Below are 57,671 nucleotides of genomic sequence, written 5' to 3' on the forward strand. Positions count from 1 at the left end.
CGCGTTCGATCGCCTGGCGCAGCGCGCGCGCCACCCGCTCGGGCGTATCCGCGCCGACCTTCAGTTCCTGGTTCATCGCATCCACCTGCGCGGTGTTGAACGCGGTGCGGGTGGCGCGCGGCGCCAGGTACTGGAAACGCACATGGCTGTCGGCGTACTCGCGCGCCAGCGCCTCGAACAGGCCGCGCAGGCCGAACTTGCTGGCGCTGTAGCCGGCGAAACCGGGGAAGCCCAGGCTGCCGAAGGTGGAGCCGACCGCCACCACCGTGGCCTGCGGCTGCGCCTGCAGCAACGGCAGCAGCGCGCGCACCAGCAACATCGGCGCCATCAGGTTGGTGTCGAGCAATTGCCGCAGATCCTGCTCGGACTGCTCGGCGAACAGGCCGAAGCCGCTCTGCGCATGCGCGATCAGCAGCAGCGAGGGACGGATCGGCAAGGCCCCGGCGGCGGCGAGCAACTGCGCGCGCCCGGCCGGCGTGGACAGGTCCAGCGGCAGCGGCAGCACCCGCCCCTGCGGATGCCGGCCGGCGACCTGCGCCAGGCGCACCGGGTCGCGGCCGACCGCCAGCACGCAGGCACCGGCGGCCACCAGTTCGTCGCACAGGGCGGCGCCGATGCCGCCGCTGGCGCCGGTGAGAATCACACTGCGTCCGTTGAGATCCATCATGCGGCCTCCGCCATGGGCAGCGCCGGCTGTGCGCGCAGGCTGCGGAAAATGTCGCCGTACAGGCCGTAGAAGCGCTTGGCCGCATGCACCACGGCGCGCTGGTCGTCGGCATCGTCGAGCCGGTCCATCAGGCCTTCGAAGAAGCCGGCATGCTCGATGTCCAGGTCGCCGTGCGAGCGCAGGTAGCTGAAGGCGTTGCGCGGCAGGCCCAGCGAGGTCTCGATGCTCTCGGCCGCGCGCGTGGCCAGCGCCACGCTGGTGCCTTCCAGCACCAGCACCATGCCGAAGAAGCCGACCGGATTGCCGCGGGCGATGGTGTCGTAGGCGTAGGCCACCATCAGTTCGGTCGCCGCCGATGGCATCGAGGCGGCGGCGGCGGCGCGGTCGGCGCCGCAGGCGGCCAGGTCGTCGAGGATCCACTCCTGGTGGCCCAGTTCTTCCTCGATGTACTCGGCCACCGCGCTGCGCAGCCACTCCAGCCGTGCCGGCAGGCGCGCGCCGCAGGCCATCAGCAGGGGCACGGTATGGCGCACGTGGTGATAGGCCTGGCCAAGGAAGGCGACGTAGTCGGCGCCGGCGATCTGCCCGGCCAGGGCAGTCTGGATGATCGGGATGGCAATCAGGTCGGCGCGTTCGGCCTGGGTCTCGGCGAGCAGCCGGGCATGGAAACTCATTGGAAGGCTCCTGGGGCGGGATCGGGTTCGAGTTCGGCATAGCGCTGCGCCACGGCGTCGGCGTAGCGCTGCAGGATGGCGTCGCGGCGCGGGCGGCCGTTGCCGGTGAGCAGGCCGTCGGCGGCGCTGAATGGCGCGGCGGCGCGCACGAAGCCGGCGACGCGGGCGTAATCGGGCAGGCCGGCATTGACCTCGGCCAGCGCGCCGTGCAGCGCGGCGTCGTCTTCGCCAGCGCGGCGCGGCCACAGCACCGCCAGGTTGTGCGCACGCGCCTCGCCGCACACCACCGCCTGGGCGATCAGCGGATGCTGCAGCAGTTCGCTTTCCACCCACTCCGGCGAGACGTTGCGGCCGAACGCGGTGATGAACACATGCTTGCGGCGGCCGGTGATGTGCACGAAGCCGTCGGCATCGACATGGCCCAGGTCGCCGGTGGCGATCGGCCCCGGTGCCGGGCCGGGCGCACCCAGGTAGCCCAGGCAGCGCACGCCCTCGACCTGCAGTTCGCCATCGACCACCTGCACCCGCGCATGCGGCAGCGGCCGTCCGACGCTGCCCAGGCGCTGCGCCTCGGGCCGGTTCAAGGCCACCACCGAGGCGCACTCGGTCAGGCCGTAGCCTTCGAACACCGGCAACTGCAGCGCCGCCGCACGGCGCAGCAGGCCCGGGCCGACGCGGCCACCGCCGACCGCCAGGTAGCGCAACGAGGCGGGCAGCGGCACGCCGCGCTCGGCGGCCATGACCAGCCCCAGCAGCAACTGCGGCACCAGGATCACGCTGTGCGGCTGGTAGCGGTGCAGGCAGGCGATCAGGGTCGGGATGTCCAGGCCGGCAGCGCCGCTGTAGCCGATCTCGGCCAGCGACGGCAGCGCGATCTGCGCGCCGGACAGCAGCGGCGCGTAGAGGCCGCCGACGTTTTCCAGCAGCGTCGACAGCGGCATCAGGCACAGGTGCCGGCGCGGCGCCAGCGCCGAGGCCGCGTCGGCCAGCGAGCCGGCCACCTGCAGCAGCGCCTCGGCACTCAGGCACACCCCCTTGGGCTGGCCGGTGGTGCCGGAGGTGTAGGTGATGCAGCCGGTGCCCGCGGGCAGGGCCACCGGCGCCTGCACCAGGCGCCGGCCCGCCAGGCCCGGCTCCGGCAGGCGCAACGCCTCGCCGTCGAGACCGGCCAGGGCCGGACCCGGCGCCGCGATCAGCCCCTGCGCACCGCTGCTGGCCAGCGCGTACTGCACCTGCGCCGGGCTGAAGAAGGTCGGCAGCGGCACGTGCACGCCGCCGTTCAGGCGGATCGCCAGGTCCAGCAGCAGCCACTCGGGGCCATTGTCCAGGCGGCTGGCGACGCAATGCACCCCATGCCCCTGCAGCGCATCGGCCAGGCGCTGTGCGCGCTCGAGCAGATCGCGCTCGCGCAGCGCCCCATCGGCGTAAAGCACGCGCGCGTCGTCGCCGCGCAAGCCGGCCAGCAGGTCGGCGACGCCGGGCGTGCTCACGGCGCCCCCGCCAGGCAGGCGCGGAACGTGGGCAGCACGCCGTGGCGGGGTTCCGCCTCGCGCTGCAGGAAGGCGTGCCCGGCGGCGATGTCGCCGAACATCAGCCGCGGCTGCGCCGCGTAGTAGTCGCCCCAGTCGCTGGGATCGTCGCGCAGGTCCTGGCCGCGCGCCTCGCCCAGCTCCACAGTGGCCAGGTGCAGGCGGTCGAAGGCGTTGCGCAGTTGCCGGGTCGCCACGAACAGCACCCAGCGCAGGCCCGCGCCATGCAGGGTGCAGGTCAGCGCGCGGATCATCGCCCGCGCGTCGCCGGCGTGCTCGGCGGCGAAATTGCCCACCTCCACCAACTCCGTGCGCACCACCCGCCGCGGCATCCGCTCGGCGATCGCCAGCTCGGCCGGCTGCGCCAGGTACTGCTCGACGAACAGCGGACCCTCGCTGGCGCAGCGCAGTCCCAGCGCGGCCTGCAGGCGACCGTCGGCGCCGTGGTAGGCGAGCAGGTGCGGAAGAAAGCCGCGCAGGACCGCGCCGTAGCGCTCGCGGTAGACCCGGGCGATGAAGGCTTCCACCTGCGCGCGATCGGGATGCAGGGCATCGACCAGCACAGGATCGGCGAAGCGGAAACCGGAAGCAGCGGAGAGGGGGACGATGGCCATGGCGGCATCGTCGGGGCAGTCGATTAGGCGACCATGAGCCCGATGTTAGGCAAATGTAATCCGCGCATAAGCAAAGCATTGGACGCCGTGGCCCTGCCGCCCGCGCCCGCCGGCGCACTGCGCAGCCCGGCCGCCACGCCCGCCGAACGCAGCGTCACAATAATGAACCAGCGGGTCTAGTATAAATATCGAACCGACTGGTCTAGTATTGCCACCCATGGTCAGCAAATCGTCCGCCGCCTCCGCCAAATCCTCCTCGCGTCCCGCCGGGCCCGGTCGCCCCAAGGACATGGGCAAACGCGCCGCGATCCTGGAAGCGGCACGGGAAATGTTCACCGAACTGGGCTTCGGCGGGGTCAGCATGGACGGCATCGCCGCCCGCGCCGGCGTCTCCAAGCTCACCGTCTACAGCCACTACGGCGACAAGGAAACCCTGTTCGCCGAGGCGGTGCGCGCGCAATGCCAGGCGCTGCTGCCCGACGACCTGTTCGGACACGCCCTGAAAGGACCGCTGCGCACCCAGTTGCTGGACATCGGCCAGGCCTTCTTCGCCATGATCAGCAGCGAGGCGGCGATGGCCACCCACCGCATGATGCTGACCCCGGGCACCGGCGACGACCACGTCCGCGAGATGTTCTGGAATGCCGGTCCCAAGCGCACCCAGCAGCACCTGGCGCAGCTGCTGCAGGCCCACGTCGCCGCCGGCGCGCTGGACATCGCCGACCTCGACCTGGCCGCCTCGCAGTTCTTCTGCCTGGTCAAGGGCGAGCTGTACTCGCTGATGATGTGCGGGCTGTGCCGCGACGCCAGCCAGGAGCGGATCCGCGCCCATGTCGAGGCCAGCATCGACTTCTTCCTGCGTGCCTATGCGGCGCGCTAGCCCGGCCGTGGGGCTGTCCGCGACGGCCGATGACTTCCGGCACTGCGCACCGGACCGTCCGGCGGCGATGCTGCGGCATACGCCCGGCCTCCGTGCCGGCTAAAATGCCCGGCCCTCCGCGTTGGATGCCCGAAATGACGATCGACTACTCCCAAGCCCGCGAAAAGATGGTGGAACAGCAGGTCCGTCCCTGGGACGTGCTGGACCTGCGCGTGCTCGACGTGCTGTCGCGGCTGCCGCGCGAGACCTTCGTGCCGCCAGCCCACCGCGCCGTGGCCTACGCCGACCTGGAGATTCCGCTGGGCCACGGCCAGTTCATGATGAAGCCGGTCATCGAAGGCCGCATGCTCCAGGCCCTGGACCTGCAGCCGGGCGAGGACGTGCTGGAGATCGGCACCGGCAGCGGCTTCGTCAGCGCCTGCCTGGGCGAGCTCGGCCGCGAAGTGGTCAGCCTGGAGATCGAGCCGGCCCTGGCCGCCGCTGCGCGCGCCAACCTGGACGCCGCCGGCCTGGGCAGCAACGTCCGCATCGAGACCGCCGACGCCTTCGCCTGGAACAGCGAGCGCCGCTTCGACGTGGTCTGCGTCACCGCCGCGGTCACCGAGATCCCGGCCCAGTTCCTGGCCTGGCTGCGCCCCGGCGGCCGCCTGTTCGCGATCCGCGGCCGCGCGCCGGTCATGGAAGCGGTGCTGGTGCATGCCGAAGCGGGCGCGCCGCGCACGGAATCGCTGTTCGAAACCGACCTGGCGTACTACCTGCGAGGCGCAGCGCCAGTCCCCCAGTTCACATTCTGATCCATCAAGGAAGCCGCAATGATCCGCCGATCCCTCGTCCTGGCGCTGGCCGCCGCGCTGTTTCCGTTGGCCGCCAACGCCACGGACCTGCTGCAAGTCTACGAAATGGCCCGCAACAGCGACCCGCAGTTGGCCTCCGCGGAATCGACCCGGCTGTACGACAAGGAAGGCGAAGTGCAGGCGCGCGCCGCCCTGCTGCCGCAGATCAACGGCAGCGCGTCGCTGCAGCGCAACCATAGCGAAGTCGAGCGCGGCGGCGGCGAACTGGCCGGCACCGGCAAGAGCCGCAGCTACGCCGTGCAGGGCCAGCAGACCCTGGTCAACTTCGCCCAGTTCTCCAACCTGCGCGCGCAGAAGGCGCGCAGCCTGGCCGCCGACTACACCCTGGATTCGGCCAACGACGACCTGATCGTGCGCACCTCGGCGGCCTACTTCAACGTGCTGGTGGCGATCGAATCGCTGGTCGCCGCCGAGACCAACGAAGCCGCCGCCAAGAAGCAGTTCGACTACGCCGACAAGCGCCTGGAAGTGGGCCTGGCGCCGATCACCGACGTGCACGAAGCCCGCGCCGAGTACGACCAGGCCCGCGCCGACACGATCAATGCGCGCAACTCGCTGCAGGACCTGTACCAGGCGCTGACCCAGATCACCGGCCAGCCGGTGCGCGACCTGCGCGGCCTGCCGGAGGATTTCCGTCCGCAGCTGCCGGCTACCGGCGGCGACATCGACAGCCTGATCGCCTCGGCGCTGGACAAGAACCCGTCGCTGCGGTCCTATCAGTACCAGGTGCAGGCGGCCGAGGCCAGCGTCTCGGCGGCACGCGCCGGGCACCTGCCGACGCTGAGCCTGTCGGCCAGCGCCGGCCGCGATGCGAACTGGGGCAACAGCGTCTCCGGCAGCGGCAGCACCCCGCGCGCCGACAGCAACACCATCGGCCTGACCTTGAACATCCCGATCTTCGCCGGCGGCGCCACCCAGTCCGGCGTGCGCCAGGCGCTGGCGCAGCGCGACATCGCTCAGGACACCTACGAACTGCAGAAGCGCGCGCTCGACCGCAACACCCGCAACGCCTACCAGACGGTGGTGGCCGGGATCAGCGAAATCGAGGCGCGGCGCCTGGCGGTGGTCTCGGCGCAGGCCGCGTTCGATGCCTCGCAGGTCGGCCTGGAAGTGGGCACCCGCACCGTGCTGGACGTGGTGCAGAACCAGCGCACCCTGTACCAGGCGCAGCTGGCCTACGCGCAGGCGCGCTACAACTTCCTGCAGAACCGTCTGCTGCTGAGCCAGGCGCTCGGCTCGCTGGACGTGGCCGAGGTGCAGTCGATCAACGCGCTGCTGACCCAGAGCGCCGAATCCAAGCTCAACTCCGCCAACAGCACGCAGTAAGCGCACGCACGCGCGCTTGCCGCCGAAACGGCGGGCCTTCGGGTCCGCCGTTTTTGTTTATGGAGGCGTGGGGCGAATGGCGGCAGCCTCCTGTGGGAGGGACTTCAGTCCCGACGCGCTGCGCGATGGGAGGAGAGGGATGGCGATTGCCATGCGTCGCGACTTGCAGGGCATCTCGAGTAACGACGCATGTCATTCGCAGGAGGCGCAGGAGCGGCTTCAGCCGCGACGGGACTTCCCATGAACAGCCCGTCATGGCGATACCCGCTGCGACGGATATGCCCGCGCGCCTCTACGACGCGTCAGTCCTCCACGCCCGCATCGCCCGCCAGCGGCGGCAGGTGCGGCGCGATCAACTGCAGGGTCCGCTGCAGCGCGCCGCGGCCGTTGGCGACCAGCGCGCAGCCGGCCTCGGCCATGCGCGTGCGCGCCTCGGCATCGCCCAGCAGGGTCTGCAGCGCCGCGCACACGGCGCCGGCGTCCTCGCAGATGGCCACCGCCCCGGCTTCGCGCATGCGCCGCGAAATCTCGGAAAAATTATGCAGGTGCGGGCCGGTCACCGACGGCGTGCCGACCGCCGCCGGCTCCAGCAGGTTGTGCCCGCCGATCGGCTGCAGGCTGCCGCCGACGAAAGCCACCTGGGCACACGCATAGAACCCCATCAGCTCGCCCAGCGTATCGATCACGAACACCGCATCCTCGGCGCCCGGCCACTGCTGCTGGCGGCGCGTGGCCACGCGCCAGCCCTGGTCGCGCGCCAGCGCCTCGACCTTGGCGAAGCGCTCCGGATGCCGCGGCGCCCACAGCAGCAGCAGGTCCGGCCACTGCCGGCGCAACTGCCGGTGCATCTCGATCACCGCCGCTTCCTCGCCGTCGTGGGTGCTGGCGGCGATCCACACGGGACGCGTCGCCGGCACGCGCTCGCGGAACGCGGCGACGACCTCCGGCAAGTGCGCAGGCGCGGCGATGTCGAACTTCAGGTTGCCCAACGCGCGCACCTGCTCGGCACGCGCGCCCAGCGCGACGAAGCGCTCGGCATCCTCCTGCGACTGCGCCGCCACGCAGGTGACGGTGCGCAGCGCGCGCCCGATCAACGGCCGCAGCAGCCGGTAGCCGCGCAACGAACGCGCCGACAGCCGCGCATTGAGCACGTACACGGGAATGCCGCGGTCGCGGCAGCCGAACAGCATGTTCGGCCACAGCTCGGTTTCCAGGATCAGCGCCAGGCTGGGGCGGAAGTGCTGCAGGAAACGGCCGACGCTGCCGGGCACGTCGTAGGGCAGATACACATGATCGAGCGCGTCGCCCCACAGCGCGCGCACCCGCTCCGAACCGGTCGGGGTGATGGTGGTGATCACCCAGCGGATGTCCGGGCGCTGCGCGCGCAGCGCATTGACCACCGGCGCGGCGACGTTGACCTCGCCCACCGAGACCGCATGCAGCCACACCCGCGGCCGCCCGCGCGCCTGCGAATACGAGGCGTAGCGCTCGTCCCAGCGCTGGAAGTACTGGCGCACGCGGAAACCGCGCCAGACCAGGTGATAGACGGTGACCGGCAGCAGCAGATAGAGCACGGCCGAGTACAGGCCGCGCAGCAGCCGCTCGATGAAATCGTTGCGCATCCGGACAGCATAGCCGGTTGCAAGCAGGCGGCGGCAGACGATCGCCACGCGCGCCGCAGCGCACGCCGACGCGGTCGTGCGCGCGCCCGGCTAAACTTGGCGCATGTCTGCCGCCCCCACTCCGCCCGCGTCCGCCACCCAGGCCGCACCGCCGCCACGCTCGCCCCGCCACTGGCCCACCTGGCTGCTGCTCGGCCTGGCGGTGATCGCCGCGCGCCTGCCCTGGCTGTTGCAGCGCGCCCTGGGTCGCGGCATCGGCTGGCTGGCGCTGCGCCTGGCCGGCACCCGCCGCCACGCCGCCGAGGTGAACCTGACACTGTGCTTCCCGGAGCAGAGCGATGCCTGGCGCGAACGCCTGCTGCGCGACAGCTTCGATGCGCTGGGCGTGGGCGTGTTCGAATTCGCCCGCGCCTGGTGGGGCGGCATCGGCGCGATCCGCCGGCGCACCCGCATCGAGGGCCTTGAACACCTGCAGGCCTTGCAGGCGCAGGGCCGCGGCGTGCTGCTGGTGTCGGGCCACTTCATGACCCTGGAGATCTGTGGCCGGCTGCTGTGCCAGTACGTGCCGCTGGCCGGCATGTACCGGCGCCACCGCAATCCGGTGTTCGAATGGGCGGTCAAGCGCGGCCGTCTGCGCTACGCCACCGCGATGTTCGCCAACGAGGACCTGCGCGGCAGCGTGCGCCATCTCAAGCGCGGCGGTTTCCTGTGGTACGCGCCGGACCAGGACATGCGCGGCAAGGACACGGTGTTCGTGCCGTTCTTCGGCATGCCCGCGGCCACCATCACCGCCACCCACCAGCTGGCGCGGCTGACCGGCTGCGCGGTGGTGCCGTACTTCCACCGCCGCGAAGGCGCCGACTACGTGCTGCGCATCGCGCCGCCGCTGCAGGACTTCCCGTCGGAGGACATGGTCGCCGACACCGCGCGGGTCAACGCCGCCATCGAGGCGATGGTGCGCGAAGCACCGGCGCAGTATCTGTGGATCCACCGCCGCTTCAAGCGCCAGCCAGGCGGCCGCAGCGACTTCTACGAGCGCGGCTGAGCGCTCACCCCGGCGTCGCGGCGTCGGCGCGCTCGCCCGGTTCAGTGACGTTCGCCAGCAGGGCGCCGGCGTACAGGCCGATCAGCAGCATGGTCAGCCCGCCCCAGAACGACGAATAGAACGCCAGGTGGGTGTTGAACGGGAACACCGTGATCAGCAGCGCCTGCATCGCCGGACGCGCCCGCTCGCGCGCCTGCGCCGAGGCGTAGCGCCAGGCGCGCCACGCCTGCGCGGCACCGGCCAGCCACAGCAGCAGGCCGATCACGCCGGTCTCGGCGAGCACCTCGAGCACGATCTGGTGGGCATGGAAGGCCGGCTCGCGCCCCCATTCCCCGGCATGGCCCGGATCCGGATCGCACCCGACGTAGGCCTCGCGGAAGCCGCGCACGCCGACGCCGTTGATCGGGTGCTGGCGGATCATGCACCAGGCCGCGCTCCAGATCTGCGCACGCCCGGTCAGTGCCGCGTTGAGGTCGGCCGGATGCCCGCTGAGCGCGCGCGCGGTGCGCTCGAAGCGGTCGTGCACCTGCGGCGACACCACACCCAGCACCCCCGCCACCAGCAGCGCGGCCACGCCCAGTGCCAGCAGCTTGCGCGCACCGAGCAGGCGCCAGCCCGACAGCACCAGCAGCACCGCGAAGGTGATCCACGACGCGCGCGATCCCGCCAGCACCAGCACCACGCCGACCGCCCCTGCCGCGATCAGCCAGCCCCAGGCACCGCCGCGGCGCGCGGCCAGCCACAGCAGGAACGGCGACACACTGGCCAGCACCTGGCCGAACTTCAGGTTGCACGGGCCGAACACGCCGCTGAGGCGATCGGCCAGGGCGATCTCCTGCGGCGTGCACAGGCCATGGTGGCTGATCGCCCACTTCAGCTGGTCCAGCGACCAGAACAGCGGGCTTGTGCCGCACAACGCCTGCGCCAGCGCATCCAGGGTCCAGATCGCGGCGATCACCGCCAGGCCATTGAAGGTGGTGCGGCGACCGCGCGGCGTCGCCACCGCCATCGCCACCAGCCACAGGAACGGCAGGAAACGCAGGTCCACCGCCGATTCGCGCAGTGCCAGCGGCACGTCCACCGCGCCCAGCGCCGACAGCGGCTGCGGCAGCCAGTAGGTGAGGAACAGCAGCGTGGTCAGCGCCCAGGCCGGGCCGCTGAGCAGGCGCGCGCCGCCGCGGAAGCGGCTGTGCAGCAGGCGCGCCAGGGTGACCAGGGCGCCCAGCGCCAGCACCCCGGCGGCCAGGCCGGGCGCCGGCCACAGCGCGACGAACACCAGCACCCACACCGGCGCCCAGCGTTCGCGGACTTCGGGCAAGGCAGAAGCGGACAGGGAACCGTCAGGGCCGGAGTTCGTCATAGATCGCCAGGGTGCTGCGCTGCATCGCCTGCAGCGTATAGGGAAGCGTGGCCGGCGGCGCCGGCGGTTGTGCCAGCAGTGCGCGCGCGGCCGCCAGCAGGGCCACGGCGTCGAAGGTCGCCACTGCGCCGGCGGGCTGCAGCTGCGCCAGCAATTCGCCGACCCCGCCATGCGCCCAGCCCAGCACCGGCCGCCCGACCGCCAGCGCCTCGACCACGGTGCGACCGAACGCCTCGGGCTTGCGCGACAGCTGCAGCACCAGGTCGCTGGCGGCGTAGGCGTCGGCGATGCGCGCGGTCGGCGACGTGAACGCCACCGCGTCGGCCACGCCGAGGGTCGCCGCCTCGGCTTCCAGTTCGCGGATGTAGGCCTCGCGCCCGGCCTCGCGCGCGCCCGGCAGCCACAGCCGCGCGTCGCGTCCCTTGCCGCGCAGCGCCGCCAGCAGACGCAGCGCGTCGGCGTGGCCCTTCAGGCGGGTGCCGCGCCCCGGCAGCAACAGCAGCGGCCCATCCCCGGCCAACGCCGGCGCCTGGCTGACGGCCCAGGCCCGCGCCTGCGCATCGGGCCAGGGACGGCGCGGGAACTGCGCCGGATCGATACCGCGCGGCACCACCCGCAGGCGCGCCGGATCGGTCTGCGGATAGTGCTGCAGCACGTAGTCGCGCACGGTCTCGGACACGCAGATGACCCGCTCGCCGCGGGTCATCACCGCGCTGTAGCGGCTCGGCGAGTTGAGCCCATGCACGGTGGTGACCAGGCGCGGACGCTGCGCCGCCGGCATGCCCTGCAGCGCGCGCCAGCCCAGCCAGGCCGGCAGCCGCGAGCGCGCGTGCACGACGTCCGCGCTCTCGCGCGCGAACAGGCGCCGCAGCGCCGGCACGTGGCGCAGGGTCAGCAAGGACTTGCGGCCGATGTCCAGGGCGATGTGTTCGGCGCCGGTGGCGGCCAGCGCCGGCAGCAGCCGGCCGCCGGCCGACACGACCACGGCGCGATGCCCGGCCTCGACCAGGGCCTGGGCGATTTCCAGGGTGGACCGCTCGACGCCGCCGGACTCCAGCGCCGGCAGCAGCTGCACCACGGTCAGGCGGTGCATCGAACCCGGATCAGTCGACCAGCACGAAGACCGCGCCGCAGTACGGGCACTTGGCTTCCAGGCCCGGCTCGTCCTCGATCGGCAGGTAGACCCGCGGATGCGAGTTCCACAGCGCCATTTCCGGGGTCGGGCAGCTCAGCGGCAGGTCGGCGCGGCGCACCTCGTAGCGCGTCTGGGCATTGGCGGGCGCGGTGGCGGTATGGCTCATGGCGGTGGGGACACGGCAAAAAGGGACAGGCGATTCTAGCAGCCCGTCCCGCCACGGGCGCGGTGCGCGGCGGCGGCCCCAGGCGGTCCTTTCACGCGCCTTTCCGGTTCGCTTGATACGGAACCAACGCACCACTATGCTGGCATCACGCGGCGCCGACATGCCGCTTTGAGGTGTCTCGTGGATATAGGTGTGCGTTTGATGCAGGCGCGGCGAAATGCCGGTTTCACACTGCGCGAGCTTGCCGCCTTGCTGGGCGTGGCGCATAGCACCCTGGGTCATTGGGAGAACAACCGTTCGGTCCCCAATGCCCGGCATTTGCTGAAGATCGCCGAACTTACCGGCGTCGATGCGTATGTGCTGCTGACCGGCAAGCCGTCCAAGCTGAACCAGACCGACAGCGACAGCCTGCCGTTGCCGGTGGGCAAGCGCATGGCCTGAGCGCGGCGCGGCGCCACTGGCGCCGTCCCCGTGCCCGGCTCGACCCCGCGCAGCCCAGGTGCCGGCTGCGCGTGAAGACGCGACTCGCACTGCGACACTCGCTGTCGCCCCGATATGAAACCGCTTCCAGCCACGCCCCTTCGCTGATCTCGCCGCGATCCGACGCAGCGGTTGCGGCACGCGTGCCGCTGCAGCGTCACTCCCTCACGCCTCTGGCGCAACCGCGGCCGCCTCCCCTGCCACTCATTCCGTCTGCGGCGACATCGCGCGCTCAGGCACGGCCTCGCGCACGACTGCACGTGAGGCGCGCGCAGCGCGCGAGCGGATCTCCTGAAGACATGAGGGTGGCAGCCGTGCTGCCAGCCGTGCCGTGTGCGCACGCCCGAAGCGCCGCTTGAGCACATGCAGCCGCACCGGCACCGCAGTCATGCGGGCCGGTGCGGGCTGGAAGCCGCGTGGCGGCTTATTTTTCCGCTTCGAGCTGCTTGCGGATCTGCGCGTCGACCGCGGCGATCGCGGTCATGTTCATCACCCGGCGTGAGGTGGCGCTGGTGGTGAGGATGTGCACCGCCTTGGAAATGCCCATCAGGATCGGGCCGATCGCCACACCGTCGGTGAACACGCGCACCAGGTTGTAGGCGATGTTGGCCGCTTCCAGGTTCGGCAGCACGAACAGGTTGGCGCGGCCCTTCAGCGTGCTGTTGGGCATGATCTGCTTGCGCAGCGCCTCGTCCCACGCGGTATCGCCCTGCATCTCGCCGTCGATGTTGAGCTCGGGCTTGCGCTTGAGCAGCGCCTCGCGCACCTGGCGCATCTTCAGCGCGTCGCGCGAATCGTGGCTGCCGAAATTGGAGTGCGACAGCAATGCGATGTTCGGCTCGATGCCGAACAGCTTCAGGCGATAGGCGGCCTGCAGCGTGGCTTCGACGATCTGCTCCACGCTCGGGTCTTCCTGCACGTGGGTGTCGACGAAGAAGAACGCGCCCTGCTGGTTGATCACACCGGTCATCGCCGAGGTCGAACTGACCCGCGGCTCCAGCGGAATCACGCTGCGCGCATAGCCGAGCTTCTTGTGGAAGCGGCCGACCACGCCGGTGAGCAGCGCATCGGCTTCGCCGCGCGCGACCATCACCGCGGCGATCAGGGTCGGCCGCGAGCGCATCAGTTCCTTGGCCGCGGTGACGGTGACGCCGCGGCGCTCGGTGAGCGCGTGGTAGTACTGCCAGTAGTCGTTGAAGCGCGGATCGTCGTGGATGTTGGTGATCTCGAAATCCACGCCGGCAGTGATGCGCAGGCCCAGGCGCTGGATGCGCGCCTCGATCACGTCCGGGCGGCCGATCAGGATCGGGAACGCCAGGCCCTCGTCGATCACGCTCTGCACCGCGCGCAGCACCACTTCCTCTTCGCCCTCGGCATAGACCACGCGCTGCTTGTCGGCGCGGGCGCGGTCGTACACCGGCTTCATCATCAGGCTGGTGCGGTAGACGAACTGGCTGAGCTTGTCGCGGTAGGCGGCCATGTCGGCGATCGGCCGCGTGGCCACGCCCGAATCCATCGCCGCCTGCGCCACCGCCGAGGACAGCTCGACCAGCAGGCGCGGATCCAGCGGCCGCGGAATCAGGTAGTCGGGGCCGAAGCTCGGCGTCTCGCCGCCGTAGGCCGCGCCGAGGTCGGAGGCCTCGCGCCGCGCCATCGCCGCGATCGCCTTGACGCAGGCGATCTTCATTTCCTCGTTGATGCCGGTGGCGCCGACGTCGATGGCGCCACGGAACAGGTAGGGGAAGCACAGCACGTTGTTGATCTGGTTCGGATAGTCCGAACGGCCGGTGCCGATGATCGCGTCCGGACGCACCGCCTTGGCTGCCTCCGGCGTGATCTCCGGATTCGGATTGGCCAGGGCGAAGATCACCGGCTGCGGCGCCATCGTCGCCACCATCTCCGGCTTGAGGATGCCGGCGGCCGACAGGCCCAGGAAGATGTCCGCGCCCTCGACGATCTCGGCCAGGGTGCGCTTGTCGGTGTCGCGCGCGTAGCGCGCCTTGTCCGGATCCAGGTCGGTGCGGCCGGTGTGGATCACGCCGTCGCGGTCCAGGGCCAGGATGTTCTCCGGCTTCAGGCCCAGCGAGACCAGCATGTTGACGCAGGAGATGCCGGCCGCGCCCATGCCGGTGGTGGCCAGCTTGACCTCTTCGATCTTCTTGCCGGTGACCACCAGCGCGTTGAGCACGGCCGCGCCGACGATGATCGCGGTGCCGTGCTGATCGTCGTGGAACACCGGGATGTTCATGCGCTCGCGCAGCTTGCGCTCGACGATGAAGCACTCCGGCGCCTTGATGTCTTCCAGGTTGATGCCGCCGAAGGTCGGCTCGAGGCTGGCGATGATGTCGACCAGCTTGTCCGGGTCGTTCTCGTTGATCTCGATGTCGAACACGTCGATGCCGGCGAACTTCTGGAACAGCACGCCCTTGCCTTCCATCACCGGCTTGGACGCCAGCGGGCCGATGTTGCCCAGGCCCAGCACCGCGGTGCCATTGCTGATCACCGCCACCAGGTTGCCGCGCGCGGTCAGTTCGCTGGCCTGTTTCGGATCGGCGACGATGGCCTCGCAGGCGAAGGCGACGCCCGGCGAATAGGCCAGCGAGAGATCGCGCTGGGTCAGCATGGGCTTGGTCGCGGAGACCTTGATCTTGCCCGGCGGCTGCTGGCGGTGATAGTCGAGGGCGGCCTGTTTGAAATCGTCGTTTGACATCGAGGGCTTCTTTTGTCGAAAGGCGCGGAGGCCCGGAATTCTACCCCCAGCCGCAGGAGCGGTCCTGTCTGGCGGCTGTCGCCACGGCCTTGGGGGCAGGAAAAAAGCAACGCGCCGGCAAGGCCGGCGCGTCGTGTGATGCAAGGGATCAGCGCGTGGCGAGCGGTTCGGCCGCCACCGCCGGCAGCGGCACGGCCTCGCCATCCAGCGCCAGGCGCAGGCGGTCGCGATCCAGCGCATTCTCCCAGCGCGAGACCACCACGGTGGCCACCGCATTGCCCATGAAGTTGGTCAGCGAGCGGCATTCGCTCATGAAGCGGTCCACGCCCAGGATCAACGCCATGCCGGCGACCGGCACTTCCGGCACCACCGCCAGCGTCGCCGCCAGGGTGATGAAGCCGGCGCCGGTCACACCGGCCGCGCCCTTGGAGCTGAGCATCGCCACCAGCAGCAGCGTGATCTGATGGCCCAGAGTGAGTTCGGTGTTGGTGGCCTGCGCAATGAACAGCGCCGCGAGCGTCATGTAGATGTTGGTGCCGTCGAGGTTGAACGAGTAACCGGTGGGCACCACCAGGCCGACCACCGACTTCTCGCACCCGGCGCGCTCCATCTTCTCCATCAGCGACGGCAGCGCCGATTCGGACGAGGACGTGCCCAGCACCAGCAACAGTTCCGTCTTGAGGTAGCGGATCAGCTTGAAGATCGAGAAGCCGCACAGATAGGCGACGGCGCCGAGGATCACCACCACGAACAGCAGCGAGGTGACGTAAAACGAACCGACCAGCCAGGCCAACTGCACCAGCGAGTGCAGGCCGTGCTCGCCGATGGTGTAGGCGATCGCGCCCAGCGCGCCGATCGGCGCGGCCTTCATCAGGATGTGCACCAGCTTGAACACCGGCGCGATCAACGCCTCCAGGAAGTTCAGGACCGGCTTGCCGCGCTCGCCGACCATGGCCAGCGACACGCCGAACAGCACGGCGACGAACAGCACCTGCAGCACGTTGGTCCCGACCAGCTTGCCGTTGACCACCTGGTCGCCGGTGAACGCACCGATCAGCGAATTGGGGATGATGTCCATCAGGAAGCCGACCAGGGTCAGGTCGTGCGACTTCTGCACGTAGCTGGCGACCTTGCTCTGGTCCAGCGTGGCCAGGTTGACGTCCATGCCCGCGCCGGGCTGCACCACGTGCGCGACGATCATGCCCACCACCAGCGCCAGGGTGGAGAAGAACAGGAAGTACACCATCGCCTTGCCGAACACCCGGCCCACCGTCTTCAGGTGCGTCATGCCGGCGATGCCGGTGACGATGGTCAGGAAGATCACCGGCGCGATGATCATCTTCACCAGCTTGATGAAGGCATCGGCCAGCGGCTTGAGCTGCGTGGCGAACTGCGGCTCCAGATGGCCGAGCACGGCACCGATGACGATGGCCACCAGCACCTGGACGTAGGTATGCCGGTAGAACGGCACCGGCCGCGGCGCAGGGCTGGCCGGGGAAGTTGAGATATGCATCGAAGGCACTCCGGGACGGTCCGCCCACCCGACGCGGGTCGCGGAATGCTGCCTTTGTACGCGTCGCCAGCGTCTAAGCAGATAACCTATTGGTACTAGGCCCGGCGCCGCGCCGTGTCGACGCGGTTACAGTGGCGCAGCAGGCTCACGGAAGGGCTGACGCAACGCCGCACGCAGACGCCGCCCCTCGCGGCCGATGGCGGCGTGGCCGCCATCGCAGCGCACGTCTTCAGGGGGAGACGGCGCCGCAGGACTGCAACATCGCCGTAAAGAACGGCCGGGCGCGTCCGCTATTGCATGCAGGGGGCATCGCGTCCGGCATCGTGTCCGCATCGCAGCGGCCTCGCCGTTCGCGTGCGGTCCACCGCCGCACTGCCCGCGCCATCCATGGCACCACCAGCCCGGCCGGGGACTGCCGCGCCTTCATTCCTTACCGAGACGACTCCATCATGCGCCACACTCTCCTCTTCGCTGCGCTGGGCCTGACCGCCGCCGCTCCCGCCGTCGCCGCCAACGGTTTCGACGACTGGCCGACCAAGGTCGCCTTCAACGACGGCACCGAACTGGCCGTGACCGGCAACTACGCCTACGACTGGAACAACTTCTCCAACGACGACGGTCGCCTGGAGGACGACAATGCGTTCCGGCGCAAGGAGTTCGGCGCGACGCTGAAGAAGAAGGGCGTGTACGACGCGATGGTGTACTTCGACTTCCAGTCCAAGCTGTGGCTGGACGTGTTCTTCCGCTTCGAGACCAAGGCCCTGTTCGGCGCCGACTACGGCAAGGTGCGCCTGGGCTACATCAAGGTGCCGGTGGGCCTGGAAGGCGTGACCAGCTCGCGCGCGGACAGCTTCATGGAAGTGGCGCTGCCGGTGCAGGCCATCTACCAGGGCCGCCGTACCGGCGTGGAGTGGACCTTCGAGCGTCCGCAATACCTGCTGCAGGCCGGCGCCTACGGCGGCAAGGACCTGCAGGGCGACAACCCCGGCACCACCCAGGCGGTGCGCGGCGTGTGGACCCCGTTCAAGGCCGACGGCGACGTGCTGCACCTGGGCCTGGCGTACTCGCAGGAGAATCCGCGCGGCTACCACAACGGCCTGGACGTGAGCTTCAGCCCGCGCGCGCGCTTCCGTGCGCGTCCGGAAGCCGGCCTGACCGACGTGCGTCTGATCGATTCGGGCACGCTGGTCGACGTCGACCAGGTGCGCCGCACCGGCCTGGAAGCGATCTGGATCAAGGGACCGTTCTCGATGCAGGGCGAGGCGCTGCGCGCCGACGTGACCCGCGACAACGGCCGCCCCGACTACACCGCCGACGGCCAGTACGTGTTCGCCAGCTACGTGCTGACCGGCGAATCGCGGCCGTACAGCGCCGGCAACGTCGGCAACATCAAGCCGGCCAACGCATACGGCGCGGTCGAGCTGCTGGCGCGCTACAGCCGCCTGGACCTGGACGACGGCACGGTGCTCGGTGGCCGCCAGCACGACTGGACCTTCGGCGCCAACTGGTACCTGACCAGCCACTTCAAGTTCCAGGTCAACTACGTGCGCGCCGATGCCGAACGCGCCGGCGTGCACGTCAAGCCGAACTCGCTGGACGTCCGCGCCCAGGTCCAGTTCTGAGCCAGCGCACGTCGGCCGATCCGAGGCGATCGGCCGGCGTGCACCCCGCTGCGCCAGCCGCAAAGGCTGCGCAGCGAGCCGCAGGAGGGGCGTCGGCGATGCCAAGGCCCCTTGGGTGATGCGGCCTCGGCGCCCACAGCGTGTTTGCGGCACATCCGCAAGACGACACCGGCGACGTTCCCTGATGCGATCGCCGTTGCACCTGCCGGCGGTTTCGGTTCGTTTGCGGTCCGCGACGCCCGCCATCTCCGCCGCATGCCGCAAACGGCAGCGCACCCTCTAAGCTGATGCGGTCCCGGTCGCCGCGTTCTTCCGCATGCCCTCGCTCCTGCGCCATCGTCGCCTGATCCTGCTGCTGGTCGTCATCGTCGGCGGCATGGTGCTGGCGATGCTGTCGGCGCAGCACGTCGCCGAACAGCGCGCGTTGCGCGCCGAGAGCGTGCAACTGCGGCAACAGCTGGAGCTGTATGCGCAGACGCTGCAGCAGCGCATCGACCGCTACCGTACCCTGCCGCAGGTGCTGGCGCTGGATCCGGAACTGCGCGACGCCCTGACCCATCCGCTGGACGCAGCCACCCAGCAGCAGTTGAACCTGAAGCTGGAGCGCGCCAACGACGTCACCCGCTCCTCGACCCTGACCCTGATCGACGCCAACGGCGTGGCCCTGGCCGCCAGCAACTGGCGCCTGGCCAGCAGCAACGTCGGCGCCGACTACAGCTTCCGCCCGTATGTGAAGCAGGCATTGGCGCAGGGCAAGGGCCGCTTCTACGGCATCGGCATGACCACCGGCGTGCCCGGCTACTTCCTCTCGCAGGCGATCCTCGACGCACGCGGGCGCCCGCTCGGGGTGATCGTGATCAAGATCGAACTGGCTGCACTGGAGCACGAATGGCTGCGCGTGCCCGACGTAGTGCTGGTCAGCGACGGCCATGGCGTGGTGTTCCTGTCCAGCCGCGACGTCTGGCGCTATCGCCAGTTGCAACCGCTCAGCGCGCACGAGCGCGACGAATTGCTGGCCACCCGCCAGTACGCGCAGCAGACGCTGCTGCCGGCGCGACGGCGGGTGCTGGAGACGCTGGACGACGGCGGCCAGGTGATGCGCATCGACATGCCGGCGCAGCCGGCGCCGCTGCTGTGGCAGAGCATGGCGCTGCCGGAGGGCGGCTGGCGCCTGCACTTGCTGCACGACGTCGGCGGCAGCCGCGCGGCCGGCCGCGCCGCCGCGCTGGCCGCGGCCGGGATCTGGCTGGCGCTGTCGTTCCTGGGTCTGCTGTTCCAGCAGCGCCAGCGCCTGGCACGGCTGCGCCAGCGCAGCCGGCGCGAACTGGAGGCGTTGCTGCAGCAGCATGCGCAGGAGCTGCGCACCGCCCAGGACGGTATCGTGCAGGCCGCGCAGCAGGCCGACACCGGCCTCAGCCGCAGCCTGGAGCACCTGCCGCAGGGCGTGGTGATCATCGATGCGCAACTGCGCCTGGTGGCGTGGAATTCACGCTATCTGGAGATCTTCCGCTTCCCGCCGGAACTGATCCGGGTCGGGCGCCCGATCGAGGATGTGTTCCGCTACAACGCACGCCGCGGCCTGCTCGGCCCCGGCCCGGTGGAAGCGGCGATCCAGCGCCGCCTGGACCACCTGCGCAGCGGCCGTCCGCACATGCGCGAGAGCGAGAAGGACGACGGCACGGTGCTGGAGATCCGCGGCAATCCGCTGCCCGACGGCGGCTTCGTGACCAGCTACGCCGACATCACCAGCTACAAGAACGCCGCGCGCGAGCTGCGCTCGCTGGCCGACGCGCTGGAGCACCGCGTCGCCGAGCGCACCCACGACCTGGCCGAGGCCAAGCGCGAGGCCGAGAACGCCAACCGCTACAAGACCCGCTTCGTGGCCTCGGCGGTGCACGACCTGCTGCAGCCGCTCAACGCCGCGCGCATGTTCGTCTCGGCGCTGCGCGGCAAGTTGCACGAGGCCGATGCGCGGCAGATCGCCGACCATGTCGACAACGCGCTGGCGGCGCAGGACGCGATCCTCAACAGCCTGTTGGACATCTCGCGACTGGAAGCGGGCACGTTGAAGACGCAGGTGCAGGACCTGGCGCTGGACCCGCTGCTGCAGACCCTGGCACGCGAGTTCGGCATCGTCGCCGAAGGCCGTGGGCTGCGCCTGGACTACGTACCGACCCGCGCCACCGTGCGCAGCGACGCGACCCTGCTGCGGCGCATCCTGCAGAACTTCCTCTCCAACGCGGTGCGCTACACCCCGCGCGGACGGGTGCTGCTGGGTTGCCGGCGCGACGGTGCGCAGCTGCGCATCGAAGTGCACGATCAGGGACCGGGTATTCCCGACGCCCTGCAACAGGAGATCTTCGAAGAATTCCGCCGACTTGGCGACGGCGTCGCCAACGATCGCGGCGCCGGCCTCGGCCTGGCGATCGTGGAGCGCATCGGCCGCCTGCTCGGCCACCGTATCGGCCTGCGCTCGCAGTTGGGCCGCGGCAGCGTGTTCTCGGTGACCGTGCCGCTGGGCGATGCCGCTGCGGCGCAACGCCAGGTGCCGGCGGCGATGGCCAGCGACAACGGCGACGACCCGATCCTGCATGGCTGCCGGGTCTGGTGCATCGACGACGACCCGCGCGTCTGCGAGGCCAGCCGGACCCTGCTGACGCGCTGGGCCTGCCAGGTGGAACTGGCCGCCGGCCCGGACCAGGCGCTGGCCGCAGCGCAGCCGGCACAGGCGCCGGAACTGGTATTGCTGGACGTGCGCATGGGCGACTGCCACGGCCCGACCCTGTTCGCGCAGCTGTGCGCACGCTGGCAGGCCGAGCCGCGGGTGATCCTGGTCACCGCCGAAGCCGATCCGGCGCTGCGCACCCTGGCGCAGGAACGCGGCTGGGGCTTCCTGGCCAAACCGGTCCGCGCGCCAGCCCTGCGCGCACTGATGACGCAGATGTTGCTGCGGCGTGGGTGAGGCGTGTGAGCGGTTTATCAGGCTTGGGGAATGTGGATCTTTGGCTGCCGTACCCTCATCCGCCCCTGCGGGGCACCTTCTCCCGAAGGGAGAAGGGAAGCGCTTAGCCCCTCTCCCCACGGGAGAGGGGTTGGGGTGAGGGTACGGGCGCGCAGCGATGCCTCTACCACTCGCGCGGCGCGATCAGTTCCTCGACGTCGGCGTCTTCGAAACCATAGGCCTTGGCGATGTGCAGGAAATCCACGCCGATGTTCTCGCTTGCGGCGGTCTCGATCTCGCTGTCGTGGGCCTCGAACTCCAACGCCAGCTTGTTGAACTCTTCGGTGGCGGCATGGGTGAGCCGGTACAGCGCCGGCAGGTCCGCCGGTGCCTGCGCCTCGATCGCCTCGCACAACCGCAGCAGGATCTTCTGTCCCTTGCCGACCAGCGACGGGGGGAAGTAGTCGTCGTCCAGCATCTCCTGCAGGAACGGATAGTGGGCGGTCTGCTCGTTGCGGAGGGTCGTGGTGGGCATGGTCCGGTGGTCTCCGCCCGCGGGGGGCGCGGGCATCGGCGCATAGCATCGCGTATCCGGGCGCCGCAGAAAACGCCCCCCGCCGGCGCCCGGTTCAGGCCTCGCCTTCCGGCTCCAGCGCCTTCACCAGCACCGCGGCCTGGGTGCGGCTGTGGCATTCGAGCTTCTTCAGGATCGCGGTCACGTGGACCTTGACGGTGTTCTCGGCCAGGCCCAGTTCGTAGGCGATCTGCTTGTTGAGCAGACCATCTGCCAGGCACAGCAGCACCCGGAACTGCTGCGGGGTCAGTTGCGCCAGGCGCGCCGCCAACTGCGCGTCGGCCTCCGACCGCGCCGCGGTCAGCGGTGGGAACCAGGTGCCGCCGTCGAGCACCGCCGCCACCGCAATGCCGATGGTCTCGGCCGGCGAGGACTTGGGAATGAAGCCGGCCGCGCCGAACTGCTGCGCGCGGCGGATCACCCGCGGATGGTCGTTGGAGGAAATCACCACCACCGGCACGTCCGGGCGCTCGCCGCGCACGTGCAGCAGGGCCGAGAAGCCGCGCGCGCCGGGCATGGCCAGGTCCAGCAGGATCAGGTCGGCATCGGCCTGCGCGGCCAGCGCGGCGTCCAGGGTGCCAGCGCTGGCCGCCTCCACCACCAGGGCGCGCGGCAAGGCCTGGCGCAACGCGTGCAGCACGGCGGCGCGGAACAGCGGGTGGTCGTCGGCGACCAGGATCGTCGGGGCATCCATGGGCGTGAAGGCGGCTGGCATGACGCTGCAACGCGGCGTCGGGTGGGCGCGGACAACGCGCAGGACCCGCAGTGTACGTGCGTGGCCGCTGGATGCCGAGTGCGCGAGACCCGATCGGGCGGCGGCGGGTTGCCCGAGACCGGCGTGCCGGGTGCCTGCGGAGAAACTCGTGCAGGACGCCGCGCACAACACCGCCACGCCGCGCATTGGCGCTCCGCAGCGCGCAGCAAGGCGTCCTCGGCCGCGCATTCAAGGCCGGCCCCACCATGGCCGATAACACGGCGTGATCGTCTCGTTCTCCAATCTGCTGGGCCGCCTGCCGCTGGCCGCGTCCTGCCTCATCGTGTGCCTGGCGCTCGCGCCGGACGTGTCCGCGGCCGCCACCGCAAGCGACGACGACCTGCCCAGCAGCCTGGAGCACTTCGGCCTGGACGAGGGCCTGTCGCAGCTGTCGATCAACGCCCTGCAGAGCGACGACCAGGGCTTCCTGTGGGTCGGCACGCAGGAAGGCCTGAACCGCTTCGACGGGCATCTGTTCCGCGCCTACCGGCGCGAACTCGGCAGCGACAGCCGGCAGAGCCTGCTCAGCAGCAGCATCGACAGCATCGGCTTCGAGCCGCGCGGCACCCGCCTGTGGCTGGGCACCAACGACGCCGGCCTGGAAGTGATCGAGTTGGCCACCTGGCAACACCACCGTCTCGACGCGAAGCAGGGCCTGTCGCACAACCGCGTCACCCAGATCCTGATCGATCCGCAGGGCGGCGCATGGCTGGGCACCGAACGCGGCATGGACCGGGTCGAGGCCGACCTGCAGCGGGCGCGCCCGCTGGGCGGCGATGCGCCGGTGGTGGGCCTGACCTGGATGCCGGACGGCAAGCAACCGGTGGCACTGGACCGGCAATGCCGGCTTTGGCGGCTGGGCCGCGACGCGCGCGAGGAACTGCCGGCACCGCGCGGCATCGACGAATGCGTAGGCCTGCAGTCCGGCCCGGAAGGGCTGTGGCTGGCGTCGGCGAGCGGCGGCCTGTTCCAGCTCGATGCGCAGGGCGCGGTGCTGGCGCACTGGACGCCAGCGCAGTTGGCCACCGGCGGCAGCGACCTCAGCGCGCTGATCCGGCTGCACGACGGCCGCGTGCTGGTCGGCACCACCAATGCCACGGTGACGCAACTGGACAGCGCGCAGCATGCGCCGCAGCGGCTGAGCTTCGACATGCCGCCCAACAGCGCCATCATCCGTTTCTACCAGGCGCCCGACGGCACCTGGTGGATCGGCACCTACACCGGCGGGCTGTACCGGGTGCGTCCGTTGTCGGCGGTGATCCGCAACGACGAGGAGCGCGTCAGCGACACCCATGCGTGGCCCAGCAGCAGCGTGCGCAGCATCTGGCGCGACGGCGAGCGCATGCTGATCGGCACCGACCAGGGCCTGCTGCTGCGCGACAGCAGCCGTGCCGCCTGGCAGCTGGTGCCCGGGCTGGCCAGCCAGGCGATCCGCAGCATCGCCGCCGACCGCGACGGCTGGTGGCTGGGCACGCGCCAGGGGCTGTGGCGCCTGGACCGCAACGGCACAGTGCGGCGCCTGGGCGGGCTGGCCGACGAGCACGTCAACGATCTGCTGCTGGAAGGCGACACGCTATGGGTGGCCACCCGCCGCGGCCTGACCCGCGTGGTCGATGGGCGCGTGCGCAACGATCCGCGCTGGGCACCCCTGAGCGGGCACACCCTGACCCGGGTCTACCGCGACAGCGAAGACACGCTGTGGATCGGCTGCAACGACTGCGGCGTGTGGCGCATGCGCAGCGGCCGTCCCGCCGAGCCCTACCGCCCGCGCGGCAGCACCCTGTACCCGTCGGTGTGGTCGCTGTACGAACACGACGGCGTGCTGTGGGTGGGCACCTTCTCCGGCGGGCTGTACCGCATCGACCTCAAGCGCGACGTGGCGCTGCGCTACAGCGACCGCGAGGGGCTCAGCAGCAACGTCATCTACACGATCCTGCCGGATCCGCAGGGGCGGCTGTGGCTCAGCACCAACAACGGCCTGAGCGTGCTGGATCCGCGCACCCGCATCGTGCAGAGCCTGGGCCGCCGCGACGGCCTGCAGAACCAGGAGTACAACAGCGGCCGCGGCTACCGCGACGCGCACGGCCTGCTGTATTTCGGCGGCACCCAGGGCGTGGACGTGATCGATCCCACGCGCCTGCCGCTGCGTAGCCCGCAGGCGCGCGCAGTACTCACCGACCTGCGCATCCTCAATGCCGGCGAGGACCGCGACGGCAGTGAGAACCAGACCGAGAGCGACGTGGTCTACGCGCAGCGCATTGCCCTGGACCATCGCGACAACGTGTTCACCATCGGCATGACCGCGATCGACTTCGCCGCCCCGGGCACCGCGCGCCTGCGCTACCGCGTCGACGGGCTGCAGAAGGGCTGGGTATACCCGCAGACCGCGCACAGCGACTTCTCGGTCAGCCACCTGCCACCGGACCGCTACACGCTGGTGGTGGAAGCGGCCGGGCGCGACGGCCAGTTCGGTGGCGCGCGGCGGCTGCAGATCCAGGTGCTGCCGCCGCCGTGGCGGCATCCGCTGGCCTACGCCGGCTACGTCGTGCTCGGCCTGGCGCTGCTCGGCCTGGCGCTGCAGCGGGTGCGGCACACGGTCAACCGCGAGCGCGACATGGTGGAACTGCTCAACCTGACCGTGGCCGAGCGCACCCGCCAGCTCGAACGCGCCAACCAGCAGTTGCTGCAGAGCAATGCGCGCCTGCAGGCGGCCACACGCCTGGATCCGCTGACCCAGGTCGCCAACCGCCGCGAGCTGCAGGACTGGCTGGCGCGCGAATGCCCGGCCCTGCTGGCGGCGCTGGACGAAGGCGGCAGTGCCGATGCGCTGTACTTCTTCATGATCGACGTGGACAACTTCAAGCGCATCAACGACGACTACGGCCACCAGGCCGGCGACGCCGCGCTGGTGCACTGCGCCGATCGCCTGCGCGGACTGTGCGGCGAACGCGACCTGCTGGTGCGCTGGGGCGGCGAGGAGTTCCTGCTGGTCACCCGCCTGCCGCGCGAAGACGTCGCCAGCGACCTGGCCGAACGCCTGCGTGCGGCGGTGGCGACGCAGCGCTTCGCGCTGACCGAGCGCGAACTGACCCTGACCTGCTCCATCGGCTTCGCCCCGTGGCCGTTCGTCGCCGCGTGGCCGGCGCTGGGCGACTGGGAACAGAGCGTGGGCCTGGCCGACCGCTGCCTCTACGCCGCCAAGGGCGCCGGCAAGGACGCCTGGGTGGGACTGGCGCCGGGCGCGGCGCCGGACCGGCCGCGTCTGCACGCGCTGCTGGCCGGCGGCGCACCGGAAGAACTGGGCGACAGCGTACGCGTGCTGTGTTCGCCCGGGCGCCAGCCGCGCTTCGCGCGCTGAGCGACGCCGGCGCGGCGGCTCAGCGCGGCGGCGCCTGCTGCATGCTGCTGCGCCAGGCGTCCAGGAACTGACGTCGCTTCAGCGCATCCAGGTACACCAGCAACCCGGGCCCGAGCGCGATCGGGCGGAACGCCGACGCAGCGGCCGGCCCGCCCTGCGCCGCCACGCCCGGCTGCGGCAGAATCGGCTGCAGCCGCGCCTCGCGCGACAGCCCCTGCTGCCCGCGCGGCGACAGCAGGTAATCCAGGAAACGACGCGCCTCGGCCGCGTGTGGGCTGTCGCGTGGGATCACCGCGGTGCGCAGCGCGACCAGGGTGTAGTCCTCCGGCTGCACGATCGCCAGCGGCGCGCCGGCATCGATGCGCGCCTGCGCGTACGAACCCAGCACGTTGTAGGCCAGCAGCAGGTCGCCGCGCGCGACCTTGTCCAGCAGCACGCCGGTGCGTTCTTCCAGCACCACCTGGTTGTCGCCCATCGCCGCCAGCAACGCGCCGGCCATGCTGCCGAGTTGGCTGTCCTGGGTCGCGAACAGGTAGCCCACGCCGCTGCGCTCCACGTCGTAGGTGCCGATACGCCCACGCAACGGCGAGCCCGGCGCGCGCAGCAGTTCCAGCAGCCGGCGGCGGGTGCGCGGCACCTGCGCGGCCGGCAGCCGCGCCGTGTTGTAGACGATCGCCACCGGCTCGTAGCTGATGCCGAAGACCTCGTGCCGCCACTGCGCCCACGCCGGCAGCGCCTCGGTCTGCGGCGAGCGGTGCGCCAGTGCGTGGCCGTCGTTCACCAGCTTGGTCTGCAGATCCATGCTGGCGCTGATCAGCAGATCGGCGCAGCGCGGGCCAGGGCCTGGATGCAGGTAGCGCCGGTAGATATCGCCGGCGATCACGTCCTGGTACACCACTTCGGTGTGCGGATGCAGGCGCTGGTAGTCGCCGATCACCGCGGCGAACACCTCGATGTCGGTCGAACCCTGGATGCACAGTTGCGCGGTGGCCGTGCCCTGCGCCGGGAAGCGGCGCACGTCGCCGGGCGCGGCCAGGGCATTGCCGGCGAGCAGCATGGTCAGCAACAGCGGCAGACCGCGCAGCAGCGCGGGCAGGCTCATGGATGCAACCTCGGCAGGTGCAGGCTGGCGATCAGGCCGCCGCCCACGCGATTGGACAGGTCGATGCGCCCGCCATGGGCCTCGACCACGCGCTTGACGATCGCCAGGCCCAGCCCAGCGCCGCCGGCGGCCGCACCCTCGCCGCGCACGAAACGTTCGAACACGCGTTCGGCTTCGGCGGCGGCGATGCCCGGGCCATGGTCGGCCACGGTCACCACGCAATCGCGCGCGCTGCAGGTCAGCGCCACCTGCAGCGCGCCATCGCCGCCGTACTTGCAGGCATTGTCGATCAGATTCTTGATCGCCTCGCGCAACAGCAGCGCATCGCCGCGCACCAGCGCCGGTTCGCTGGCCACGGCCAGTTGCACGCGTGGCCGCGGCGCGGCCTGCGGCACGGCCTCGTGCAGCGCCTGGTGCAACACCTCGGCCAGGTCCACGCTGGCGTAGCGCTGCAGGTTGGAACGGTGGATCACGCTGGCGTCGCTGAGCAACTGGTTGAGCAGGCGGCTCATGTGCGTGGCATTGCGCTCGATCGCCTCCAGGCTGCGACGCATCTCGTGCGGGTCGTCCTCGTCCAGCGCCAGTTGCGCCTGCGCACGCAGTGCCGCCAGCGGCGTGCGCATCTGGTGCGCGGCCTCGGCCATGAACGCACGCAGGGTCTCGTTGCTGCCGGCCAGGCGCGCCATGAAGCGGTTCAGCGCCGCCACCATCTGCTGCATCTCCTGCGGCGCCGTCGCGGCCACCGGCTTCAGTTCGGACGGTTCGCGCCGCGACAGTTCGCGCTCCAGCGTCCGCAGCGGCCGCAGCGCACGCGATACGCCCAGCCACACCAGCGCCAAGGCCAGCAGCGACAACAGCGCGATCGCCACCAGCGCGTGCAGCACCACGTCCTGCGCCAGCGCCTCGCGGGCGCGCCGGGTCTGCCCCACCTGCACCCACACCTGGTCCTGCGCCGCCGCCGAGGACACCCGCCGCGACACCACCGCGAAGCGCACCGGCTCGCCGCTGTAGACCGCATCGAACAACCGCGGCGGCGCGCTGGCGCGCGGCAGCGACGGCGCCGCCGGCAGGTCGTCGTAGCCGGTGATGGTGCGCCCGCGCGCATCGAACACGCGGTAGAACACCCGGTCCTCCGGCGCCATCGCCAGCAGGTCCAGCGCGGCATAGGGCAGGTCCACCTGCCACTGACCGCCGGCCAGCGCCACCGAGTCGACGATGGATAGTGCCGAGGACACCAGCAGGTGGTCGTAGGAGCGGTTGGCGGCACGCTGGCCGTAGTCGCGGGCGACGAAGAACAGCGCCACCGCGCCGAGCAGCGACAGCGCGCCCAGGTAACGCAGCAGCGTGCGCCGGATCGACGGCGCCGGCGGCGCGGCCTCAGCCATCGCCGTCCGCTGCCGCCGGGTCCGGCGGCGACGCGGCCGCCTCCAGCTTGTAGCCGACGCCGCGCACGGTGACGATGCGCAGCGGCGCGGCGGCCAGCTTCTTGCGCAAGCGCCCGACGTACAGTTCGATCGCGTTCGGCCCGGCCTCGTCGTCGAAGCCGAACAGGCCGTTGCCGATCTCGTCCTTGCCCACCACCTGGCCGAGCCGGCCGATCAGGATCTCCAGCAGCCGGTACTCGCGGTTGGGCAATTCGATCGGCGTGCCATCCAGGCTGACGCTGTGCGCGGCGTTGTCGAAGGCGAAACCGCCGAGCTGCACCACCTCGCTGGCCTGACCGCGATTGCGCCGCAGCAGCACCCGGCAGCGCGCCTCGAACTCGCGAAAGTCGAACGGCTTGCCCAGGTAATCGTCGGCGCCCACGTCCAGCGCCTGCACCCGATCCTCGATGCCGTCGCGCGCGGTCAGCATCAGCACCGGCGTGGTGTCGCCACGCTCGCGCAGCCCGGCCAGCACGCGCAGCCCATCCAGCCCGGGCAGGCCGATGTCCAGCACCACCAGATCGAAGCGCTGGTAGCGCAGCACCCCGGCCGCACTCAAGCCATCGCGCTGCCAATCCACCGCATGCCCGCTGCGGCGCATGCGCCGCACGATCGCATCGGCGAGATCGGCGTTGTCTTCTACTAATAAAAGGCGCATTCGGGATGACCAGTCGTGCGGCTGTGGAAAGCCGGGATTGGGGATCGGCAAATGCCATTCTGCCGGCGGATGGCAACCCGCTTGCTTCGCGTTGGCCGCCGGCGATCAAGGTTGGGAAGACGCGCAGCATCGAGATCGCAGATCAAGGCCACCGCCGCTGCGCCCACCGACGGCGCGTTCACTGCGATTGCATGCTGATCGAAGCCATGCTCGGATCCGTGGTGAAGATGAGGCGGTACAGGTAAGCGCCTGGCATGGCCGGATCCGGCAACGTCTGCATGACGATGGAATACATCGGCGTATCGACAGCGCCGGCCATGGCCTGGATTGCGGTGGAGAATTGCGCATCGCTGAGATGCGCGTTCGAGGCCGATGCCATGCAGACATGGGTTCCGCATGCGACATCCTTGAGAGCGAAACCGGGATCGGCCTCGCGCAGATAGTCGCTGAAATTCCTCCTGTAGGTCCTTGACTTGGCCATGCCGTCGGACTCGGCCTGGCTTGCCACCTTTTGCAGGATCAGGTCGAAGTCCTTGTCGCCGATGACATGCATCGCCATGTCGCCGTCGATCGACTTCCCGGTGAGAAACGCCATCTCCGCCGCCGCTGCCGGCGGGCGATCCTGCGGTGCAGGGAACGCTTCGGTAGTGTCGGGTGAGGTTTCCTCGGCTCCAGGCAGGTCCGTCCCTGAGCGCGCCTTGGCGCCGGCGGCGCGCGCCTCGCCCTCAGCGGCGGCAGCAGAGGCGACGGTGCCTGGCTGCGAGCGCGTGGCGGCAGGCGGCCGCTGCCAAAGCATGAACGCTCCGACCGCGAGAAGCAGGACCGACAGGCCCGCGAACACTCTACGCATGGCGACTCCGATGACGCGCGATTGAGGCCAGGCAGATGCCGCGACGCGAGGGAACGCGGTCTCCGGCTGGCCGAAAGTCCAGTGCCGATAACCTACCTAGGCTGCGCCGGTTGCACAACGACGCGCGCTGCAGCGTCCGCCATCGTCGCCAGCGCGCCGGGGCCGACACGCCGGCAGCGGGCGACCGGGCGCGCCCGAAACAGTTGGCTCCGCACCGACAGGTCGATGACAGCTACGCCGCACTAGGCTGCAGCCACGCTGGCCTGCGCGTTCCGCTGCGGGCTACCGACTCATCGACGCACTGCGCGCACCTGGGAGGGTACGTGGACCTGAAGAAATTGAGCCTGTGCGGCGCTTGCGCCTGCGCCCTGTTGTCCTTGCCCGCGCTGGCGCGCGCCGCCGATGGCGACGACGACGGCCCAGTCACCGCCGAACTCGGCGGGCGGCTGCACTGGGATTTCGCCCACTTCGACAACGACCGGCGCGGCACGCCCAATCCCGACGACACCGAGATCCGCCGCTTGTGGCTGGACGTGTCTGGCAAGGTCTTCGGCTTCGGCTACAAGGTCGAAGGCGATTTCGCCGGTCTGCAGGACGACTTCAACGGAAAGGGCATCGAGGCCAAGGACGTCTACATCACCCGCAAATTCGATGCCGGCACGCTCACTGTGGGCCAGTTCAAGCAGTACTTCACGCTCGACGACCGCACCGGCTCCAACTTCGGCCAGTTCCTGGAGCGCAGCGGCGCGGCCAGTACGCTGGCGCCGCTGTACCGCAAGGCGGTGTCGTGGCAGGCCGCGGGCACCGACTACACCTGGGCGGCCAGCGTCTACAGCCTGCAGAGCATCGACGTCTCCAACGTCCGCGGCCATGCGTTCGGCGGCCGCGGCACCTGGGCGCCGGGCGCGCGGGACGGCGACGTGCTGCATCTGGGCCTGTCGCTGGCGCACGAGCACTACGACCATCCCGGTGCCGGCGGCGCGCCGGCGCTGAGCATCCGCCCGCGCCCGGCCGGGCACCTGTCCGACGACAGCCGCGTCACCCTGGCGCGCTTCGCCGACGGCCGCGACACCGACGTGGACAAGTGGTCGCTGGAATACGCGCAGGTGCGCGGGCCGCTGTCGTGGCAGGGCGAGTTCAGCGGCGGGTTGTTCGACGACGGCGCGCAGCGCGCCGACGTGATGGCGGCCTATGGCTTCGTCAGTTGGTTCGCCACCGGCGAATCGCGCCGCTACGACAGCAAGACCGGGCGTTTCACCCGCATCAGGCAGGTCAATCACAACTACGGCGCCTTCGAGCTGGCGCTGCGCTACGACCGCATGTGGGGCGCGCAGCACCGCGACGGGCAGCCCGATCTGCTCGATGCCTCCACCGCCTCGTGGACGCTGGCCGGCAACTGGTACCTCAAGCCGAACCTGCGGCTGATGCTCAACCTGATCGACAGCCGCAACCGCGACCATCTGGCCGGCGTGACGCTGGACCACACGCGAGCGATCACCGGGCGCTTTCAGTATGACTTCTGAAGGCCGGGACCCGGGACCGGGGACCCGGGCCCCGGAAAAGCGCAGCGCTGCCGCCAAGGCTCTACCGATCTTCGTTCTCCGAGTCCCGGGTCCCCGGTCCCGGGTTCCGGCTTTTCATCAAAAGGAACTTCCATGCTGACCGCGCTCGGTTTCGGAATGGTCATTACCTTCATGTACCTGATCATGAGCAAGCGGCTGTCGCCGCTGGTCGCGCTGATCATCGTGCCGATCGTGTTCGCGCTGGCCGGCGGCTTCGGCACCGGCATCAATGAGATGATGCTGGAGGGGATCAAGAAGATCGCGCCCACCGGCGTCATGCTGATGTTCGCGATCCTGTACTTCGGGGTGATGATCGACGCCGGCCTGTTCGATCCGCTGGTGCGGCGCATCCTGCGCCTGGTCAAGGGCGACCCGATGAAGATCGTCGTCGGCACCGCGGTGCTGGCGCTGCTGATCTCGCTCGACGGCGACGGCTCCACCACCTACATGATCACCGTCTCGGCGATGCTGCCGCTGTACCGGCGGCTGGGCATGAACGCGCTGAACATGACCTGCGTGACCATCCTCGCCGGCGGCGTGATGAACCTGACGCCGTGGGGCGGCCCGACCGCACGCGCGGCCACCGCCCTGCACGTGGACCCGGCCGACGTGTTCGTGCCGCTGGTGCCGGCGATGGCGCTGGCGATCGTCGGCATCCTGCTGCTGGCCTGGTACCTGGGCATGAAGGAACGCCGCCGCCTCGGCGTGGTGACGCTGCCCGGCGATGCCTGGATGGACGGCAGCGTGGCCGACGACGGCGAGGCGCTGCCCACCGTGGAGGATGCCGAGGACATCAAGCGGCCGCGGCTGCTGTGGGTGAACCTGGCGTTGACCCTGGCGCTGATGGCGGCGCTGGTGATCGGCGTGCTGCCGATGCCGGTGCTGTTCATGATCGGCTTCGCCCTGGCGCTGCTGATCAACTACCCGAACCTGGCCGAGCAGCGCCGCCGCCTGGTCAACCATGCCGGCAACGTGCTGTCGGTGGTGTCGCTGATCTTCGCCGCGGGCGTGTTCACCGGCATCCTCTCCAACACCGGCATGGTCGAGGCGATGTCGCGCAGCTTCCTGGCGGTGATCCCCGACGCATGGGGGCCGTACCTGGCGGTGATCACCGCACTGGCGAGCATGCCCTTCACCTTCTTCATGTCCAACGACGCCTTCTACTTCGGCGTGCTGCCGATCCTGTCCGACGCCGCCAGCCACTACGGCATCACCCCGGTGGAAATGGCCCGCGCCTCGCTGGCCGGGCAGCCGGTGCACCTGCTCAGCCCACTGGTGCCCTCCACCTACCTGCTGGTCGGCCTGGCCAAGGTCGACTTCGCCGACCACCAGCGCTTCACCCTGAAGTGGGCGGTGCTGGTGTCGTTGGTGTTGATGGGCGGCGGGCTGCTATTCGGCCTCTTTCCTTTGGCGAAGTGAGCGCCGCCCGGGATTGGGGATTGGGCATTGGGGATTCGTAACAGCCACTGCCCGCGCGCCCATCCAATCCCGACTCCCCAATCCCGAATCCCAACTCCGAAGGAGTTCAACGTGACCCTCAGAATCGCCTACGTCACCAGCGGCATGGGCAGCATCGGCACCGCGATCTGCCAGAAGCTGGCGCGCAACGGCCATACCGTGGTTGCCGGGTGCGGGCCGGACTCGCCGCGCAAGTCGGCGTGGCTGCGCGAGCAGCGCGAGCTCGGCTTCGACTTCATCGCCTCCGAGGGCAACGCCACCGACTGGGATTCCACGGTGGCGGCGTTCGCCAAGGTCAAGGCCGAGGTCGGCGAGATCGACGTGCTGGTCAACAACGCCGGCGGCAGCCGCGACATGCTGTTCCGGCAGATGGGCCGCGAGGACTGGCAGGCGGTGATCGCCAGCAACCTGCACGCGCTGTTCAACATCACCAAGCAGGTGGTGGACGGCATGACCGCGCGCGGCTGGGGCCGTATCGTCAACATCGGCGCGGTCAGCGCGCAGAAGGGCCAGATCGGGCAGATCAACTACGCCACCGCCAAGGCGGCGATGCAGGGCTTCAGCCGCGCGCTGGCGCAGGAAGTGGCCTCGCGCGGGGTCACCGTCAACACGGTGTCGCCCGGCTACATCGCCAGCGCGGCGATCAGCGGCTTCCCGCCGGACGTGCTCGATCGTCTCGCCAGTTCGGTGCCGCTGCGCCGGCTCGGCAAGCCCGAGGAAGTGGCGGCGCTGTGCGCCTGGCTGGCCTCGGACGAGGCCGCCTACGTCACCGGCGCCGACTACGCGGTCAACGGCGGCCTGCACATGGCCTAGCGCCTCGCCTGCCCCGCATGGCGCCACGGTTGCTCGTGCATGCAGCGGAGACGCGGGACGTGGACCTGCGCTCGACCGCGACGGATGCGCCCGCGCGCAGCCGCCGGATTCGGCAGGCAGGCACGCCGCGGCACTGCAGCCGCGGCGTGCAAAGCGCCGCGACGCCCGCCTGGCATACACTGCCGGTTCCGCTTCGTCCGTCGCGCCCGCTCCGCATGTCCGACAAACCCGAACCCGGCGCGCCCGCCGCGCGCCTGCAGATGGCCGACATCGCGCGCATGGCCGGCGTCTCCGAATCCACGGTGTCGCGTGCGCTGGCCGACAACCCGGTGGTCGCCGAACGCACCCGCGCCTATATCAAGCAGTTGGCCCGCGACGCCGGCTACCGCGTCGATCCGGTCGCGCGCAGCCTGCGTTCGCGGCGCTCCAACATCGTCTGCGTGGCGGTGCCGCTGATGCACGCGCACGAGCAGCCGCTGTCGGACCCGTTCATGATGACCATGCTGGCGCTGCTGGCCGACGCGCTGACCGCGCGCGGCTACAGCATGCTGCTGTCCAAGCTGGACCAGCACCAGGACCACTGGGTCGAGGACCTGGCACGCAACAGCCGCGCCGACGGCGTCATCATGCTCGGCCAGAGCCACGAGCACGCCTCGCTCGACGCCGCCGCGCGCGGCGGCCTGCCGATGCTGGTGTGGGGCAGCCGCATCGACGGCCAGGCCTATGCCAGCGTGGGCAGCGACAACCTGCGCGGCGGCGAACTGGCCACCGCACACCTGATCGAACATGGCCGCCGGCGCATCGCCTTCCTCGGCGACGAGCAGTTGCCGGAAGTGGCGCCGCGCTTCGCCGGCTACCGGCGCATGCTCGACGCGCACCGCCTGACGTTCGACCCGCGGCTGCACGCGCGCAGCCACTTCCTCAGCGAGGACGCCTACCGCCTGACCCGGGCGATGCTGAAGAAGACCGACCCGCCGGATGCGGTGTTTGCCGCCTCCGACGTGATCGCCCTGGGCGCGATCCGCGCCCTCATCGAAGCCGGCCACCGCGTGCCGCAGGACATCGCCCTGGTCGGCTTCGACGACATCCCCCTGGCTGCCTACAGCCAGCCACCGCTGACCACCGTGCGCCAGGACCTGGCCCAGGCCGCCACCCTGCTGGTGGACGGCGTGCTGAACCTGATCGCCGGCACGCCGGTGGCATCGGTGGAGCTGCCGGTGAGTCTGGTCGTGCGGGAATCGGCCTGAGGCGGGGATAGCGCCATCGAGAACGCGGCAAGGACGCGCACCTGTGCCGGTTGCTGCGGAGCGCACCTCCAGCGCACCCGAACCCCAGCTGCATCACCTCCTGGCGCCCTCCCCCGCGATGCCAGCGCAAATCGCGGCATCGCGGCACAATGGGTCACCAGGCTCCGACGACTCGTGCCGCATGCAACGCATTTCGCCCCTGAACATCGTGGACCTGCTGCTCGATGCGGTGTGCATCGTCGAACCGGACAGCACCATCGTGTTCGTCAGCCCCGCCTTCGAGCGCATCTTCGGCTATACGCCGCAGGAGGTGACAGGCAAGCGCATGCTCGACATGGTGCATCCCGACGACCTGCCGGCCACCCGCGCGCAGGCCGACAGCATCACCGAGGGCGCGCTGCAGCTCCACTTCGAGAACCGCTACATCCGCAAGGACGGGCGCATCGCGCACATTCGCTGGACCGCGCGCTGGGTCGCCGACTACAGCATGCGCCTGGCCGTGGCGCACGACATCACCGAACGCAAGTCGACCGAGGCGCTGCAGGCGGCGCTCTACGGCATTTCGGAGGCGGCCCACACCGAGCAGACGCTGGAGTCGCTGTGCAGCCGCATCCACCAGATCATCGGCGAACTGCTGCCTGCCACCAATTTTTCCGTGGCGCTGTACGACGCGTCGTCGCAGACGCTGCGCTTTCCCTACCATGCCGATGAGCACCATGCCGCACCGCCCTGCCTGCTGCTGGCCGAGGCGCCGCTGCACGCCGAGGTGATCCGCACCGGCTGCACGCTCCTGCGCGCACCCTACGCCCCCATCACGCCGGCATCAGGTGGACTGGAGCAGTCCGCGCTCGCACCGCAGCCCCATTCGTGGCTGGGCGTTCCGCTGCAGACACCGAAGGGCGTTCTCGGCCTGCTGGTGCTGCTCGGCTACTCCGAACAGTCCCGCTACACCGACAAGGACCAGGCGCTGCTGCAGTTCGTGTCCACCCAGGTGGCAGCCGCCGTCGAGCGCAAGCAGACGCTGGAACGCCTGCAGCACATGGCCCAGTACGACCATCTGACCCAGCTCCCCAATCGCCAGCTGTTCCTGGACCGGCTCGAGACCGCCCTGGCGCAGGCCCGGCGCGCGCGCAGACGGCTGTCGCTGTTGTTCATCGACCTGGATCGCTTCAAGGACGTGAACGACACCCTCGGCCATGCGGTCGGCGATCTGCTGCTGCAGCGCGTGGCGGGGCGCCTGCTCGACTGCGTCCGCACATCGGACACGGTCGCCCGGCTGGGCGGGGACGAATTCGTGGTGCTGATCGAAGGCTGCCACTCGGCCGACCATGCCACGGGAACGGCCAACAGGATCCTGGCCGCCTTCGGCGAGGCGTTCGACCTGGACGGCCACCACCTGCACGTGTTGCCCAGCATCGGCGTGGCGTTCTACCCCGATCACGGCGACGACGCCCACAGCCTGCTGGTGCACGCCGATGGGGCGATGTACCGCGCGAAGAAGGCCGGTGGCAATCGGATCGGCGTGGCGTCCATGGCATGAGCGACACGTCGCCAGGCCAGCGGCGTTCGTGCAAAGGGATGGACCGCGCCGTGCGAGATCGTAGATCGCCGCTGCGGCGGCGCTTCAGTGCGCCGCGCCGCGCTTTTCCGATTCCCCATTCGCGGTTCCCCATTCCCGACGCTTCACCAACAACATCGCCACCGCGGCCGCCAGCATCAGCGCGCCGGCCAGGCGAATCACGTTGCGCGGGTCGCCCTGCAGCAGGCGGTCGTAGTACAGCGGCAGGGTCACGATCTGGATCAGCATCGGCAGCACGATGAACAGGTTGAACAGGCCCATGTACACGCCGGTGCGCTCGGGCGGGATGCTGTTGGCCAGCATCAGGTAGGGATTGCCCATCATGCTGGCCCAGGCCAGGCCGATGCCGAGCATCGGCAGCAGCAGCAGCCAGCGATCGTGGATCGACGGCAGCACGCACATGCCGATGCCGGCGGCGACCAGGCAGGCGGCGTGGGTGGCCTTGGGGCCGAACCGCCGCGCCACCGGCACCATCGCGAACGCGGCCAGAAAGGCGACGAAGTTGTAGAAGCCGCCGATCTGCCCGTTGACCAGGCCGGCCTCGCGGAAGCCATGCGAATCGGCCGCGGTGGTGCCGAACAGCGTGGTCGACAGCGACAGCACGATGTACTGCCAGTAGCAGAACATCGCATACCACTGGAACAGCATCACCGGCGCCATCTGCCGCATCGTCGGCGGCATCTGCCGCACCGCGTCGACGATCTCGCGCAACGTCGCCAGCGGCCCGGACGCGGCGCTGCGCAAGCGCTGCAGCTCCGCCGCCGGCAGCATCGGCTCGCGCACGCTGCGCGCGGTGAGCAGGATCGAGGCGGCGGAGAAGCCCGCACCAATCGCGAACGCGGCGATGGTGACGTAGGGAATGTGGTGGGCGTTGGCCGCGTCCTGGTTCATGCCCAGCCACACCAGCAGTGGCGGAGTGACGTAGGCCAGGGTCTGGCCGAGGCCGGTGAACGCGCTCTGGGTCAGGTAGCCCAGCGGCCGCTGCGGCGGCGCCAGCACGTCGCTGACCAGCGCGCGGTACGGCTCCATCGCCACATTGTTGGCCGCATCCAGCATCCACAGCAGCGCCACCGCCATCCACAGCGCCACGCTGAAGGGCATGGTCAGCAGGCACAGACTGCACACCAGCGCGCCCACCACCATGTACGGCATGCGTCGGCCCCAGCGGGTGACGGTGCGGTCGCTGAGCACGCCGACCACCGGTTGCAGCACCAGCCCGGTGATGGGGCCGGCCAACCACAGGTAGGGCAGGTTGGCGTGGTCGGCGCCCAGGTAGTTGTAGATCGGGCTCATGTTGCTCTGCTGCAGCCCGAAGCTGTACTGCACGCCGAAGAAACCGGCGTTGAGCGCCAGCACGCGCGAGAGCGGAAGCAGGGGACGATCGGAACGCATGAGCATCGGCATCGGCCTGGGCGGGTCGGGCACGCGGGAGGCGTGCCGCAGCGGCGGAGCGGAGTGTCGCCGCGCCTGCAATCGTTTGTAACGCTGCGCCGCACCATGCAGAATGCCTCGATCTCTCAGCGATAAGATTGGCGTAAGCGCCATTGGTGGATTTGCTGCACTGCAAATTGCAATCGATTGCGGACGGCCGTATCTGTACGCCGCCGCACCCACCGACCGCGCCGCGCCCTGCCCGTTCCGGCAGCGACGCGCCGCCACCCACTGCACCACTCGCTTCGGGAGAGACAGCGATGCATCACCCTTCGATCCGCCTGCAGACCCTGGCCCTGGCCGTCGCCGCGGCGCTGTCCGCACCGGCTGCGCTCGCGCAACAGGCCACGCCTGCCGCTGCCGACGCCCCGGCGGCGCAGGGCGACGTGGTCAGCCTGGACTCGGTCTTCGTCACCGGCACCGCCACGCCCAAGAGCAAGCTCAAGTCCAGCGTCTCGGTGAGCACGGTCGGCGCCGAGGCGATCGAACAGTCGGCGCCGCGCAGCACCGCCGAGATCTTCCGCAACATCCCCGGCATCCGCTCCGAATCCAGCGGCGGCGAAGGCAACGCCAACATCGCCGTGCGCGGCCTGCCGGTCGCCTCCGGCGGCGCCAAGTTCCTGCAGTTGCAGGAAGACGGGCTGCCGGTGCTGGAGTTCGGCGACATCGCCTTCGGCAATGCCGACATCTTCCTGCGCGCCGATTACAGCCTTGAGCGCATCGAGGCGATCCGCGGCGGTTCGGCCTCCACCTTCGCCAGCAACTCGCCCGGCGGCATCATCAACTTCATCAGCAAGACCGGCGACACCGCCGGCGGCAGCGTCGGCCTCACCCGCGGCCTGGGCGGCTACGACAACACCCGCCTGGACTTCGACTACGGCGCACCGTTCGCCGAGCACTGGCAGTTCAACGTCGGCGGCTTCTACCGCCGCGGCGACGGCGTGCGCGACGCCGGCTACACCACCGACAAGGGCGGCCAGCTCAAGGCCAACCTGACCCGGCTGTTCGACAACGGCTACGTGCGCGTCTACGCCAAGTACCTCAACGACCGCGCCGCCGGCTACCTGCCGGTGCCGACCCGGGTCAGCGGCCGCGACGGGTCGCCGCACTTCGGCAGCATCGACGGTTTCGATCCCGGCACCGGCACGCTGTACAGCCCGTACTTCCGCAGCAGCGCCACCCTCGATGGCGGCAACAAACCCTCGCGGGTGGAACTGAGCGACGGCATGCACCCGCTGTCGCGCGCGTTTGGCGCCGAGGCGCAGTTCGACATCGGCGGCGGCTGGACCCTGACCGACAAGTTCCGCATCGCCGATACCTCCGGCCGCTTCGTTTCGCCGTTCCCGGCGCAAGTCGCCGATGCCGGCGCGCTGGCGGCGAGCATCGGCGGCACCGGTGCCGGCCTGCGCTACGTCGACGGCCCGAACGCAGGCCAGGCCTACACCGGGCTGGCGCTGCGTACGCATCTGTTCAACGTGCACCTCAACGACCTGGGCAACGCGGTCAACGACCTCAGCCTGGCGCGCGACTTCGGCAGCGGCGACGGCGGCAACCTCAACCTCAAGGCCGGCTGGTACACCTCGCGGCAGACCATCGACGTGGACTGGACCTGGAACTCCTACGTGCAGTCGCTGGGCCACCGCCCGCGGCTGCTGGACGTGGTCGCCGCCGACGGCAGCATGCGCTCGCAGGACGGCCTGTACGCCTACGGCGTGCCGTACTGGGGGCTGGACAACACCCGCCACTACGACGTGCGTTACGACATCAACGCGCCGTACCTGGCGCTGAGCTGGGACCAGGGCCCGCTGAGCGTGGACGGCAGCCTGCGCTACGACATGGGCCGCGCGCGCGGCAACACCGCCGGCGGCATGCTGGTCAGCAATGTCGACGTGAACGGCGACGGCGTGATCGAGGCGCCGGAGCAACGCGTGGCGACCATCGACTACGCCAACCCCAAGCCGGTGCGCTACGACTGGAACTACCTGTCGTATTCGTTCGGCGGCAACTACATGCTCAACGACGACCTGGCCGCATTCGCGCGCTACAGCCGCGGCGCCCGCGCCAACGCCGACCGCCTGCTGTTCGGCGTGGTCCGCGACGACGGCTCGGTGTCCTCCAACGAAGCGGTGAACGTGGTCAAGCAGCTCGAGGGCGGCCTGAAGTGGCGCAGCGGCGGGCTGAGCCTGTTCGCCACTGCCTTCGCCGCGCGCACCCAGGAGCAGAACTATGAAGCCACCACCCAGCGCTTCTTCGACCGCACCTACAAGGCGCACGGCCTGGAACTCGAAGCCGCATACCGCACCGGCGGCTTCACCCTCAACGGCGGCCTGACCTGGACCGACGCCACCATCGACAAGGACCAGATCACCCCGGCCAACGCCGGCAACACCCCGCGTCGGCAGGCGCGCTTCGTCTGGCAGCTGACGCCGAGCTACCGCGGCGAGCGCTACCAGGTCGGGGTCAACGCGATCGGCACCAGTTCGGCCTACACCCAGGACAGCAACCAGCTGAAGATGCCCGGCTACACCCAGGTCAACCTGTTCGGCGACTACCGCATCACCGATGCGCTGACCGTCTCGCTCAACGTCAACAACCTGTTCAACACCTTCGGCCTGACCGAAGCGGAGGAAGCGTCGATCGCCGACGCGGCTTCCGGCGTGATCCGCGCGCGCTCGATCCCGGGCCGCACTTCCAGCATCAGCCTGCGCTACGACTTCTGACGAGGACCGCACATCCGCGCCCCACCGGGGGCGCGGCCAAGCAACCCATGACCGCACCCGCTCCTTCCGCACTGTCCGCGCTCGCCCACACCCTGTGGCAGGCGCATCTGCAACCGGACGCCGCCGACGCGTTGCTGCCGCGCCTGCAGCACCACGGCGAACGCTTACTGGCGCAGTTGCATGCGCTGTACGGCACGCATCCGGCCTTCGCGCAATGGCTGCCGCAGTGGCTGACGCAACTGGCGGCCACCGCCAATGCGCGGCCGTCGGCGCTGCGCCAGCTCGACGCCGAGCGCGCGCCCGACTGGTTCGCCACCCCGTCGATGCTCGGCTACAGCGCCTATGTCGACCGCTTCGCCGGCACCTTGCATGGCGTCGGCGAACGCGTGCCCTACCTGCAGGAACTGGGCGTGCGCTACCTGCACCTGCTGCCGTTCCTGCGCGCCCGCGCCGGCGACAACGACGGCGGCTTCGCGGTCAGCGACTATGGCCAGGTCGAGCCAAGGCTGGGCGACACCGCCGACCTGGCGGCATTGACCGCACGCCTGCGTGCGGCCGGGATCAGCCTGTGCGCCGACTTCGTGCTCAACCACACCGCCGACGACCATCCCTGGGCGCTGGCGGCCAAGCGTGGCGATGCGCGGCATCTGGACTATTACCACCACTTCCGCGACCGCGACGCGCCGGATGCCTACGAGCGCACCCTGGGCCAGGTGTTCCCGCACACCGCGCCGGGCAACTTCACCTGGGTGGAGGACGCCGACGCCTGGCTGTGGACCACGTTCTATCCCTACCAATGGGATCTGGACTGGAGCAATCCGGCGGTGTTCGGCGAGATGGCGCTGGCGCTGCTGCGTCTGGCCAACCTGGGGGTGGAGGTGTTCCGCCTGGATTCCACCGCCTACCTGTGGAAGCGTCCCGGCACCGATTGCATGAACCAGCCGGAGGCGCACACGATCCTGCAAGCGCTGCGCGCACTCACCGACATCCTGGCCCCAGCGGTGCTGCTGAAGGCCGAGGCGATCGTGCCGATGGCACAGTTGCCGCCGTATTTCGGCGAAGGCGCCGCGCGCGGCCACGAATGCCACCTCGCCTACCACAGCACGCTGATGGCGGCCGGCTGGGTGGCCCTGGCCGAGCAGCGCGGCGACATCGTGCAGGCGGCGATCGCGCAGACGCCGGCGCTGCCGCCAGCCTGTGGCTGGCTCAGCTATGTGCGCTGCCACGACGATATCGGCTGGAACGTGCTGCAGCGCGAGGCCGCCGGTGGCGATGCCGTCGCCCCGTTCGCGCTGGCGCGCATCGCCCAGTTCTACGCCGGCGACACAGCGGACAGCTACGCGCGCGGCGAAGCCTTCCAGAGCAGCGGCGATGGCGTGCACGGCAGCAACGGCATGAGCGCGGCACTGACCGGCATCACGGCAGCGCTGGCCACCGATGATGCCGATGCGCTGGAACTGGGCGTGCGCCGCCTGGTGTTGCTGTACGCGGTGGCGCTGGCGATGCCGGGCATCCCACTGCTGTACATGGGCGACGAACTGGCCCTGGGCAACGACGAGGCCTACCGCGACGACCCGCTGCGCCAGCACGAAGGCCGTTGGCTGCACCGCCCGGTCATGGACTGGGCACGCGCGGCGCAACGCCACGACACCGACAGCCTGCCCGGCCAGGTCTACACCCGCCTGCGCGGGTTGATCGCCGCGCGTGCCGCCACTGCGGCACTGGCCGCCGACCAGCCGTTGCGTGCCGTGCCGCTGGGCGATCCCGCCCTGCTCGGGCTGGCGCGCGGCGAGGCGTTCGTGGCGGTGTACAACTTCAGTGCGGAGCCGGTTGCGGTGGAGGTCGCCGATGCGCTTGGAGCAGGCGACTGGCACGCCATCGCCGATGGCGGCAACGATCCGGCAACGCTAATGCATTGGGATGGCATCCTGCCCGCGTACGGCCTGCGTTGGTGGCGGCGCGACTGAGCCGGAAACGGCCGTGGTCGCTGCACGCGCCACTGCTGCCATCTGCGCACGATCCTGAGTGCCCGCAGTCGGGACTGAAGTCCCTCCCACAGGCGCACTACCCGGCTGTCACGCGGCGGCACATGTCCGCACCGTAAAAGCGACTTCAGCCGCGACGGGCGTTCCCGGTGACGCCCGTCGCGGCTGAAGCCGTTCCTACGGAGGACAAAGCACGCCGATGCCGGCGGCGCGATCCACTTGCAGCCGTCCTCTCCGGCGAGCTTACAAAAGGCGGGTCCGGCGGGGCGCTACAAAAGCGGTGACCACATGTGCGCTTCGACCACTGCACCAGTTCCTCACCAAGAAGCGACGCCCTCTCTCATCGAGATGGCGTTCGCCTTGTCATCATCGTTCTCAGGACCTGCTCACTTCCCGCGCAGCAACCCCAACAACGCCTCGGCCGCCGCCTCGGACGAGGCCGGGTTCTGCCCGGTGACCAGGCGGCCGTCCTCGACCACGTGCACGCCCCAATCGGCGACCTTGCTGTACTGGCCGCCCTGGCGCTGCAGTTCGTCCTCGACCAGGAACGGCACCACGTCGGTCAGGCCGACCGCGGCTTCCTCGCTGTTGGTGAAGCCGGTGACGCGACGGCCCTTCACCAGCGGCGAGCCATCGGCCGCGGTCACCCGGCGCAGCACGCCCGGCGCATGGCAGACGAAGCCGATCGGCTTGTCGGCGCGTGCGAACGCTTCGATCAGGGCGATGGAGTCGCGGTCCTCGGCCAGGTCCCAGAGCGGGCCGTGGCCGCCCGGGTAGAACAGCGCGTCGTAGTCGTCCACGCGCACCGATGCCAGAGGATGCGTGCTCGCCAGTTGCTGCTGCGCCGCCGGGTCGCCCTTGAAGCGCCGGGTGGCTTCGGTCTGCGCGTCCGGCGCATCGCTCTTCGGGTCCAGCGGCGGTTGCCCGCCCTTGGGCGAAGCCAGGGTCAGTTCGGCACCGGCATCCTTGAACGTGTAGTACGGCGCGGCAAATTCTTCCAGCCAGAAGCCGGTCTTGTGGCCGGTGTCGCCGAGGCGGTCGTGCGACGTCAGCACCATCAGGATCTTCATGGGGGTCTCCTCGTGAGGGAAAGCGGCCATGCGGAGCAGGCCGGGCGCCGCAGTATCGGCAGCCGCACATTCGCAGCGGGTGAGCATCGCGCACTGCGGTTCAGCTCACGCGCACGATCCTGCAAGGCGGCCGAAGCCAGTCGCTACGGTGGCAACCCAGCCGCTGCGGTGGGTCGCCCATTTTGTAAGAAAGCGGATAGCTGCCAGTTGAGCAGCCTGCGAACCACATGCAGGCGGCCTCCAGACACCAGACGACGTCGCCGGTGTCCTGGGTCAGTCCATGCGTGTCCGGGCTACGCTGCATGCAGTGCGCGCTCTGTTCGACGTGAAATGGAACTTCAGGCCGAACAGCGGCGTGCCCTGAAATCCGCGACTGTCCACACCCCTGCGCAATGGGCGTGCATACCGATGAGGCGGGCGGCGCAATGCCGATGCCCCCCGTACGCACGCGATCAGGCATCGAGCCCGACGTACTTCAGCCAGACACCAGACCACTCCGGCAACTCCATGCCCGGTATCGACCATGCCACTACTTCTTCACGACGGCGGTTTCCGGGAGACTCTGGACGACGTCACCCTTGTCGTCAATAAAATCCAACGATGCCTTTCCGGCAGGCGTGACGGACATGATGATCCTGGGATTTCCTGAATCGTCCGCGAGAATCACCGCAGACGATTTTCCGCGAGTACGCCCGACAAAGAGCCTCTGTGTCTGCTCACCACCCGCGTCCTTCCACTGCTTCAACAGCGCATCCTTCTCCGGCCCATTCGGGGCCGCCAGATACTTTTCATACAGCCCTTCGTACTGCTTGGAAAGTCCGCGATCGAATACGGAAAGGCCGGTTTCCATGAAGCCGCCCTCCTCGTAGTGATGCAGGGCGATTTGCTGATCTCCGCCGAACCGATCCATCGAAAGATGCACGCCGCCACTGGGCTTTCCATCTTGACCGAGACTGCCGTCATAGATGAGCCCACCGACCTCGTCGCCCACGCCGTTATAGAACAGCATTCCGGGCATATTGCTTCTCTCGGTTTTCATGACCTTCCCGCCCATCACCGGATCGGGCAGCAAACCGCGGGCTGCCAACACCATGGACCTGGACCCGTCCTCGTTGACGATATTGATGCGATTGACATCGATCTCGGAAAATACCTGCTTGCTGCCAGCGCCTCGGGCCCCCATCAGCATGAGCGTCAAAGGAAGGGCGAGCGCCACAGCCGAAAAAATCTTCAAAATTCGATTTTGCCTGCGCAACTGCGCGATGACGCCAGCCGCTCCCACGTCCCCACCCCTACCTTCCGTCGTCGACACGCGAGCCTCCTTATTGGCGATAAATGCGCGACCCAGCATAGGCACTTGATTCTTCTCCCTGCAAGCAAGACGGACATGAGCGAACCATCTTTCTTGCCAGAGAAATGCCTCGGACTTCTTTTCGTTTCTTCAAAAAACCAAACGGCCGACAGCCCGCACTACAAGTTTGCGATAGCCACAGGAACACTGCAGTCGCATTAGACGCTTTGGATCGTCCACGCGACTGGTCGCTGCGAATGCCGCCGACCTCCCGCAGCGGCAGCTACTTCCTTCTGGAGCCCCCTACTCCACCTGATCCATGCGAATCCGGTTGGCGAACAGCGAGAACGCCAGCATCCCGGCCAGGCCGCTGGCGCGCGCGACCCAGGTCGGCAACCAGCGCGGCGGCGCCAGCACGCCGGACTCGAACAGCGGCGCGAACGCGGCCACGTCCTCCAACGCCATCTTGCCGGCGAACAACCAGCGGCACAGCGGCAGCCGGTCGCGCTGCAGCGCCTGGCGGAAGAAGGTGTGCACCGACACCAGCCCGCGCAGGTACACGGTGTCCTTGGTGAATGCGGCGCCGCCGGTGGTCGGCACGCCGCGGAACACGCGCTGCGCCGAGGAGAAACTCTCCGCAGGCGATTGCCCGGCCGCATCGAAGTAGCGGAACACCTCGATGAAGTCGGCGCCGTCGCGGGCCAGCGCGATCGCCTCGATGCGCAGACTGATCCGCTTCATGCGCTCGATGTCGATGCTGCCGGTGATCTGCTCGGCGAAGGTCGCCAGGCCTTCCTGGGTGGCGGTGGTGCGCGGCGAGGACAGCGCCAGGCTCGGCAGCTGCGCCTGTTGCCGGCCGTTGAGCGCGGTCAGCGAATGCACCAGCGCCTCGTGGTGGAACAGTTGCGCGCGGTCGTAGTCGCTGAAGTGCGCGCCGGAGCGCAGGCGGATGCGCTGCGCGCCGGCGGCGGCCTTGGCCAGCAGGTCCGGATCCAGTTCCACCGTGATCACCCGCGTGCCGAAGAATTCGTCCAGATCGCGCTGCAACAGCAGGCGCAACGCGGTGGCCGACACCGGCACCTGCTCCTCGGCCGAGAACAACTCGCGGTCCAGTTCCTGGGCGATGCGGATGAAATGGCCGGCGGCCTCGCGGGTGGTGGGACCGTGGCCAGGCATCGGGTCGTCCGGCACGCCGAACAACTGCGCCGAATACGTGCCCACCGCCGGCGTGCCGAGCACTTCGAGCAGGGCGGCGGCCAGATCCCAGCTGTGCACCGAGGCCTGCAGGTAGGCGCCGAGCGGATGTGCCGGATCGGCGGCCTCGGCGATCGCCCCGAGCTCGCGGCGGGTGTCGGCGAAATCCAGCCTGGGGTAGTCCACCTGCGGCAGTTGCGGCTGGCCGCGCGCCACGCTCTCCAGGAACGGCGCCTGCAGCGCCACCGGCCAACTGGCCAGGGCCAGCAGGCGGATGCCGCGCACCGCCTTGACCAGCCGCGCGTCGAGCGCGGCATGGTGGCGGATCTCGACCGGCAGCACGCGCTTGGCCACGGCCGACGTCAGCGGCGCAGGGTGCGCGGTGGCGGACGCTTGCCGCCCGGTTTGCCACCGCTGGGCTTGCCGCCGCGGCCGGCGGCCGCGTTCTGCGCTTGGCGCTGCGCCAGCTTGCCGGCGGCGCCGGCGACCTCGTCGCGCAGCTTCAGGTAATTGGCCAAGCGCGCCTCCTCGATCTCGCCGCGCTCGATCGCCGCCTGCACCGCACAGCCCGGTTCGGCCTGGTGCGCGCAGTCGTTGAAGCGGCACTGCACGGCCAGCGCCTCGATGTCGGCGAAGCCGCCCTCGGCCAGGTCTTCCTCGCCAGTGGGCTTGAGTTCGCGCATGCCCGGCGTGTCGATCAGGCAGGCGCCGGATGGCAGCGGCAGCAGCGCGCGATGGGTGGTGGTGTGGCGGCCGCGCGAGTCGGTGGCGCGCACCGCCGCGGTGCGCATCTTCTGCACGCCGAGCAAGGTATTGGTCAGGGTGGACTTGCCGGCACCGGACGAGCCGACCAGCACTGCGGTCTGCCCCGGCCCCAGCCACGGCCGCAGCGCGTCGACACTGTCGGCCTGACGGGCGTTGACCGTGAGCAGCGGAATCGCCTGCGCCGCCAGTTCCTCCAGCACCGCCAGCGCATCGTCGGCGTACTCGGTGAGGTCGGCCTTGGTCAGCACCACCACCGGCGCCGCACCGCCGCCGCCCACCAGCAGCAGATAGCGCTCGATCCGACGCGGATTGAAGTCCGCATCCAGGCCGCAGACGATGAACACCGTATCGATGTTGGCCGCGATCACCTGCTGGTGGTAGTGCTCGCCGGCGGCGCCGCGCTTGATCGCGGTGCGCCGCGGCAGCAAGGCGACGATGCGCGTGTCCTCCAGCAACACCCAGTCGCCGACCGCGGCGCGCTCGTGGCTGGGAAAGCGCGGCCGCTGCCAGTCCGGCAGCGATTCGACCTTGAATCCGGTGTCCACCGCATCGGCGACCACATAGCCGGTGCGGTGCTGCTCCACCACCCGCGCCGGCCGCGCCTGCGGATGCGCGTCGAACAGCGCGCGCCAGGCCGGCTCCTCGGGCAATCCGGGCCAGGGCCAGCCGATGGGGCGCAACGCGTCGAAGTCGATCGGGGAGGAGGTCATGCGCGGATTCTAGAGGGTGTGCCGCGCCCAAAGGTGAGCGCAGGGCGGTCACTGGGACACGCGCAGGGCGGCGCCTTGCGTGGTTGGCCAGCGCCGCAGGCGGCGCCCCGGGAGTCGCCAGCAGCGGCGCATGACCCGCGCGACACGTGTGTGGCCGCCACACGGGCCAGCCATCGCGCCACGCCCGTCGCAGCGCCAAGCTTGGCGGCCGGGCGCCGTAGACGACCCGCCACCACGGCGCCCCACCGCCCCGCCGCGGTGTCACATTTCCGCTACCATGCAGGTCCCACGCCCCACCGGCCAATGCGATGCCCACCCTGCCGATCAAGCCGCTCGCGATCCGCGAACGCCTGTCCGAAGTCCGCTACGAGATTCGCGGCGAACTGGCACGGCGAGCCCGCGAGCTGGAGGCCCAGGGGCGCAAACTGATCAAGCTCAACATCGGCAATCCCGGCGCGTTCGGCTTCCGTGCCCCGGAACATCTGCAGCGCGCGATCGCCGACGACATGGGCCGCACCGATCCCTATACCCACCAGCAGGGCCTGCCGGAGGCGCGCGAGGCGATCGCCGCGGCCTACGCCCGGCGCCAGCATCCAGACGCGCACCCGGACCGCATCTTCGTCGGCAACGGCGTCAGCGAGCTGATCGACCTGTCGCTGCGGGCGCTGCTCAACCCGGGCGACGAAGTGCTGGTGCCCTCGCCCGACTACCCGCTGTGGTCGGCCGCCACCATCCTCAACGACGGCCGCCCGGTGTACTACCGCTGCGCGCCGGAGAACGGCTTCCAGCCCGACCCGGTGGAGATCGAGACGCTGGTGTCCTCGCGCACCCGCGCCATCGTGCTGATCAACCCGAACAACCCCAGCGGCGCCAGCTACTCGCGGGCGCTGCTGGAGAAGATCGTCGCCATCGCGGTCAAGCACAACCTGCTGCTGATGGTCGACGAGATCTACGACCAGGTGCTGTACGACGAGGCGGAGTTCGTGTCGGTGGCACCGCTGGCCGGCGCGCATCCGTGCATCAGCTTCGGCGGCCTGAGCAAGGTGCACCGCGCCTGCGGCTGGCGCGTGGGCTGGGCGCTGCTGTCGGGCGACGCCGAGCGCGTCGGCGATTTCCGCAACGCCATGGACCTGCTCGGCGCGCTGCGCCTGTGCGCCAACGTCCCCGGCCAGTTCGCCATCGATGCCGCGGTCAACGGCCCGGACACGATCTCGCCGCTGTGCGCCCCGGGTGGACGCCTGTACGAAACGCGCCGCGCGGTGCTCGAGGCGTGCGCGGCCAGCGAGCACCTGTCGCTGGTGCAGCCGGCCGGCGCGCTGTACGCGTTCCCGGCCGTGGTCGGCGCCGCCGCGCGCGGGTTCGACGACCACGCCTTCGCCCTGGAATTGATGGAACAGGAAGGCGTGCTGGTGGTGCCCGGCTCCAGCTTCAACGTGCCCTACCGGCACCATTTCCGCGTCACCCTGCTGCCGGAGGCGGCGACGATGCGCGAGGTGTTCGCGCGCATCGACCGCGTGCTGGCGCGCCGCGCCGAGGACGCCACCAAGGTGGTGCCGCTGAAGCCGCGGGCGGCTGTGGGGCGGTGAGTGGGGACTGGCGAATCGGGAATCGGGAATCGGGAATGGCTAAGCGTGCGCCGTTCCTGGAGCGCGTATCCCGGTGATATGGCAGCTGCCGGTTCCGCTTAGATGAGCAAAGGCAGTTTCGCCACGCCCGAGCACACACCGCTGCGCTACCTGGCGCTGGGCGATTCCTACAGCATCGGCGAAGGCGTGGACGCCGACGGACGCTGGCCGATGCAGCTGGCCGCGGCGTTGCGCCGCGACGGCATCGCCCTGGCCGATCCGCAGATCGTCGCTACCACCGGCTGGACCACCGACGAACTGGACGCCGGCATCGACACGGCCGCGCCGCGGGGACCCTTCGACCTGGTGACGCTGCTGATCGGCGTCAACAACCAGTACCGCGGCTACCCGCTCGACGACTACCGCGCGCAGTTCGACGCGCTGCTGCAGCGTGCGATCGGTTTCGCCGACGCGCGGCCGCAGCGGGTGCTGGCGGTGTCGATCCCGGACTGGGGCGTGACCGCCTTCGCGCAGCCGCCCGCCCACGATCCGGCGCGCATCGCCGCGCAGATCGATGCCTTCAACGCCGCCGCGCAGGCCTGCTGCGCCGCGCGCGCGGTGCGCTTCGTCGACATCACCGGCTGCAGCCGCGATGGCGGCGGCGACCCGGCGATGCTCGCCGCGGACGGGCTGCATCCGTCGGTGGCGATGTATGCGCGCTGGACCGCGCGGCTGTTGCCGGCGGCACGCGATGCGTTAGCCTAGCTGGCGTACGCCCGCTGCCAAGGACCGACATTGCGCGACGCCAGCACCACCCAGCCCATGACCCGCCCGCAGGCCCTGGCCATCGCCCGCGCCTTCCTGCCCACGCATCCGCTGGGCAACCGCTACGACTACTACTACACGCGCACCAAGCTGCGCACCGATCCGCTCTACCCCGGCGTGCTCGCCGCGCTGCGCGGCACCGACGCGCCGGTGCTGGACCTGGGCTGTGGGCTGGGCCTGCTCGCGCATGCGCTGCGCGCCGACGGCCAGCGCCAGCGCTACCACGGCGTGGACATCGATGCGGCCAAGATCCGCCGCGCCGGCGCCATCGCCGCCCGCAACGGGCTGCAGGACACGCATTTCGCGGTGGTCGACCTGGGCCAGTCCTGGCCCGAGCACCACGGCAGCGTCGCGATCCTGGACGTGCTGCAGTACCTGGACCGCGACATGCAGTCCAACCTGATCCGCAGCGTGGCGCGCATGCTCACGCCCGGCGCCAAGCTGGTGATCCGCAGCGGCCTGGGCGATGCCAGCGGCCGCGGCCGCACCAGCCGCATCACCGACGTGCTCGCGCACCTGGCCGGCTGGATGCAGGAACTGCCCAAGGCCTACCCCACCCGCGACAGCCTGCAGGCCCAGCTCGACGCCGCCGGCCTGCGCGCCAGCTTCGCGCCGCTGTACGGCAACACGCCGTTCAACAACTGGCTGATCGTGGCGGAACCGCGTTGACGTCGCAGATGTCGCGAGAACTCCCGGTCTGCACGACCTTCTCGCCGATCGTGGCCCAGCGCGCGCGACAGCGAGCGCCCTCCGCGTCGGCGCGTTCCCCGCTGCAAGCTGCCATGCCGCCGCACAGCGGCATGGAGATGGCCTCCATGCACTGAAGGTTGCAGTGCGCGAAAGACGGCCTCTGGCGATTCCTGGCGGACGGTTTTCAGGTGTGCGATAGTCCGCCCGACCAGCCACGGACTCGGCAGAGGGACACATGGATGTTGCGCCACTACTGGCAACATTGCGAGGGATCGCTGCGGCTATTCGCTCACCGTCGCGGCGCCAGACCGCGGACGTGCGACGCATCTTTGCGGACCGCACCGAGATGCACCAGTACTTCGACACGCAGCACGCGGCAGGCTATGACTGCTTCGTCACTCGCCTGCGAGACGGCTGGGAGGTGCGCAGTTACAAGCGCACCAGATGAAAGCGCAGCCGGGCCTTGCGCCATGCTGCCTGCACTACATCTGCACACGCCGGATGGTCATGCCTTCGCGGCATGCACCGACTACTCCGTGCGGCGAGCGACAGATACCCCTCGGGGGCCTGTCGGCATGCCGCCCCGTGCATGCACACGGCCGCCGCAGCGTATGCGCATCGGCACCACGCCACAGCGCAAGCGGGGAAGCGCGTCCAGCCTCAGGTCGGGCAGATCGTCTCCAGCCCGCGCGCCTGCAACGCCTGCAACACCCCCTCCACGATCGCCGGATTGTGCCCGTGCGCCGCGCCCTCGTGCAGCAGCACGATGGCGCCGGGCTGCAGGTCGCGGGCGATGCGCGCGACGGTGATCGCGGGGTCGCAGCGCACACCGTCGAAGCCGCGCGCGCTCCAGGCCACCCGGGTGAGGCCGTGCTGGCGCAACGGTGCGGCGACGAAGGGGTTGGTCATGCCCACCACCGAGCGGTACCAGCGCGGTGCGGTACCGGCGATCGCGGCCAGCGTCTGCTGCGCCTGGCCGATTTCCTGCGCCATGCGCCGTGGCCCCAGCGCCCAGAACCACGCCTGCGGATGGTGCTGGCTGTGGTTGCCGATGCCGTGGCCGCGGCGCAGGATCTCGCGTACCAGTTGCGGGCGCGCGGCGGCGCGGGCACCGACCAGGAAGAACGTGGCCTTGGCCTGGTGGCGGTCGAGCAGGTCCAGGATCGCCACGGTGTCGCCGGAGGGGCCGTCGTCGATGGTCAGCCACACCCGCGGCGCGCTGCCGGGCAGGCGGTCCAGCACCGGCGCGTACAGCCGCGCCCGCGGCAGGAACACCGGCAACACCAGCGCCGCGTGCGACAGCAGCAGCGCCGGCAGGCCGACTGGCCAGCCATACGCCCACCACAGCCCCGCCACCAGCGCCTGCGAGGCCAGCGCCCAGGGCAGCCAGCGGTACGGGTGGCGCGGGATGCGATGCAGCGTTTCCGGAACTGTCATGCCCCATGATGCCATGCGGCGTAGAATGACTGGTCCGACTCTGCGACGACTGCCTGCCATGTCCCTCGACCCCGCCCTGCGCTCCCGTATCGAAACGCTGCTCAGCTCCAACCGCGTCGTGCTGTTCATGAAAGGCCAGCCGAGCATGCCGCAGTGCGGGTTCTCCGCCAAGGCGGTGGGCGCGCTGAACGAGCTCGGCGTCGACTTCGCCCACGTCAACGTGCTGGCCGACCAGGACATCCGCGAGGGCATCAAGGTCTACGGCGACTGGCCGACCATCCCGCAGCTGTACGTGGACGGCGAGCTGATCGGCGGCAGCGACATCATCCTGCAGATGGCCGGCAGCGGCGAGCTGAGCGAACTGCTCGGCGTGGCCGCGCCGGACCGCACCCCGCCGTCGATCACCATCACCGACGCCGCCGCCGAGATGCTGCGCGGCGCGCTGGCCGACGCCCCGGGCGCGAGCCTGGCGCTGGCGATCGACGCGCAGTTCCAGCCGAACTTCCAGCTGGCGCCGACCGATCCCAACGCCATCGCCGCCGAGTCCAACGGCCTGCGCGTGCAGTTCGACCTGGGCAGCGCGCGCCGCGCCGACGGCATCACCATCGACTGGGTGGACGACATCCGCGGCCGCGGCCTGGCGATCGACAATCCCAATGCGCCCAAGCCGGTGCAGGACCTCAGCCCGCGCGACGCCGACGACCAGGTACGCGCCGGCGGCCTGCTCCTGGTGGACGTGCGTCCGCCGGAAGAGCGCGCGGTGGCAGCGGTCAATGTGCCGTTCCGCACCCTCGACGGCGAGCAGCGCGCGCAACTGGAAGCGCTGCCGAAGGACACCGCGCTGGCCTTCCTGTGCCACCACGGCGGCCGCAGCGCGCAGGCGGCCGAGCATTTCCGCTCGCTTGGCTTCAGCAAGGTGCACAACGTGGTCGGCGGCATCGACGCCTGGACCGACCAGGTCGACGGCAGCGTGCCGAAGTACTGAGTCGGGTACCTCGTGGTTTGCGTCCCGTGCGGACGTGCCGAAAGGGCGATCGAACGATCGCCCTTTTTTGTGCCCGCGCGCCGCGATCGCCACACGCACACGCTCCTACCCTGGGCACACACTCGCCTGGCGTCTTGCGCAAGTGCTGACGGCAGCACCGAAGTCCGGCGCTCCCTGTGGGAGGGACTTCAGTCCCGACTGCAATGAGGTCGAATGCGCCGATGGCTTCGCTCGTCGCGGCTGAAGCCGCTCCCACAAGAGACACACTCCTTGTCTCCGGTACGAGTACCAGGCGAATGCTGGCGGCCGCGCCAGCAGCCTGATGTCGCCCTGTGGGAGGGACTTCAGTCCCGACTGCAATGACATCCGATGCGCCACTGGCTTCGCTGCCATGACGCAGCGAACGCACAGGCCCTCTTGCATCACCCGGCAAACCCACCCGCATCCAGGAACGCCTGCTCTTCGGCTGTCGTCGTGCGCCCCAGCGCCACATTGCGGTGCGGGAAACGACCGAAGCGCTGGATCACGTCCTCGTGCACCACCGCCCACTGCAGCGACTCGGCATCGCCGAGCGCGCTGAACAGCTCCACCGCCTGGCGCTGCCGCGCCGCGTCCTCGGCATGCGTGTAGGGCAGGTAGAAGAACATCCGCAGTTCCGCGTCAGTCTCCTGGTCGAACCCTGCCGCCAGCGCCTGGTCGGCATAGCGGCGCGCAAGGCCGTCGGTGGCGAAGGCATGCGCGCTGCCGCGGAACACGTTGCGCGACACCTGGTCGAGCAACAGCAGCAGCGCCAGCGCGCCTTCGGCGTCGGTCAGCCAGTCGCTGCGTTCGCCGCGCGCGGCGGCGTGATGCGCCTCCAGCAGGTGCTGGCGGACATTGGCGTCGAAGGAGTCGTTGGCGGCGAACCAGCGTTCGCGGCCGGCACTGCGCCAGAAGTCCACGACGGTGCGCGCAGGGGTGTCGGTCATTGCGGTGTCCATGGGCGAGAATCGCGCTGCATAACAGGTTCCGCGTCGCGATTCGGTGCAGCAAGGCGCGCCGATGCCGCACCCGCACTTGGCAAGCGCGCCGGCTCGGGCTAGCGTGCGGTCACGGCCGCAAGGGCCGGATTCATCTTCCGGGGAAAATTCGATGCGTCATCTGTTGCTCGCCTGCCTGGGCGTGGCGTTGTGCGGCCCTGCCGCGGCCGCCTCGCGTTTCGTCGACGATCCCTATCCCAGCACCTATCGCGCGCTGGCGTCGGTGCCGGTGCTGATCGAACACGCCACCGTGCTCACCGGCACCGGCGAGCGCCTGGACGACGCCGACGTGCTGCTGCAGGACGGCCGCGTGCAGGCGGTCGGCCGCGCGCTGGCCGCGCCGGCCAACGCCACCCGCATCGACGGCCACGGCAAGTGGGTGACACCCGGCATCATCGACGTGCACTCGCACCTGGGCGTGTATCCCAGCCCGGGCGTCAGCGCGCACAGCGACGGCAACGAAGCGACCGCACCGGTGACCCCGAACGTGTGGGCCGAGCATTCGATCTGGCCGCAGGATCCCGGCTTCGGCACCGCGCTGGCCGGCGGCGTCACCGCGCTGCAGGTGCTGCCCGGCTCGGCCAACCTGGTCGGCGGCCGTGGCGTCACCCTCAAGAACGTGCCGGCCACCACCTACCAGGCGATGAAGTTCCCGGGCGCGCCGTGGGGCCTGAAGATGGCCTGCGGCGAGAACCCCAAGCGGGTCTACGGCGAGAAGGGCGGCCCGTCCACGCGCATGGGCAACGTCGCCGGCTACCGCGCCGCCTTCATCGACGCCAGCGAATACCTGCGCAAGAACGCGCCCAAGCAGAAGAGCCCGCCCAAGCGCCACTGGTGGAGCCGCGGCAACGGCGACAACGACAGCAGCGGCGACAGCGGCGGCAAGCGCGACCTGAAGCTGGACACCCTGGCCGGCGCCATCAACGGCGACATCCGCGTGCACATCCACTGCTACCGCGCCGACGAGATGACCACCATGCTCGACCTGGCCAAGGAGTTCGGCTTCAAGATCGCCGCCTTCCACCATGGCGTGGAGGCCTACAAGATCGCCGACCGCCTGGCCCAGGAGAACGTCTGCGGCGCGCTGTGGGCCGACTGGTGGGGCTTCAAGATGGAGGCCTTCGACGGCATCCAGGAAAACATCGCCCTGGTCGATCGCCCCGCCAACGGCTGCGCGATCGTGCACTCTGATTCGGAGGAAGGCATCCAGCGGCTCAACCAGGAAGCGGCCAAGGCGATGGCCGCCGGCCGCCGCGCCGGCATGGACATCCCGCCCGAACGCGCGATCCGCTGGCTGACCAGCAACCCGGCCAAGGCGCTGGGCATCGACAGGCAGACCGGTTCGCTGGAGCCGGGCAAGATGGCCGACGTGGTGCTGTGGAACGGCAACCCCTTCAGCTCCTACGCCCTGGCAGACAAGGTCTACATCGACGGCGCGCAGGTCTACGACCGCGCCGACCGCCGCCTGCAACCGACCTCCGATTTCATGCTCGGCCAGGAGGCTGCCCGATGAGCCGCGCCCGACTCTCGTCCCCTCGCCTGGCGCAGCGCCTGGCCCTGGCCGCCTGCCTGCTGCTGGGCAGCGCGCCCGGGTTCGCCCAGGACGTGCTGATCCGCGGCGCCACCGTGCACACCGGCAGCGCCCGCGGCACCCTCGCCAATGCCGACGTGCTGGTCCAGGGCGGGGTGATCCGCGCGGTCGGCCCCGGCCTGAGCGCGCCAGCCGGCGTCGCCGTGGTCGAGGCCAAGGGCCGGCCGCTGACCCCGGCGCTGTTCGGCGGCATCACCGAGATCGGCATCGAGGAGGTCTCCGGCGAGGCCTCCACGGTCGACAGCACACTGACCCTGCCGCACGACCAGCCGATGCGTCCGGAGTTCGACGTGACCCTGGCCTACAACCCCGAATCGGTGCTGATCCCGGTCGCACGCGTGGAAGGCATCGGCTTCACCGCGCTCGGCGCCAACACCGGCGGCGCCTTCGTCGCCGGCCAGGGCGCGGTGATGCGCCTGGACGGCGGCGCCGACCCGATCGGCCCGCGCGCGCTGTACCTGCACCTGGGCAGTGATGCGCTGGAACTGAGCGGCAAGTCGCGCGCGGCGCAGTGGATGCTGCTCGACCAGTTGGTGGCCGAAGCGCGCGGGCGCATGCCCGCCGACTCGCCGCACGCGCTGCTGACCCCGGCCGGACGCGCAGTACTGGCGCGCTATCTCGCCGGCCAGGGCCGCATCGTGGTGACGGTGAACCGCGCGGCAGACATCCGCCAACTGCTGCGTTGGGCACAACGCGAGAAGGTGCGCATCGCAATCGCCGGCGGCGACGAGGCCTGGAAGCTGGCGCCGGAACTTGCGAAGGCGCAGGTGCCGGTGTTCGTCAACGCGCTGGACGACCTGCCGGCCAGCTTCGACCAGATCGGCGCCACCCTGGAGAACGCCGCGCGCCTCAACGCCGCCGGCGTGGCGGTGAGCTTCACCCAGGGCGGCGACGGCGCGCACAACGCGCGCAAGCAGCGGCAACTGGCCGGCAACGCGGTCGCGCACGGGCTGCCGTGGGACGCCGCCCTGGCCGGCCTGACCCGGGTTCCGGCCGAGGCCTTCGGCGTGGGCGACCGCCTGGGCAGCATCGCCCCGGGCAAGCTCGCCGACCTGGTGCTGTGGGAAGGCGACCCGCTGGACGTGGCGCACTACGCCGAGCAGGTCTGGCTGGGCGGCCGCGCCATCCCGATGCGCTCGCGGCAGACCGAACTGCGCGACCGCTACATGCAGCAGAACGGCGCGCTGCCGAAGGCGTACACGCACTAAACCGCGTCGAGCACGCCGGGACGGCATCGCACTGACGATGCCGTCCCGCCGGTGGCGACGCCCCGCAATGCGCACCTGAGCGCTGCCCCACCGCCGCGCGGAAACGGCATCGCGTCCGCGTCCGCGCGCAGTAGGCTGTGCGCCTCGCTGCCGTCGCCCGCGCCGCCATGCCCTGCTTGCTTCGCCTGCTGCTGTGCTGCCTCGCCCTGTACGCCGCGGCACCCGTGCTGGCAAACGCAGTCGATTTCGGCGTCGCTCGGGTCGGCGATCGCGTCGTCGTCGACAGCGGCGCCGATTTGCGGTTCAGCGTGGACGCCCGCACCGGCGACGTGGTCTCCATGCGCTACCGCGGCGTCGAACTGGAGAGTCCGGAAGCCAAGCACTCGCAGATCGCCTCGGGCCTGGGCAGCGCCCGCGTCGCCGCACGCACTGTCGGCGACACCATCGTGGTCTCGGCCAGCGCTGGCGACCTGGTGCAGTACTACATGGCGCGCAAGGGCCGCGACGCGCTCTACCTGGCCACCTATGCGCCGACCCTGCTGCCGGTCGGCGAACTGCGCTTCATCGCCCGCCTCGACGCAACCAAGCTGCCCGACGCCGAGCGCGAACCGGATTCCAACATCGGCACCGCGATCGAAGGCAAGGACGTATTCCTGCTGCCGGACGGC

Annotated in this window: 45 protein-coding genes (2 of these 45 cut by a window edge); 22 read left to right on the forward strand and 23 right to left on the reverse strand. The window is 70.1% G+C overall.

What is annotated here, in order from left to right; genetic code table 11:
• The 4 genes in view from SLW55_RS08715 to SLW55_RS08730 are tightly spaced (each overlapping or abutting the next) and all read right to left on the reverse strand, a layout consistent with a single transcriptional unit that may run on beyond the window.
• Window positions 1-664 carry the 5' portion of an SDR family oxidoreductase gene (locus SLW55_RS08715; protein WP_017917188.1) on the reverse strand. It extends 155 nt beyond the left edge of the window, so 664 of the gene's 819 nt are visible here — the first part of the coding sequence; the start codon lies at window positions 662-664; its stop codon lies beyond the left edge, outside the window.
• A complete protein-coding gene (locus tag SLW55_RS08720; protein WP_043094824.1) occupies window positions 664-1,341 on the reverse strand; it encodes an iron-containing redox enzyme family protein in 678 nt (225 codons plus the stop codon). The genes SLW55_RS08715 and SLW55_RS08720 overlap by 1 nt, the downstream gene beginning before the upstream one ends.
• Complete coding sequence (locus tag SLW55_RS08725; protein WP_320744958.1) at window positions 1,338-2,831, reverse strand: AMP-binding protein; 1,494 nt, start codon at window positions 2,829-2,831, stop codon at window positions 1,338-1,340. The genes SLW55_RS08720 and SLW55_RS08725 overlap by 4 nt, the downstream gene beginning before the upstream one ends.
• On the reverse strand, window positions 2,828-3,484 hold the full coding sequence (locus tag SLW55_RS08730) for a thermostable hemolysin (RefSeq protein WP_043094822.1): 657 nt from the start codon (window positions 3,482-3,484) through the stop codon (window positions 2,828-2,830). The genes SLW55_RS08725 and SLW55_RS08730 overlap by 4 nt, the downstream gene beginning before the upstream one ends.
• A gap of 217 nt (window positions 3,485-3,701) precedes the next feature.
• Between SLW55_RS08730 and SLW55_RS08735 the strand changes: the two genes are divergently transcribed.
• The 3 genes from SLW55_RS08735 (at window position 3,702) to SLW55_RS08745 (ending at window position 6,544) form a co-directional block, all read left to right on the forward strand.
• Window positions 3,702-4,364, forward strand: coding sequence for a TetR/AcrR family transcriptional regulator (locus SLW55_RS08735; RefSeq protein WP_026143842.1), 663 nt, complete (start codon window positions 3,702-3,704; stop codon window positions 4,362-4,364).
• A gap of 134 nt (window positions 4,365-4,498) precedes the next feature.
• Complete coding sequence (locus SLW55_RS08740; protein WP_010344493.1) at window positions 4,499-5,158, forward strand: protein-L-isoaspartate O-methyltransferase; 660 nt, start codon at window positions 4,499-4,501, stop codon at window positions 5,156-5,158.
• An 18-nt stretch (window positions 5,159-5,176) separates the two neighbouring features.
• Complete coding sequence (locus tag SLW55_RS08745) at window positions 5,177-6,544, forward strand: TolC family outer membrane protein (RefSeq protein WP_017911135.1); 1,368 nt, start codon at window positions 5,177-5,179, stop codon at window positions 6,542-6,544.
• A gap of 302 nt (window positions 6,545-6,846) precedes the next feature.
• Here SLW55_RS08745 and waaA read toward each other — a convergent pair whose 3' ends face one another.
• Window positions 6,847-8,166 carry a lipid IV(A) 3-deoxy-D-manno-octulosonic acid transferase gene (gene waaA / locus SLW55_RS08750; protein ID WP_295914374.1) on the reverse strand — a complete coding sequence of 440 codons (1,320 nt, stop codon included), beginning with the start codon at window positions 8,164-8,166 and terminating at the stop codon, window positions 6,847-6,849.
• Between the two features lie 103 nt (window positions 8,167-8,269).
• Here waaA and SLW55_RS08755 point away from each other — a divergent pair, with 103 nt between their 5' ends.
• Window positions 8,270-9,211: an LpxL/LpxP family Kdo(2)-lipid IV(A) lauroyl/palmitoleoyl acyltransferase gene (locus SLW55_RS08755; protein ID WP_152239322.1), complete on the forward strand. Its 942-nt coding sequence runs from the start codon at window positions 8,270-8,272 to the stop codon at window positions 9,209-9,211.
• Between the two features lie 4 nt (window positions 9,212-9,215).
• Here SLW55_RS08755 and SLW55_RS08760 read toward each other — a convergent pair whose 3' ends face one another.
• From SLW55_RS08760 to SLW55_RS08770, 3 genes are read right to left on the reverse strand one after another with little or no spacing between them, the layout of a single operon-like run.
• On the reverse strand, window positions 9,216-10,571 hold the full coding sequence (locus tag SLW55_RS08760; RefSeq protein WP_320744959.1) for an O-antigen ligase: 1,356 nt from the start codon (window positions 10,569-10,571) through the stop codon (window positions 9,216-9,218).
• A complete protein-coding gene (locus tag SLW55_RS08765) occupies window positions 10,552-11,664 on the reverse strand; it encodes a glycosyltransferase (RefSeq protein WP_267099663.1) in 1,113 nt (370 codons plus the stop codon). The genes SLW55_RS08760 and SLW55_RS08765 overlap by 20 nt, the downstream gene beginning before the upstream one ends.
• A 10-nt stretch (window positions 11,665-11,674) precedes the next feature.
• Window positions 11,675-11,872, reverse strand: coding sequence for a zinc-finger domain-containing protein (locus SLW55_RS08770; RefSeq protein ID WP_010344507.1), 198 nt, complete (start codon window positions 11,870-11,872; stop codon window positions 11,675-11,677).
• A gap of 180 nt (window positions 11,873-12,052) precedes the next feature.
• Between SLW55_RS08770 and SLW55_RS08775 the strand changes: the two genes are divergently transcribed.
• Window positions 12,053-12,313: a helix-turn-helix transcriptional regulator gene (locus SLW55_RS08775; protein ID WP_225851569.1), complete on the forward strand. Its 261-nt coding sequence runs from the start codon at window positions 12,053-12,055 to the stop codon at window positions 12,311-12,313.
• A 463-nt stretch (window positions 12,314-12,776) separates the two neighbouring features.
• On the opposite strand, the gene SLW55_RS08780 is transcribed toward SLW55_RS08775, so the two are convergent.
• Entirely contained in the window at window positions 12,777-15,062 is a 2,286-nt protein-coding gene (locus SLW55_RS08780; protein WP_017910606.1) for an NADP-dependent malic enzyme, read from the reverse strand.
• Window positions 15,063-15,210: 148 nt separating this feature from the next.
• On the reverse strand, window positions 15,211-16,575 hold the full coding sequence (locus SLW55_RS08785; protein WP_267084073.1) for a dicarboxylate/amino acid:cation symporter: 1,365 nt from the start codon (window positions 16,573-16,575) through the stop codon (window positions 15,211-15,213).
• Between the two features lie 449 nt (window positions 16,576-17,024).
• Here SLW55_RS08785 and SLW55_RS08790 point away from each other — a divergent pair, with 449 nt between their 5' ends.
• A complete protein-coding gene (locus tag SLW55_RS08790) occupies window positions 17,025-18,197 on the forward strand; it encodes a porin (protein WP_017917402.1) in 1,173 nt (390 codons plus the stop codon).
• Window positions 18,198-18,513: 316 nt separating this feature from the next.
• Window positions 18,514-21,159 carry a PAS-domain containing protein gene (locus tag SLW55_RS08795; RefSeq protein WP_267099664.1) on the forward strand — a complete coding sequence of 882 codons (2,646 nt, stop codon included), beginning with the start codon at window positions 18,514-18,516 and terminating at the stop codon, window positions 21,157-21,159.
• 163 nt (window positions 21,160-21,322) lie between these two features.
• Here the strand turns inward: SLW55_RS08795 and SLW55_RS08800 are convergent, their stop codons facing one another.
• Both SLW55_RS08800 and SLW55_RS08805 read right to left on the reverse strand, forming a co-directional pair.
• A complete protein-coding gene (locus SLW55_RS08800; protein WP_010344517.1) occupies window positions 21,323-21,673 on the reverse strand; it encodes a DUF5713 family protein in 351 nt (116 codons plus the stop codon).
• A 94-nt stretch (window positions 21,674-21,767) separates the two neighbouring features.
• The gene (locus SLW55_RS08805; protein WP_017910914.1) at window positions 21,768-22,406 is read right to left on the reverse strand and encodes a response regulator transcription factor; all 639 of its coding nucleotides are present in this window, start codon (window positions 22,404-22,406) and stop codon (window positions 21,768-21,770) included.
• Window positions 22,407-22,689: 283 nt separating this feature from the next.
• On the opposite strand from SLW55_RS08805, the gene SLW55_RS08810 reads away from it, so the two are divergent.
• Window positions 22,690-25,824 (forward strand): two-component regulator propeller domain-containing protein, encoded by a 3,135-nt coding sequence (locus SLW55_RS08810; RefSeq protein WP_320744960.1) that lies wholly within the window; start codon window positions 22,690-22,692, stop codon window positions 25,822-25,824.
• Between the two features lie 19 nt (window positions 25,825-25,843).
• On the opposite strand, the gene SLW55_RS08815 is transcribed toward SLW55_RS08810, so the two are convergent.
• From SLW55_RS08815 to SLW55_RS08830, 4 genes are all read right to left on the reverse strand, one after another.
• Complete coding sequence (locus tag SLW55_RS08815) at window positions 25,844-26,926, reverse strand: ABC transporter substrate-binding protein (protein WP_320744961.1); 1,083 nt, start codon at window positions 26,924-26,926, stop codon at window positions 25,844-25,846.
• Window positions 26,923-28,311 (reverse strand): sensor histidine kinase, encoded by a 1,389-nt coding sequence (locus tag SLW55_RS08820; protein WP_267112838.1) that lies wholly within the window; start codon window positions 28,309-28,311, stop codon window positions 26,923-26,925. Before SLW55_RS08820 ends, SLW55_RS08815 begins: the two co-directional genes overlap by 4 nt.
• A complete protein-coding gene (locus SLW55_RS08825) occupies window positions 28,304-29,008 on the reverse strand; it encodes a response regulator transcription factor (RefSeq protein ID WP_320744962.1) in 705 nt (234 codons plus the stop codon). The genes SLW55_RS08820 and SLW55_RS08825 overlap by 8 nt, the downstream gene beginning before the upstream one ends.
• 178 nt (window positions 29,009-29,186) lie before the next feature.
• Window positions 29,187-29,858, reverse strand: a complete 672-nt coding sequence (locus SLW55_RS08830; RefSeq protein WP_320744963.1) for a hypothetical protein — start codon at window positions 29,856-29,858, stop codon at window positions 29,187-29,189.
• Between the two features lie 323 nt (window positions 29,859-30,181).
• On the opposite strand from SLW55_RS08830, the gene SLW55_RS08835 reads away from it, so the two are divergent.
• From SLW55_RS08835 to SLW55_RS08855, 5 genes are all read left to right on the forward strand, one after another.
• The gene (locus SLW55_RS08835) at window positions 30,182-31,381 is read left to right on the forward strand and encodes a porin (protein WP_320744964.1); all 1,200 of its coding nucleotides are present in this window, start codon (window positions 30,182-30,184) and stop codon (window positions 31,379-31,381) included.
• Window positions 31,382-31,513: 132 nt separating this feature from the next.
• Complete coding sequence (locus tag SLW55_RS08840; protein WP_017913225.1) at window positions 31,514-32,839, forward strand: CitMHS family transporter; 1,326 nt, start codon at window positions 31,514-31,516, stop codon at window positions 32,837-32,839.
• 111 nt (window positions 32,840-32,950) lie between these two features.
• Complete coding sequence (gene phbB, locus SLW55_RS08845; protein WP_010344527.1) at window positions 32,951-33,691, forward strand: acetoacetyl-CoA reductase; 741 nt, start codon at window positions 32,951-32,953, stop codon at window positions 33,689-33,691.
• Between the two features lie 215 nt (window positions 33,692-33,906).
• Window positions 33,907-34,938, forward strand: coding sequence for a LacI family DNA-binding transcriptional regulator (locus tag SLW55_RS08850; RefSeq protein ID WP_295963284.1), 1,032 nt, complete (start codon window positions 33,907-33,909; stop codon window positions 34,936-34,938).
• A 181-nt stretch (window positions 34,939-35,119) separates the two neighbouring features.
• Window positions 35,120-36,478 (forward strand): diguanylate cyclase, encoded by a 1,359-nt coding sequence (locus SLW55_RS08855; protein WP_320744965.1) that lies wholly within the window; start codon window positions 35,120-35,122, stop codon window positions 36,476-36,478.
• A gap of 84 nt (window positions 36,479-36,562) precedes the next feature.
• On the opposite strand, the gene SLW55_RS08860 is transcribed toward SLW55_RS08855, so the two are convergent.
• Window positions 36,563-37,909, reverse strand: coding sequence for an MFS transporter (locus SLW55_RS08860; protein ID WP_267099761.1), 1,347 nt, complete (start codon window positions 37,907-37,909; stop codon window positions 36,563-36,565).
• Between the two features lie 299 nt (window positions 37,910-38,208).
• Here SLW55_RS08860 and SLW55_RS08865 point away from each other — a divergent pair, with 299 nt between their 5' ends.
• The gene (locus SLW55_RS08865; protein ID WP_320744966.1) at window positions 38,209-40,668 is read left to right on the forward strand and encodes a TonB-dependent receptor; all 2,460 of its coding nucleotides are present in this window, start codon (window positions 38,209-38,211) and stop codon (window positions 40,666-40,668) included.
• A 47-nt stretch (window positions 40,669-40,715) separates the two neighbouring features.
• The gene (locus tag SLW55_RS08870; protein WP_320744967.1) at window positions 40,716-42,635 is read left to right on the forward strand and encodes an alpha-amylase family glycosyl hydrolase; all 1,920 of its coding nucleotides are present in this window, start codon (window positions 40,716-40,718) and stop codon (window positions 42,633-42,635) included.
• 404 nt (window positions 42,636-43,039) lie between these two features.
• Here the strand turns inward: SLW55_RS08870 and SLW55_RS08875 are convergent, their stop codons facing one another.
• The 4 genes from SLW55_RS08875 to rsgA all read right to left on the reverse strand — a co-directional run bounded on the left by SLW55_RS08875 (window position 43,040) and on the right by rsgA (window position 47,683).
• Window positions 43,040-43,723 (reverse strand): type 1 glutamine amidotransferase domain-containing protein, encoded by a 684-nt coding sequence (locus tag SLW55_RS08875; RefSeq protein ID WP_267114176.1) that lies wholly within the window; start codon window positions 43,721-43,723, stop codon window positions 43,040-43,042.
• Window positions 43,724-44,252: 529 nt separating this feature from the next.
• Window positions 44,253-45,035 carry a hypothetical protein gene (locus tag SLW55_RS08880; protein ID WP_267114177.1) on the reverse strand — a complete coding sequence of 261 codons (783 nt, stop codon included), beginning with the start codon at window positions 45,033-45,035 and terminating at the stop codon, window positions 44,253-44,255.
• Between the two features lie 282 nt (window positions 45,036-45,317).
• Window positions 45,318-46,562 carry a flavohemoglobin expression-modulating QEGLA motif protein gene (locus tag SLW55_RS08885; RefSeq protein WP_320744968.1) on the reverse strand — a complete coding sequence of 415 codons (1,245 nt, stop codon included), beginning with the start codon at window positions 46,560-46,562 and terminating at the stop codon, window positions 45,318-45,320.
• An 8-nt stretch (window positions 46,563-46,570) separates the two neighbouring features.
• The gene (gene rsgA / locus SLW55_RS08890; protein WP_320740263.1) at window positions 46,571-47,683 is read right to left on the reverse strand and encodes a ribosome small subunit-dependent GTPase A; all 1,113 of its coding nucleotides are present in this window, start codon (window positions 47,681-47,683) and stop codon (window positions 46,571-46,573) included.
• A gap of 308 nt (window positions 47,684-47,991) precedes the next feature.
• On the opposite strand from rsgA, the gene SLW55_RS08895 reads away from it, so the two are divergent.
• The 3 genes from SLW55_RS08895 (at window position 47,992) to SLW55_RS08905 (ending at window position 50,742) form a co-directional block, all read left to right on the forward strand.
• Window positions 47,992-49,269, forward strand: a complete 1,278-nt coding sequence (locus SLW55_RS08895; protein WP_148830455.1) for a pyridoxal phosphate-dependent aminotransferase — start codon at window positions 47,992-47,994, stop codon at window positions 49,267-49,269.
• 102 nt (window positions 49,270-49,371) lie between these two features.
• Window positions 49,372-50,013 carry an SGNH/GDSL hydrolase family protein gene (locus SLW55_RS08900; RefSeq protein ID WP_320744969.1) on the forward strand — a complete coding sequence of 214 codons (642 nt, stop codon included), beginning with the start codon at window positions 49,372-49,374 and terminating at the stop codon, window positions 50,011-50,013.
• Window positions 50,014-50,070: 57 nt separating this feature from the next.
• A complete protein-coding gene (locus SLW55_RS08905) occupies window positions 50,071-50,742 on the forward strand; it encodes a methyltransferase domain-containing protein (protein WP_017910897.1) in 672 nt (223 codons plus the stop codon).
• Between the two features lie 681 nt (window positions 50,743-51,423).
• Here the strand turns inward: SLW55_RS08905 and SLW55_RS08910 are convergent.
• Window positions 51,424-52,215, reverse strand: a complete 792-nt coding sequence (locus SLW55_RS08910; RefSeq protein WP_320744970.1) for a polysaccharide deacetylase family protein — start codon at window positions 52,213-52,215, stop codon at window positions 51,424-51,426.
• Between the two features lie 43 nt (window positions 52,216-52,258).
• On the opposite strand from SLW55_RS08910, the gene grxD reads away from it, so the two are divergent.
• A complete protein-coding gene (gene grxD, locus SLW55_RS08915; RefSeq protein ID WP_267099677.1) occupies window positions 52,259-53,185 on the forward strand; it encodes a Grx4 family monothiol glutaredoxin in 927 nt (308 codons plus the stop codon).
• A gap of 422 nt (window positions 53,186-53,607) precedes the next feature.
• On the opposite strand, the gene SLW55_RS08920 is transcribed toward grxD, so the two are convergent.
• On the reverse strand, window positions 53,608-54,153 hold the full coding sequence (locus SLW55_RS08920) for a DUF924 family protein (RefSeq protein ID WP_320744971.1): 546 nt from the start codon (window positions 54,151-54,153) through the stop codon (window positions 53,608-53,610).
• A 163-nt stretch (window positions 54,154-54,316) separates the two neighbouring features.
• Between SLW55_RS08920 and SLW55_RS08925 the strand changes: the two genes are divergently transcribed.
• The 3 genes from SLW55_RS08925 to SLW55_RS08935 form a co-directional block, all read left to right on the forward strand.
• Complete coding sequence (locus SLW55_RS08925) at window positions 54,317-55,717, forward strand: amidohydrolase (protein WP_017913208.1); 1,401 nt, start codon at window positions 54,317-54,319, stop codon at window positions 55,715-55,717.
• A complete protein-coding gene (locus tag SLW55_RS08930; RefSeq protein ID WP_320744972.1) occupies window positions 55,714-57,003 on the forward strand; it encodes an amidohydrolase family protein in 1,290 nt (429 codons plus the stop codon). Before SLW55_RS08925 ends, SLW55_RS08930 begins: the two co-directional genes overlap by 4 nt.
• Window positions 57,004-57,170: 167 nt before the next feature.
• Window positions 57,171-57,671, forward strand: partial view of a rhamnogalacturonan lyase B N-terminal domain-containing protein gene (locus SLW55_RS08935; protein WP_320744973.1) — the 5' portion only. Its footprint extends 1,104 nt past the window's final position; only the first 501 of its 1,605 coding nucleotides appear in the window; its start codon is at window positions 57,171-57,173; its stop codon lies off the right edge, out of view.

It is taken from the genome of Xanthomonas sp. LF06-19 (assembly GCF_034105425.1).
Classification (GTDB): domain Bacteria; phylum Pseudomonadota; class Gammaproteobacteria; order Xanthomonadales; family Xanthomonadaceae; genus Xanthomonas_A; species Xanthomonas_A sontii.

Coding starts and splice junctions, on each gene's coding strand:
- SLW55_RS08720 (WP_043094824.1), bottom strand. CDS start 1,341: ATGAGTTTCCATGCCCGGCTGCTCGCCGAGACCCAGGCCGAACGCGCC.
- SLW55_RS08730 (WP_043094822.1), bottom strand. CDS start 3,484: ATGGCCATCGTCCCCCTCTCCGCTGCTTCCGGTTTCCGCTTCGCCGAT.
- SLW55_RS08735 (WP_026143842.1), top strand. CDS start 3,702: ATGGTCAGCAAATCGTCCGCCGCCTCCGCCAAATCCTCCTCGCGTCCC.
- SLW55_RS08740 (WP_010344493.1), top strand. CDS start 4,499: ATGACGATCGACTACTCCCAAGCCCGCGAAAAGATGGTGGAACAGCAG.
- SLW55_RS08745 (WP_017911135.1), top strand. CDS start 5,177: ATGATCCGCCGATCCCTCGTCCTGGCGCTGGCCGCCGCGCTGTTTCCG.
- waaA (WP_295914374.1), bottom strand. CDS start 8,166: ATGCGCAACGATTTCATCGAGCGGCTGCTGCGCGGCCTGTACTCGGCC.
- SLW55_RS08755 (WP_152239322.1), top strand. CDS start 8,270: ATGTCTGCCGCCCCCACTCCGCCCGCGTCCGCCACCCAGGCCGCACCG.
- SLW55_RS08760 (WP_320744959.1), bottom strand. CDS start 10,571: ATGACGAACTCCGGCCCTGACGGTTCCCTGTCCGCTTCTGCCTTGCCC.
- SLW55_RS08765 (WP_267099663.1), bottom strand. CDS start 11,664: ATGCACCGCCTGACCGTGGTGCAGCTGCTGCCGGCGCTGGAGTCCGGC.
- SLW55_RS08770 (WP_010344507.1), bottom strand. CDS start 11,872: ATGAGCCATACCGCCACCGCGCCCGCCAATGCCCAGACGCGCTACGAG.
- SLW55_RS08780 (WP_017910606.1), bottom strand. CDS start 15,062: ATGTCAAACGACGATTTCAAACAGGCCGCCCTCGACTATCACCGCCAG.
- SLW55_RS08785 (WP_267084073.1), bottom strand. CDS start 16,575: ATGCATATCTCAACTTCCCCGGCCAGCCCTGCGCCGCGGCCGGTGCCG.
- SLW55_RS08790 (WP_017917402.1), top strand. CDS start 17,025: ATGCGCCACACTCTCCTCTTCGCTGCGCTGGGCCTGACCGCCGCCGCT.
- SLW55_RS08795 (WP_267099664.1), top strand. CDS start 18,514: ATGCCCTCGCTCCTGCGCCATCGTCGCCTGATCCTGCTGCTGGTCGTC.
- SLW55_RS08800 (WP_010344517.1), bottom strand. CDS start 21,673: ATGCCCACCACGACCCTCCGCAACGAGCAGACCGCCCACTATCCGTTC.
- SLW55_RS08805 (WP_017910914.1), bottom strand. CDS start 22,406: ATGGATGCCCCGACGATCCTGGTCGCCGACGACCACCCGCTGTTCCGC.
- SLW55_RS08815 (WP_320744961.1), bottom strand. CDS start 26,926: ATGAGCCTGCCCGCGCTGCTGCGCGGTCTGCCGCTGTTGCTGACCATG.
- SLW55_RS08820 (WP_267112838.1), bottom strand. CDS start 28,311: ATGGCTGAGGCCGCGCCGCCGGCGCCGTCGATCCGGCGCACGCTGCTG.
- SLW55_RS08825 (WP_320744962.1), bottom strand. CDS start 29,008: ATGCGCCTTTTATTAGTAGAAGACAACGCCGATCTCGCCGATGCGATC.
- SLW55_RS08830 (WP_320744963.1), bottom strand. CDS start 29,858: ATGCGTAGAGTGTTCGCGGGCCTGTCGGTCCTGCTTCTCGCGGTCGGA.
- SLW55_RS08840 (WP_017913225.1), top strand. CDS start 31,514: ATGCTGACCGCGCTCGGTTTCGGAATGGTCATTACCTTCATGTACCTG.
- SLW55_RS08850 (WP_295963284.1), top strand. CDS start 33,907: ATGTCCGACAAACCCGAACCCGGCGCGCCCGCCGCGCGCCTGCAGATG.
- SLW55_RS08855 (WP_320744965.1), top strand. CDS start 35,120: ATGCAACGCATTTCGCCCCTGAACATCGTGGACCTGCTGCTCGATGCG.
- SLW55_RS08860 (WP_267099761.1), bottom strand. CDS start 37,909: ATGCGTTCCGATCGTCCCCTGCTTCCGCTCTCGCGCGTGCTGGCGCTC.
- SLW55_RS08865 (WP_320744966.1), top strand. CDS start 38,209: ATGCATCACCCTTCGATCCGCCTGCAGACCCTGGCCCTGGCCGTCGCC.
- SLW55_RS08870 (WP_320744967.1), top strand. CDS start 40,716: ATGACCGCACCCGCTCCTTCCGCACTGTCCGCGCTCGCCCACACCCTG.
- SLW55_RS08875 (WP_267114176.1), bottom strand. CDS start 43,723: ATGAAGATCCTGATGGTGCTGACGTCGCACGACCGCCTCGGCGACACC.
- rsgA (WP_320740263.1), bottom strand. CDS start 47,683: ATGACCTCCTCCCCGATCGACTTCGACGCGTTGCGCCCCATCGGCTGG.
- SLW55_RS08895 (WP_148830455.1), top strand. CDS start 47,992: ATGCCCACCCTGCCGATCAAGCCGCTCGCGATCCGCGAACGCCTGTCC.
- SLW55_RS08900 (WP_320744969.1), top strand. CDS start 49,372: ATGAGCAAAGGCAGTTTCGCCACGCCCGAGCACACACCGCTGCGCTAC.
- SLW55_RS08905 (WP_017910897.1), top strand. CDS start 50,071: ATGACCCGCCCGCAGGCCCTGGCCATCGCCCGCGCCTTCCTGCCCACG.
- SLW55_RS08910 (WP_320744970.1), bottom strand. CDS start 52,215: ATGGCATCATGGGGCATGACAGTTCCGGAAACGCTGCATCGCATCCCG.
- grxD (WP_267099677.1), top strand. CDS start 52,259: ATGTCCCTCGACCCCGCCCTGCGCTCCCGTATCGAAACGCTGCTCAGC.
- SLW55_RS08920 (WP_320744971.1), bottom strand. CDS start 54,153: ATGACCGACACCCCTGCGCGCACCGTCGTGGACTTCTGGCGCAGTGCC.
- SLW55_RS08925 (WP_017913208.1), top strand. CDS start 54,317: ATGCGTCATCTGTTGCTCGCCTGCCTGGGCGTGGCGTTGTGCGGCCCT.
- SLW55_RS08930 (WP_320744972.1), top strand. CDS start 55,714: ATGAGCCGCGCCCGACTCTCGTCCCCTCGCCTGGCGCAGCGCCTGGCC.